This is a genomic window from Leucobacter faecis (assembly GCF_054456635.2).
The window spans coordinates 46960-104630 of the sequence record NZ_JBTJEP020000009.1 but is presented as its reverse complement, the minus strand read 5'-3'; the positions used below and the strand labels follow the sequence as shown (position 1 = coordinate 104630).

Sequence of the window (57671 nt, the reverse complement as noted above, 5' to 3'; positions counted from 1 at the left end):
TGACTACGCCCTCACGGGCAAGCCGGCGCTGTTCTTTGTGTCAGACCGCGAGCGTTACTTTGCGGGGCGTGAAAGCTTTGTGCCCTACGACGACACCGTCTCGGGCCCGCAGATCACCGACCAGGGGGAGCTGACTAGGCAGATCCGCCGAGCCGATGATGTGGCGCGCGAGTACGAACCCGTGCGGCAGCGATTTATCGCCGAATTTATGGAGCAGGAGGACGGTCATGCGGCCGCCCGCCTCGTCGACATTGTGTTTGCGTCGCGCGGTGATGCGGGTGGAGCCCCAGAGAGTGTCAGCACAGAGGGCTTAGAATAGCCGGGTGAATAGTTCAGTCGCGCCCAAACTCATCGTCATTGGTCAGGGATACGTTGGCCTGCCGCTCGCGGTTCGCGCCGTAGAGGCCGGGTACGACGTGGTCGGCATCGACTTCGATAGCCGCCGCATCGACGCGCTAAACAACGGTGACTCGTACATCGAAGACATCTCAGATGAGGTGCTGGGTGCTGCGCGCGAGACGGGGCGTTACCGTGCGACCGCCGACTATGCCTCAGCCGAGGGCTTTGACTTCGCCGTTATTACGGTGCCGACACCGCTCAAGGATTCGCTGCCTGATCTCAGCTTCATTGAGAGCGCGGGCGCGTCGCTCGCTCCTTACATCACGCCCGGTGCGACGGTCGTGCTCGAGTCGACGACCTACCCGGGTACGACGCAGGAGCTGCTCGTGCCGATCCTTGAAGCGGGTTCGTCGCTGAGCGCTGGCGCAGACTTTCACGTGGGATACAGCCCTGAGCGTATTGACCCGGGCAACCCGCAGTTTGGGTTCAAGACCACGCCCAAGATTGTTTCGGGCATCGACGCTGCATCGCTCGCGAAGATTGACGGACTGTTCTCTGATCTTGTCGACCAGACCGTTCCCGTCAGTACTCCGCGCGAGGCCGAGACAGCGAAACTGCTCGAGAACACCTTTCGTCACGTGAACATCGCACTCGTGAACGAGCTAGCCGTGTTCGCTCACGAGCTGGGTGTCAACGTGTGGGAAGCGATCGACGCTGCGGCGACCAAGCCCTTCGGGTTCATGAAGTTTACGCCCGGCCCCGGCGTCGGCGGTCACTGCCTGCCGATCGACCCGAGCTACCTGTCGTGGAAGGTACGTACGCAGTTGGGGCGCAACTTCCGTTTCGTTGAACTGGCGAACGACGTGAACGAGCACATGCCAGATCACGTCGTGCAGCGCGTCATGCACCTGCTCAACGATGAGGGTAAGGCGCTGCGCGGCGCGAAGGTGCTGCTCGTGGGCATCGCCTATAAGAAGAACTCGGGCGACTCACGTGAATCGCCCGCGCTACGTATCATCGAGCTGTTGCAAAGCTTTGGTGCAGAGGTGCTTGCCGTTGACAGTCACGTAGAAGATCACCGCTGGCCCGAGGGGGCAGAGCGGGTGACGCTCACACCCGAGACTGTCGAAGCGTCAGACATTGCGATCGTGGTGACCGATCACTCAAACATTGATCTCTCGCTGCTGGTCGAGTCTGACACCCCGGTGTTTGACACACGCAACAGCCTGAGCGGCCCCCGAATCCACCGCCTGTAGCCACAGGCAAGTACACCCGCCACGCTGGTCGGTGCCCTGTGCTTGGTCAAGTGATGGAGAAGTTTTATGCGATTGAATTTTAGGCAGTGGGCGGTCCTTGGGCTTCTCATCCTCTGTGCGTGCATCACGGTGCTGGTGGCCCTGTTTGGCCCGCTGCGTTTTGCGCTCATCGGTCTTACCGTCACAGTGGTGGTGAGCGCTGCGCTCATGCTGCTGTTTCTGCGTAAGGTGCTCTCGGCCGTATACCGCAATAACGAAGATTTTGATGCCCGCTTGAGGAACTCCGCCCCGGGCGGAGCCGCGGGTGATGCCGAGAGCCTGCGCGAAGAACTGGACGAACTCAGCGAGAGCGTCGAGTTGCTGCACCAGCACCTTCCCGAGCGTGTAGCGGTGCGGCTCGCATACGAAATTGAGCTGGGGCGCCGCGGCGCGACCGAAACCGAGCGGTCGTGATCTGAGCACCAATGAGTTTCACTCAATGGCCGTATGTGCACGGTCTTTTTTCTGACGTCGACAGCGAAGCTGCGATCGCAGAAATCGATCTCGAACGATTTTTCGTAATGAGTCGTCGCTCAGTGTGGCGCACGTTCGGAATCGGTGCTCGCATGCGGTCAAGCGATGCGCTTGACCGCATGGCGTGGGAAGCGAGCTCAGGGGAATACACCTGGGAGCGTATGCGCCGTGAGATTGAGCTGGACGGTTCCCGCGAGCAGCTCGACCAGTGGGAGCACTATCGCGTCGTCGCGGCTGCGGTACTGCACGGCGTGCTCGACCCCACACCCGCGCGGTTCGACCTCGCGGTCAAAGTGTTGCGTAACATTCCGAACCAACGCTGCCTCGCCCCCCAAGGAGGACATCATGTCTTGCGCCTGGGGCTGCAGATGGCAGCTATGCGCGGTGCCTTTGACGTTGTGCGTCACTTGAGCACAATGCCGTTCGCAGAGCCCGACGTTATTTGGGCCGCAGAGCTCGACGGGTTGAGACCATCGGGAGAAGCTGCCTGGGCAGAAGCACGCACGTACGCCACCGGCAAGGGTAAGTTACCTGCAAACGTCGACACCTGGTGGCGTCGCTTCAACGAGTTGATCATTGATGCTGGCCTCGAACCGTTCGAACTTGACCTGAGTAAGCTCGAATCAGAAAACGAGATCTTCGGCGCGGTGCATGCGCCGCGCGTAGGGGCGGCGACGGTGCCGGTCCATGAGCAGCCGCTGGTGTCAGTCATCGTGCCCACCTACAACCCCGAGTCGTCGTTTTTGCGCACGATCGAGTCTCTCGTCTGGCAGTCCTGGACGAATCTCGAGATTCTCGTCATGGACGACCGATCCACCGCGGGCCACGAGTTTTTGCAGGCTGCTACCGAGATCGACAGCCGAGTGCGCGTCATTCAAATGCCCGAGAACGGTGGGGCATACCGGGCGAGAAACGCGGGCTTGCTCGCCGCGTCTGGCGAGTACGTTACGTTTCAGGACGCAGACGATATTTCTCACACGAGGCGCGTCGAGTATCAGATTGCACCCTTGCTCGCTGACGATGCTCTGGTCGCGACCGAGTCGCGCGCACAACGCGCAGTCATCGACGGCAGCCTCACGTTTTTGGGATACACGCCGCACCGGTCAAACGCGTCCTCGATGTTCTTTAGACGTGAGTTGGTCCTTGAAACCCTCGGCGGTTTCGACGGCGTGCGCAAGGGCGGCGACTCTGAGTTCGCGCAGCGGCTTACCGCAGCATTCGGGCCAGACGCGATTCGACGCATTCCCGAAGTGCTTGCGCTCGTGCAGCTGACCATCGGGTCACTTTCGCGCTCTGATTTTCGGCATGGGTGGATGTCGGGCAACCGCGTGAGCTACGTGCACCAGTACCGCCGGCGCCACCGTGAGATTGCCGCGAGCGAGCAACCTGACTGGCGCCTCACTCCTGACGACCCCTACGTGTCTTGGTCTGCTCCCGGAATGCGAGGCCGGAAGCCTGCGCAAACGCTCGAGTTCGCGGTGCTGGGTGACTGGCGCTTGCGCGTGGAAACGCCGACAGAGGGCGAGCGAATGCTGCGCGAACACGTCTTCCCACGCGCGACACGGCCCGTGGGTCTCGTGAATGGGGTAGCACCTCGGTTCAGCTCCCTCGCACGCGACGCCGTCGCCGAGGGGCTCACGCTCGCTGTGGAACAGGGCGATGCACAGTGGGTGAACTGGATCGATCAGACCCATATTGAGACGCTCATTGTGGCGGACCCCGAGTACTTGATGTACTTGCCAGACGCGACCGAGAACGGGCTCACCGTCTCGAATGTCGAGATCAGGATTGCGCAGTCCCTGCGCAATTTGCGGCAGGAGACGAGCCCGCTTCTCGCGCCGCTTGAATGGTGCGAAGAACGAGTGCAGCACCATTTCGGTGTGGCACCGACCTGGGTCACCGAGTCTCGTGCAATCGCTGACTACCTACGGGCCAAGAACTGCCCCGTGCGGCTCGATGAATGGTCAGGGCCCGTACCCATTACGCCACTTTCCACTGACAAACGGCCTGTGATCGGGCTGGTGCTTCCGATGCCTGAGGATCAGGCACGCTGGCTCCCAGAGCGGCTGGCGACACTGGTGCCGGATCCATCTCTGGCCGAGATTCTCCTCTTTGACCAGTTTGGGTACTCACGTATCGAGTGGCAGGATCCGATCGATTTCACCGGCTGGTCAGTCGTGCACGGTGACGACTGTACGGTCGACGAGTTCTTGGCACGCGTCGACATCCTCGTGCCAGACCTTTTCGCTCATGGACTGCAGGCGACAAGCACCTGGGTGAGGCGAGCAGGCGGGGTAGGCGTGCGCACCGTGCTTCCACGTCGGGCTCTCACCGAGTACGGAGACCGCGTAATGACGTATGCTCCTGAGGGGTCTCGGGATTTGCTGTCGCTGTTGGCGATTCGCGGAGGGTCCCGCAGGATTGGCCACTGACTCACGATTGAAGTCACGTGATGTGAGCCACCGAAAATCTCTTGCGGCCTACATGCACGAGATTGATGGTGTACGCGGCATAGCTCTCAGCCTCGTGGTGCTGTTTCATATTTTTGGGAATGGCCGAGTTTCTGGCGGCGTCGACGTATTTTTGGTCATTTCTGCATACTTTCTGACACGAAAGTTACTCGGCCACTTTGGTGGGTCCGTCCACGAGGCTGACGCGCCGCGTAAGCGGGACTGGCTCAGGCATCACTTCCTGCGGGTCTCATCGCGTCTTGTACCGAGTGCTGTCATCGTTCTTCTGGGTGCTTTGGCTGCAGCTTGGCTGTGGAGCCCGGCGACCCAGCTGCTTCAAACTCTCAAAGAAATCCTTGCTTCTGCGCTCTATTACGAGAACTGGGAACTCATCACGTCTCAACTCGCGTATGAGGCAGCTGGGCCGCAAACGAGCCCGGTGCAGCACTTTTGGTCGCTTTCAGTGCAAGGCCAGTTCTTCTTGGTCTGGCCATTTTTCGCGCTGGCACTTTTTCTCGTAGTTCGGCGTTTCGGCCGAGCTGCGTTTCGGCCGGTCTTCCTTATGAGCACGGTAATTTTCACAGCCGCGTCGTTCGTGTGGGCAGTTCAGCTCGTAAGCGCAGACCAGCAAGTCGCTTACTTCAATACCTTCACACGCTTCTGGGAGCTTGGAGCAGGCGCACTCGCCGCTTTTATACCAGCCACGTTCATGGCTTGGCCCTGGGTACGGGAAACGGCTACATGGCTGGGCTTGGGCATGATTGTCCTGTCTGGTTTTGTCATTGACGGTGGGTCGCTTTTCCCTGGAGCTGCAGCCCTGTGGCCCGTGGGCGCCGCGATTCTCGTACTCTTTGGGGCATCTCGAGCGGTTCCAGCGGGTAAAGCTGCCGAAGTGATGAGTATCGCCCCCGTTAGATTTGTGGCTCGAATTGCGTATCAGCTGTACCTTTGGCACTGGGTAATCTTGGTGTTCTACCTGCAGATCCAAGGGTATGAGTCGCTCGGGTGGAAAGGTGCAGCAGTCGTGCTCGGGCTCTCAACCTTGCTCGCGGTACTGACGGAACGCGCTACTACGTTGTTGACGACTCGCTCGCTGAGGCATTGGAACTGGAGAATGGCGGTGACCATTCCTTTGGTGCCGTTGCTCGTGCTAAGCGCCGTAGCTTTAGCGGGTGTTCACAGTCTTCAGCGCCAACAAGACATTGAACTCGCTGCAGCTCACACCTCGGATGGGTATGTCGGTGCTCTTGCTTTCTCCGCTCAAGAAGACGTTCCGAAACTTGAACCGAAGCCTGCACCCAGCGCTGCGTACGTTGACCGTCCAGAAATATATCGGATCGGGGCAGACTGCATGCAAACTGTGGGGAACAAACCTGGCTCCGGTGAAGTACTTTCATGTGACTTGGATGACTATCGAACTGGAGAGGACGATTCATCCAAGACTGTTGTCATGACCGGTGGCTCACACGTGGTGCAGTGGTACCCGGCAATGAAGAAGATTGCTCAGGCACAACACTGGCGTCTCGTAGTCATTGATAAGAACGGCTGCAAACTGACGAGTGAGGCAGAACAAAGTAGTTGTGCTGAATGGAACAGTAATGCCATTGATGTGATTGCCTCTTACCACCCGGACCTAGTGTTTACACTCGGTAGCGCGACTGAGATCAACGAGAAAGATCGGATCCTTCCTGGTGCTGTTTCTGCATGGGGGCAACTAGCGACGAAAGGAATACCGGTGGTTGGAATTCGGGACACGCCGAGGCTTCCTTTCAAGGTCCCTGAATGTGTTGCATCGAATGGGATCAACAGTACGAATTGCAGGTACCCACGGGAAGACATTTACTCTGACAATTTGGAAGCGGATTATCCAGGTGAACTCCCGGAAAACTTCACACTTCTTGACATCACGGACGCCGTAGTTAGAGAGTCATCTTTTGTGCCGATTATCGGTAACGTATTGGTCTACAGAGACCATTCGCACTTGACCGCAACTTACGCGGCAACGACAACTCAAATACTCGAAAACGGGCTGCGGAACGTAGCGCCATCTGTATTTGACTACTAGGGAATTCGGGCACTGATCTATCAAAGCTGGGACGGCCCACAAGCACTCTGTGTTGGAACTTACGTCAAGATGCTGCTTGGCGTGGGGCGTCGACCAGTAAATTAGAAAGCGGATTGATGAAAACGGGCAACAGCCAGGGATTCCGGCCTGATATTCAGGGGCTGAGGGCGATCGCCGTCATGCTGGTGGTGTTGTATCACGCGCACCTGCCTTACCTGACCGGTGGGTTCGTCGGAGTCGACATCTTCTTCGTGATCTCAGGGTTCTTGATCACGGGACACATCGTCAAATCTCTGGGCAGTGGTCGATTCTCGTTCGCTGACTTCTATTCGCGCCGAGTGCGCCGCATTCTGCCAGCCTCATTTGTGGTGTTGGTCGCGAGTCTCGCGGTTGCTTGGCTTGTTGTGCCGCCACTGCAACTGGCACGCATCTCACGCGACGCGGCCTGGACTGCCATGTACGTGCCCAACCTGCTGTTTGCGCGCGAGGGCACGGACTACCTTTCACAGCCCGAGCCCAGCCTCTTTCAGCACTACTGGTCACTGGGCATCGAAGAGCAGTTCTACCTGCTTTGGCCGTTCATCCTCTGGGCGATCTACCGCCTCACCAAGCGCAACCTGAACGTGGTGATCGGGGCAGTCGTCGTGCTCGTCGCCGCGTCGTTCATTGGGTCAATACTCCTCACCCAGACAAATCAGCCGTGGGCCTTTTTCTTGCTGCCTACCCGCGCTTGGGAGTTGGGCGTCGGCGGCCTCGTTGCCCTGGCGTTGACACATCGTGAGTGGAGAATTGGTGCGATCACTCGGGCTCTCGTCGGATCCGCCGGACTCATCGCGCTGATCGCTACGGCGCTGACCTTCAACGACAGCACTCCGTTCCCCTCCTACTACGCCGCCATACCAGTCGTCGCGACGGCCGCGATTATCTTTGTAGGCCCCTACGACGGCGTTCTTGCCACACTGTTGCAGAACAGAGCAGCCCTCTGGGTCGGGGCCGTATCGTACTCGGTGTACCTCGTTCACTGGCCCCTACTGGTGATCCCACAGGCGACGAACTCTTGGATGCAGCCGCTTGAACTATGGCATTCCCTGCTACTCGGTGCGGTTTCGATCCCCGTAGGTTGGCTTTGCTATCGGTTTGTAGAGACTCCGTTTCGCAAGCCGAAGGTCAAAGCCGTGGGCGACAAACAGGTCACGGTCGTTTGGCCCCCGCTTGTCGCCGCTGTGATGTGCGGTGTGCTCGTAGCAGGCATCTCGGCTGTAGGAATGCGGTCAATCGCACCCGCCGAGCTCAACGCTGGTAGGGCCGCGGCGGCTTTCATGCCGACAATCGACCCGGCGTCAGCCCCGTTTGTGGGAGACAACCTGAGCGTACGGCTGCAGGACTTCCAGTCCGAGGCAGCTGTCCCGACCGGCCCCGGTTGCAATCTGAATACGACAGCATCTGGACCTCTACCGGCATGTACCTACGGGAGTAACCCAGATGCCCCCACCGTGGCGCTCGTTGGCGACTCACACGCAGCTCAGTGGGCGCCAGCCCTTGAAGCAATTGCTGACTCCGGTGAGATCATGCTCACTGCTCATACGCGCAGCGGTTGCCCTCCTCAAGTGAGAAGTCTCGTGTCAGGGGGCAAAGAATCGCCGGAATGCGCTGCTTGGAAAAGTGCCGTTAGAGATTACCTGATGAAGGACCCGCCGGATGTAATTGTCATTACGTCGTCATTCGGTGGAAACAGTGAATCCCAGGCGATCAACTACGACGCTGGGATGCAGGATCTCGTTGAGTCACTTCCCGAGAAAAGTGTTGTCGCTCTACTCGCGGATACCCCGAAGTTTCCTGGTGACCCGATGTCCTGCCTATCGGGGGCGCTTAACGACCCCGATTCTTGCTCCGTTTCACGGGACCAAGGGCTGTCTTCGCTGCTGCGGGCAGTCGACGAGCAACTCGTCGAAGACTACAATCTGACGCTGCTCGACTTCACAAACTACGTGTGCGCAGAGACCTGCCCGCTCATTCAAGACAACATGCTTGTGTTTAAAGATTCACATCACTTGTCAAAGTCGTTCTCGCTTGCAATGACTCCCGTAATGCTCGAGAAACTGCAGGGTGCGCTCGCGGGCGAACGAACAACCACGCACAGCAAGATATAGCGACGTATGAGTCTAGTGTGAGGACTGCGACGTTGCTGCGTTGAGGTGGCTCACGGAAGCCCCGTGAGCCACCTCAACGCTCACACCAGTTACCGTGCGAGGTCGTCGACGTAGATCGGCTCGCCTGCTTGCTTGGCCGTGGTGAGCGTGACGCCTACGACAGCGTCCCACTCGGCAATCTCGATTCCGGTGTTGGCGCGCAGCGCGATGAGGTCGGCCTCCCGCAGCGTTTCACCGGCAGCAATGTCTCGCTTCGTGAAGATGCGCCTGCGCGCGTTCGTGACGGCGGCGATCTGCGCTCCAATGTCGGGCACACCGTCGCCCGCAAGCTCACGAATTTCAGCAAGCGAGTCCACGTATCCCTTGAGGAGCGCTTCGTCGAAGGCATGGTAGTGATCGTTGCCCACAGCCGTGCGGTCATCAGTGAAGTGCTTCTCGATGACGCGGGCACCCATGACAGCGGCCATCTCAATCGCCGGCATGCGGTCGTCTGCGGTGGGCGCGACGTGGTCTGAATACCCGATCACGGCGCGGTGACCGAACTCTTCGCGGAGGCGCCCGATGCCGAGCAGGTTCGCGTGGGCGTGAGGCGTGGGGTAGCGGAGCACGCAGTGCAGCAGCGCGATCTCTTGCACGCCCGCAGCTTCAAGAATGTCGAGGGCACGTTCAACCTCAGCGTGCGTTGAAGCACCCGTAGACACGATCACGGGCTTACCCGTCGCCGCGACAGCCCGCAGCAGCGGCACGTTAGTGAGGTCTGCTGACGCAACCTTGACCGCTGGCATGTGCGGCGCGAGCATATCGACCGCCTCGAGGTCGAAGGGGGTTGAAAGGAAATCTATGCCGACCTCGGCGCAGTACGCCGCCAGCTCCGCGTACTCGTCAGCCCCGAAAGCATCAAAGCGCTGAAACAGTTCGTGCTGCGACGTGGTCGGTTCTTGCGTGGTGTCCCAGTACGACGGGCTGTTGTGCACGCTCGCGAGTGTGTCGGCCTTGTACGTCTGAAACTTAGCAGCGTGGCCGCCCGCGCGCGCGACGGCGGCAATCATGGCCTTCGCTCGGTCGATTGAACCCTCATAGTTCATGCCAATCTCGGCGATGATGTAGGGATCGGCATACGGACGTTCAAACACGGTCGGCCTTCGCTTTCAAGCAGCTGGAGTGGGGCAGCCTAGATCTCAGGAAAATCCTCAAAATCCAGTCGTGTCAGTATCTCAGAGATAGTTCGCCGATTCCTGCGTTTTGAGCCCGCGGCCCGGGCCCGGGCTGCGTACTCGAACCGTAAGGCGGTGTCCGTGAGCATGGTGCGTGTCGCAGCGTCGAGATCCAAGTCACTCACCTGCGCTCCGAGACCCAACTTCCACACGCCGTTCTGCGCGGTGGCGTGCGTGTGTGTGAGTTCCTTTTCGTTCTGCGCGAGGCACACCGCTGGTACTCCACGAGAAAGCAGCTCGATCACTGTGCGGCCAGCAGAGGTGAAGGCGATGTCGGCCCGCGCCATGAGCGCGGGCATGTTCTTCACGTCGTCGAGCACGTCCAATAGATATGGCAGCGGCTCTAAACCGGTCAAATCGATGGGAGCGGCGCCGAGCCCACGGGCGACCGTCACCCGGCCCGCGAACTCAACGCGCGCAAGCGAGCGCAGCGTGCGCACGGCGAGCCCTGAAGGGTCTGTACCGCCAAAGAGCACGAGCACCTCGGTCACGGGGTCGGCAGGGGCGCTGCCCGGTACGACCTCGGTCTCGAACGCGGGTGACAGAATTGCATACTCAATGCCCTCGAGCTTGCGGGTCGCGGGCACCGCCGGGTTCGAGATGAACTCGGTGACGAGCAGGTCGACGGCCTCCGCACCGGTACCGCGGTCTTCAAACGAGATGATCTTGCCCGCTGGCGCTGCCTCGCGCACCGCAATCACTAACTCCGCGGTGGTATCGAGCACGTCAAAGACCACCAGATCGGGCTGCGCCGCGGCGACCCGTGACACAAAGTCGGGCTCATCATCTACAAGCTCAACCCGATACGGGTACGCCGCGAACAGCTGCTGACCGAGCGTCGCTGTGCTGTTGAGGTAGATCGTCAGGTCGTGGCGGGCCATCTCGGCCGCGAACGCCAGCATGCGATAGGCGTGCCCCATGCCGAGTGTGCGCGAGGCGTCCACACGAATGGCGATGCGCTTGCGGCTGAGCAGGTGCGCCGCAGCGTAGAGGTCAGAGAATGTGTCGATGTCGACGGCTTCGTCGGCCGCCAGCGGTAGCACGCGCGCCGGTTCGATCACCCGGGTCCCCGATCGCTCAATGTCTCCGAGCCGGGCTGCAATAACGCCGCCGGTTTCGCGGTACTCGAGCGGCAAGAGCTGCCGATTCACGCGCGCTGCGTATGCGGGCACGATGTTCCCGGCATCGTCAGCCCGCCAGCGCAGATGCTGATCGTCGGCAACCGTAAGCACCGAGCGCACGTGGGGGTCTGCGAACAACTCAATCGCCGCGCGAATCGTCGAGGCTTTGAGAAGCGGCGAAGTGGGCTGCACAGTCAGCACCGGGTCGCCAACCTGTGCTCCCAGGCTGCGCAAGAACGGCAGATTACGCACGATTTTGGTATCGAGGGGCTCCTCGGGAGGGGTCGCCATAGTCTCGAAGGCCACGACCGCGCCCCCGCGCTCGGCTGCCTCTGCGATCTCTGCATCGTCGGTCACAACGACGACTCGGCTCGCAGGCAGCACCTCGAGGGCTGTGTCAATCACGTGCCGGATCAGCGGTTTGCCCCCGAGCATACGCACATTCTTGCGCGGGATCCCTACCGATCCACCCCGGGCCGGAATCAACACCCATGCTTCGTGCAATCCGCACACACTCCTCGGCAGCATCGAGCCAGGGAAGTCCCGGGCACTCGTCAAAATCTTACTCGCTCGCGGGCGGGCGAACATTCCTGCGTGCGCACAGGCACGCGCAGAATGCCACAGCCGGGCAGACTCCCAATATAGTGAACTCACACCGACGGATTCGCGTGAGGAGCCCCCGTGCTGAGACTGTTCAACGATGCCGCCGAGACCCTGCTCTGGTGCATGAGGCCGGCAATTGACCTGTGCCATCTCAGAGGGCCCCTGCCCGACAAGCTGCGCACGCTGCCGCCCGAACAGCGCCCGTTCCGGCCCGCCAACCATGCCCAGTACAACGGCTTTCTCGTAGTCACAGAGACGGTGAACCAGGCCCGTGCTGTCGATCCGCTCACCGCCGACACGGCAACACCCATCGAGGTGCAGGCCCCAACGGAGTCAGCTCGGCAGCGCGTGCTCGGAGCCAAGAACGTGCGCGGCGCCCAAAAGCGACTGCGTAAGGCCCTCGAAAGCCGCCTCGACATCGCGGTCGCTGATTCGCTCGAGAACCAACTCTTCAAAGTGGCGCTCGCGTATTCGATCTACCAGGGCATGAACCTGCGCGAGTACGCGGGTGTGCTCATCTCGAGCCAGCACTCTCCGATCATGCGGGCGCTCGCCGCGGCAGCGCGAGAGCAGCAGGTGCCCGTGGTGTACGTGCCGCACGCCCCCGTCGCCACCAACGGGGCATACCTCGATCTTCCCGTCACCTACGCGGGTCTTCGCGGCGAGGGTGAGCGCGACTTCTACGCCGAACGGCTCTTAGTCGAGTCAAACGCGCTCGACACGGTCGGCAACCTCGCGAGTGATGTGCTGGCGGCACCCATGCCCGATATCGATCTGACCGGGCCCGGAGTGCTCGCGCTGTCTCCACACCCCGAGGCCACGATCCGGAGCATCGTTGAAGCTGTGGCCGGTGAGGAGATGGGGCCGATGGTGATCGCGCCGCATCCGCGGTCGGACCGGGCCGTCATCGACGCGCTGCTGCCCACGGGGTGGGCGGTGTACGAGGGGGATCGCACCCTTGACTTGTTGCGCACCGGCCCCCCGTTCCTCTTTCAGTTCTCGAGCGGAGTGGCCTGGGAGAGCGCGGCACTCGGCATTCCGACAGCGACGGTGCGGCTAAGTGAAGACGCTGTGAACTATCCATTCTTAGAAGACGAGTCGGTGTATCCAGCGATTCGAAGGGCAGCCGACGCGACGTCGTTTGCGCAGCGAGCACGCCGCGGCGAAATTGACCGCGTCGCGCTGCGAGAACACGCACTGCGCTGGTGCGAGCACGACGGTGCGGCCGCGCGTAACGCGCTCGCGCAGCTGCTTGACCGCGTGCGCTCGCAGGGCGCCGCTGGCCGGCCCGCCCAGATTCATGACGGCTGGGGCAAAGCGGGCGTCGCCCTGAGCGGCTCCTGGCTCGCTGACACACCGGTCGCAGCGCGCTAGCGTCTGGCGCCGCGACCCGGCCCTGACCAGGTGCAAGCCGGTAGAGTCGTTCTAGTAGAACGACAGATTTGTGGCAGTGACAGGAGCTGTTGACGCATGAGGCAAGCAGCAAACGATCGGTTACGGGCCGGTTTGCGCTTCGGTAAACGTCTCGCCATTCGAGCTCGCGCTGAGCTCTCACCGGGGCTTGTGCCGGGGATGCTGAGTATCGTCGTACCCGTCTACAACGTAGAACGGTACCTCGCCGAGTGCATTGAGTCGCTGCTCGCGCAGGAGTACGTGAACACGCAGCTCATTTTCGTCGACGATGGCTCACCAGACGGCAGCGCCGAGATCGTGCGCCGGTATGCCAAACGTGACCCGCGCATCAAACTGATTCGTCAACAGAACGCTGGCCCGAGCGCTGCTCGCAATAACGGCATAACGCACGCGCGTGGCGAGTTTCTCACCTTCTTTGACAGTGACGACTTTGTGGGCCGGCGCATCTACAGTGACGCGATCGCGTCGCTGCAAGAGTCTGGGTCTGACCTGGCGGTGCTCGCCTACCAGCGAGAGAAGAACGGGTCGATTCTGCCCGCAGCACCCTGGATTCGGGCAGCACATGCCACCAACCGCTCGGGCGTGACGCTCGCGGACTACCCCGAGATTATGGTGAACACCATCGCCACGAGCAAGGTGTACCGGCGTACGTTCTGGGATGCGCAGAAGTTCGAGTTCCCCGAAGGGCTGCTCTTCGAAGATCAAGCCCTCACGATGTCGGCGTTCACCTCAGCGCAGGGCATCGATGTGCGCTCATACGTGGGCATCAACTGGCGCATTCGCGGCGGCTCAACCACCCACAACGCAACGCAGCCCCGCAACCTTCGCGATCACCACACTGCCGTGCAGCGTTCGCTCGAGATTCTCGAGGAGAACGGGCTTAACGCCGCCAGAGATTTGCGCATTGTGCAACTGATGAACAACAACTTTGGCGACTACCTGCGCAACATTGGGCGCATGGAGGGCGAGTCGTGGGACATCTTCAGGGAGGCAGCGCAGTACCTCGTCGAGCGTGTGAACCCAGCCATGTCGCAGGGCATCGAGGCTCGCAAGAAAGTGTTGTTTGCGCTGACCGTCGCGAATCAGCGTGACCTGGCCCTCGAGTTTTTACAGCGCGGTGGCTGGAACCGAGACGACTTTGGCGGCAGCGTGCACGGCAGGCAGATCATTGCCCAGATGCCGTTGCGCGAAGAGATCGCGCCGTTCGTTACCGAGCAAGAGCTCGCCTTCGCGACCCCAGAGACCGAGCTTGAAACCGCTCTGCGCGGCATCACCGTGACTGACCAAGGCTCAGCCGTCGAGGTGCAGTTCTTCGCGCACGTGAACCACCTGCGCATGGATGTAGAAGACCTGCGGGTCGAGGCTACTCTCGTTGCCCCCGACGGCACCCGAAGCGAATTGGCCGTCGCCCGCTACCGAGACGCGGTGGCGGCGCTCAACCACACCCGCCGGTACGCCGACAACGCGATGGCGGCCGCGGCCGCTTCGATCCCCGCAGATCTACTCACCACAAGCGGCGACTATGTCATCGAGGTATCGATCGTGGCGGGCGCATTCGCGCGCTCCGGATCACTGCTGATCGATGGCCGCACGGTGTTTGCCATCGCGGCGCTGTTTGATGGGGGCAGGCGGCTCTGCGCGTTTGAGGGAAGCGATGGCGCTGTTGCTACGCTGCGAGTCACGACGCCGCAAGCGAAGCTGCTCAGCGCCCAGTCAGACGACACCACTCTTCACGTTGAGATCGAATGCCACCTCTCTGACGTGAATGAAATTGTGTTGTTGGACCGCCGGGGCGGCGACGTGGTCGCGGCGTCGGCTGTGACCGACTTGGGCGATGACCGGGTCACTGCGGCCGTCGCTCTCCCCGATCTTGAGCGTGGCCCGCACGAGTATATTTTGGCCGCACGCAGGCTTACCAGGGAGCTCGTCTTTCCCGTCGACGCGCGTGAGCCAGGCACCGCTGAACTGGCGGGCCCGCAGTCGGTGGTACAGGTCGTGCCACAGCTGCACGCGCGACGAGAGCCAGCAGGTCGTGTGCTCGTCGTTGACCTGCGCGGTGCGGCGCTGGTGACTGGCGTATCACTGGGCGACACCGAACTGCGGCTTGACGTGACTCTGCCCAAGGGAGCGCTGCATCTTGCGAGCGTAAGCGCGGGCACGAGGCCGTGCCGGGTAGACAGCAGCAGCCCCGCAGCAGGCGAACGGGTGCACGTGGTGCTGCCGTTGACGGAGGACCTGTGGGGAACCGGGCGAACCGCGATTGCCCCCGGCCGGTTTGAGTTTGAGGGAACCACCGCCGACGGTTCTCGCGTGCCGTTCTATCTCTCAGGCAAACTGGTCGCAGAGTTTCCTATCGTCCAGTACGGCGAATTGGTACGGCTCACGGTGATGCGCTCGGCGCAGGGCCTACTGGTGTGTAGCCTGCAGCCGCCCCAAGCCCCCGAAGAGCAGGGCTACGGTAACCGGGCCCGCATGCGGGACCGCTTTCTCACGCTGCAGCCCGGTGGCCAACGCTCAATCGTGTTTCGTAACCTCTACGGCGAAGCCGCCAATGACTCGGCGCTCGCGCTGCACCGCGAACTCCGACGCCGAGGCAGCGACCTCGAACTGATCTGGGCAGTGAAAGACCGCTCAGTGCCGGTGCCTGAAGACGCGACGGTGGTCGTCGAAGAGACCCGAGCGTACTATGAGGCGCTCGGAACAGCGCAGTACTTCATGGTGAACGTGCACCAGCCCGATTGGTACGTGAAGCCAGCCGGCCAGGTGCTCATACAAACATTTCACGGGTATCCGTTCAAGCTCAACGGCAAGCAGTGGTGGGACAAGGTCGGGTTCGACTCGTCACGCCAGGAGTCACTGCTGCGACGAGCCCAAGAATGGGACTACCTTGTCTCGCCTGCGAAGTATGCGACCGGCTGCCTGCTCGAGTTCTACCGCGACGCGAACGACGTCGCTGGCGACATTCTCGAGATCGGTTACCCCCGCAATGATGCGCTGCTGAACGACAGTGCAGACGCACGCCGTGCGGCCGTGCGAGAGCGTTTGGGGATCCAGGCCTCCACGAAGGCGATTCTCTACGCGCCCACGTTTCGGGACTACATGTCGGCCGATGACTTCACGGCAGAGATGGTTGAGCTGCTCAACGTCGAACGACTGGTGGCGGCGCTCGGTGCGGGGTACACGCTGCTGCTGCGCGGGCACCCGTTTAACGCGCGAGTGGGCACGTCGGCGAGCGACAAGGTGATCGATGTCACCGACTACCCAGACATCAACGACCTGATACTGGCTTCAGACATGGCCGTGCTCGACTACTCATCGCTCAGATTTGACTACGCACTCACAGCGAAACCGGTCTTCTACTATGTGCCAGACGAAGACACATACTTCCACGGGCGTGGCAGCTTGGTGCCGTATGAAGATACGACACCGGGGCCCCTCGTGCGCAGCCAATCAGAACTCGAGGGCTTGATCCGGCGCGCAGAAGAGGTCGCCGCACAGCACGAACCCGAGCGTCGGGAGTTTCTGGCGCGCTACATGGAGCTCGAAGACGGGCACGCGACCGCGCGCCTCATCGACACAGTGTTTGCGCCCCGTGGCGATGCGTAGAGCTTGCGCGCTTAGTCGTTGGGTGTGAAGTAGACACCCAGCTCGGGGTCGAAAGCGGCTTGACCGTACTGAAAGCGCAGCTCACGCGTTCCCTCGTTCGAGCTGCCCGTGGGCGTGCCGTTGAGAAACCCCCACCGGCCGGCGGGCCCGCCATGCTTGAGGTAGGCGGTGCAGAACGCGCCGCGGGCAATGCCCTTGGTGGTCTTCAACGCCTTCGAGGTCGTGAGGATGCCGCGTTCGAACTCTTGAATGAAGCCGCCGCCGTTCTCGGCGATGGCCTCCTGCTCGCGGAGTGCACGGCCCCAGCGGGTGGGGTTCTGTGCGTGCAGGCGCTCGATGGGCCCCGTAATGGGAAACCCGCCGTCGGGCGCGCCAGGAATCGGCGCCAGCTTCGGTTTAATGAACTCGACCGCGGTCTCGATGGGGCCGTCGAACACCATCTTGCCGTTCTCGAGCACGATGCCGCGCTCGCAGATCTCGCGCACCTGTGAGGTGTTGTGGCTCACCACAAAGACGGTTTTGCCGAGCTGTGTGAGCTCTTTGATGCGCACATTACACTTCTCGCGAAATTGGGCGTCGCCCACAGAGAGCACCTCGTCGACGAGAAGCACGTCGAACTCGGTGTGCACCGCCACCGCAAACCCCAGGCGCGAATACATGCCTGACGAGTAGTGCTTCACCTCGGTATCGATGAACTCACCGATCTCAGAGAACTCGAGGATGTCGTCAAAGCGCGCCTCGGTCTCTTCTTTCGTCATGCCAAGAATCGCGGCATTGAGATAGACGTTTTCGCGACCGGTGAGGTCGGGGTGAAAACCAGCGCCCACCTCAAGCAGGCCAGCGACTCGCCCTCGAATGCGAATCCAACCAGCGTCGGGCCGAAGCACACCAGAAAGCATCTTGAGGGTCGTGGACTTGCCCGAACCATTGCGCCCCATGACGGCAACAGACTCACCGACAGGCACCTCAATGCTGAGGTTATCGACGGCCGTGAAGACCGTCGAGATGGGCTTGCGTTTGAGCGACGCGATGAGCGTCTCTTTAAACGACTGTGTGTGCTTTACCCGAAAAGTTTTCGTCACCTCGTGCAAGACGATGGCTGGTTTGGTTGCAGACGCGGGGTTCGGTGCTGCCGTAGCATCAGAGATTTTGGGCAAAGTTAACCTCCAAACGGCGAAAGACGAACTGGCCAATGAACAGCGTGAACACGGCGATGCCGAGCCCCAAGCCCGTGTTGAGCATGAGGTTCTCGGGGCGCGCAGCGTCTGGCGCGAGCGGCAGCCAGAATGCGTCGTGAAACAGCTCAATCGCGGTCGTCATCGGGTTGAGCATGTAGAGATCGAACAACCAGGTAGGGGCGCGGTCGTAGACCATCTGCCAGGAGTACAGTACCGGCGAAGCCCAGGTTGAAAACATGAGAATGATGTCAACGATGTTCTTCGAGTCGCGGTAGCTCACGTTGATCGCGCCAAACAGGAGCCCGAGCCCCAGCGCAAACAACACGATGATCAGCATTCCCGCCACGAATGCAAAGACCTGCATCCAGCCGATCGTCCAACCTAAGAAGAGACCCACGGTGAGCAGCAGCGCTGCCTGCGGTAGAAAGTGGACCAGCGCAACACCGGTGGCCGCTACTGGAAAGAGCTCTCTCGGAAAATAGATCTTGCGCACGAGGGACGAGTTGTCGGTGATAGAACCGGTCGTGTTGCGCAGCACCTCGCTGAAGAGGTTGACCGCCACGATGCCCGCAAAAAGGTACACCGGAAACTCTGGAATACCGCGGTTGACCTTGAGGATCACGCCGATCACCAGAAAGTACATCAAGAACTGCGCGGCTGGCCGCAGGTACGACCAGAGCCATCCCAGCAGTGAGCCGTAGTAGCGAGTTCGCATACCCTTGCGCAAGAGAAGCGAAAGTAGGTACCGGCGACTGAAGATATCAAGGAGGCCCTTGCCAGACCCTGGAGTCATGAACTCCGGGTCCTTGAGGACAGTCTGTGCAGCCATAGCTTTGCAGTATACGCGGGGGTGGCCGTGTCTGAGCTGAGCCGCTAGGCTATCCCGGGCCCGAAGCGCCACCCCTCGCACCCTAGAAATAGGGGTCGAGACCAGCTAGGGGAGAGCGGCCGTGAACCCTTGAGTCACCTATGATCCGGGCATTAAGCAGATGTAGATTGACGAGATCTTTGGCTCCGTCTCGGGTGTACGTGTGCACGCGATCGCCGTATGCCGCAGCGTATGACCGGGGTGCGAACACTGGAATATTGGTCTCGTGCGCGAGCGCGATCCACGAGGCCGACGAGAGCAATTGTGCGTCGAACGGGTCAACGAGGAGCGCGTCTAGCCTCGCCATGAACTCACGCCGGCTGTGCTGATCACCGCGCAGCAGCGTGACTGAAGCGTCGTGCCACGGCTGCAGGTCACGAGTCGTGAGGGCGTCGAACAGGCCGACTTCGTCGTAGACCACGAGGTCTGCGTGCTCAGGTCGTACTCGCGTGAAAAACGCTAGCGCGGCATCGGGCTCGAGAACGCTCTTATCGGCGGGCGCAGGTAGCGCGACGCCGACCGTCGGGCGTTTGCCGTCGGCGCGCTCGTGCCCCCGCTGCTCGTGCCCCCGCTGCTCGGGCGCTTGCTGCCCATGCCCAACGTCGAACGGAACGTCGAATGGATGCGGAACCTGCGCGCGCCCCTCCGCGCGCAGCAGCGCCTCGATACCTGGTGCGTTGCTGGCCCACTCGGTGCGCACGCCAAATCGCTGCGTCACGCGCCGTTCAGCCCAATCGAGCGGGGGGAGCGAAATGCCGCGCGGCGTGTGGGGCACGGGCTGGTCAAGTAAGACAACGACCCGCTCGACCGTCACCCCCGCAGAAGCTGCGTCAGGAAGAAACATGAGGTATTCGGGGTCGGGCACCACGAGAGTGTCGATGTGCGCGGTGTCGGCCCAGTTCGCCCAGACCGCGCCTGCTCCCTCGACGAGCTCGGCCACCTCGGGCGCAACCCCGTCGCGCTGCACGGTGCTAAACCGCGGCCGTACACCGGTGAGCAACGCGACGGGCGCCCCGGCGACGGACGCCGCCTGCACAATCGCCGCGAGCCCGCTCGCGCGTTCCACGCGCGCCTTCCAATCACCCAGCACCGCAGTGGCGTACTCACCTGATTTCTTCGCACCACGCAGCGCCGGATCAGACCAACTGATGTGGGGCCGCTCACGGCCCAAGCGCCAATCTGGTTCGGGGGTGGCTGCGATGCGCTTGTGGGCGGCACGAAACTGGTGAAAATAGCTTGCCCGGCTGCCAGACATCCAGCCGTAGCGAAAGTCAGAGCGCGACAGCGACCCCGTAGTGAGTTGCACGAGGCTGAGCACGTCTTCGAGCGCGAGAACCGACTCAGCGCCGAACGCGGCCTGCACTCGCTCGTGAAACTCTGAATCAGAACCCTTGCGCACCTCATCGAAACCGCCGAGGCGCGCAAGCACCTCATCCTTGCGAAACAGCAGTGACGAGTCGTTAATGCGGTGTGACAGGTAGCCAAAGAACGTGAGCGCACCGTCGGCTCGTACGCGCTGCGCGCGAGAAGTCGTGCCCATGAGCTTCGGCGAAGAGAGCAACGGGCGCAGCTGGCGCTCGATCCGGCGCGAATGAGACAGATCATCGGCGTCTTGAAACGTGACGAAAGAGCCGCGCGCCTCGGCCAGGCCGCGGTTGCGTGCACGGTACGCACCGCCGTTTTCGGCGAGCCGAATCACGCGTACGCGAGAGTCAAGCGCTTGGGCCTGCTCGAAGTACTCGAGGCCCTCGGGAGAGCAGTCGTCGACCACCACGATTTCGGTGTGCGGCCAAGACTGATCGAGCAGCGACTGGATCGTCGCGAGAAACGAGACGGTCGGGTTATAGGCCGGCACAATGACGCTCACGGTCACATCTGCGGCGCTGGAGTCAGCGGCCCGCTCACCAGCAGGGAGCACGTCTTGCACCGAGACCCGAGGCACAGTGGGTGCACGAAACGCGGCAAACAGATTGTCGACGTCGAGCGTGCCGAAGCGAGTCACGTCTAACTCAAACGGTTCGACACCCGCAGCCACGACCACCTCGTTGCAGGCACGCCACCACGCGTCTAGCGCGGGCGTAGTGGTGCCGGTCGCAGCGGCCTGGGTGAAGTCAGCCGCCCACGTTGGCGTGGCTGGTCCCATGAAATCGACCGATCCAGCCCAAACGACCCCGACTTCTGAGTTCTTGTGGCCGCACGCCCAATCGAACACATCGCGTGCTCCCTGGTGCACTGCGATTTGCGTCGCGAGCCGCAGCGCTGGCTCGGCCCACCGCACACCCAGGTGAATACGGTCATGCTGGGTGCGGAGCAAGCGTATGACCCTCTCAAAACTTGCGGGGCCGGGCTCGAGCACTGCTGCGATCAACGAAGCGACTGTGATGCGTGTCAGGTCCCAAGCGAGCGGCAGCTCGAAATCAGCCGAGGCGTCGACCGGCTTCGCTATTGCAGCCCAATCATGCGAGCCCGCTGTCGCTTCGCGGGCGAGAACATCGGCCGTGTCAATCGAGCGCAGCCTGGCACCGATCGCGAGCATGCGCCAGGGCGTCTGCTTCGCAAGCGCGTAAAACTCGTCTTCAGCGAGTTGCGTGAGCGCATCTGGTGCGCCGAGGAGTGGCCAAGTCTCGTACGAACGTGAAGGATCGGCAGACTGGGTGAACGCGCGTGGAAAGGTCACACCACTAGCCTAAACTTTGGCGATGAGAATTCTCGTGCACACGCGGCCTGAGCGACGTGCCCGATCTGAAGCGGTCAACATCAGTAAGCTTGGGTCACTGAGGCTTTCCAGCCGAGTTGAAGGAGCGTCATGCGGGTCATTGTAATCGGCGACATTAGTGGCGGCGGTAATTACCACCTCGGCGATGAAGCGATGTCTGAGGTGGCCGTACAGCAGCTGCAACAGCGTGGGGCCGAAGTGACGATCATCGCGGATCGCCCAGAGATCTCGGCGCCGCTGTACGGTGTACCCGCCGTACGCCGCTTTGAACTGTGGCGTGAGAAGACCCGCGAGAAGAAGCTGGCACGCATGGACCTCATCATGCGTGCGGTGCGTGGTGAAGCCGAACTACCCGACGGCGTGCGCGAGACCACCGCGGCAGTGCGCGCGGCCGACGCAATCGTTGTCGCGGGTGGCGGCAATCTCAACTCGCACATGACCGAGAACCATCTGCTCGAGCGACTGCTCCTCGCACGCATCGCTGGCCACGACGGCATTCCGCTCTACATCTCGAGCCAGACGGTCGGGCCCGTCATCGTTGAACAAGATCGCGCCCTGCTGCGCGAGCTTGCCTGCAGCGCCCGAGTGTTTGGCGCGCGTGAGGCCAGCACCGCTGAACTCATGCGAGAGCTCTGCGACGACGATGCCACCGTCGTACACACGCTCGACGACGTGATCTTGATGGACCCGAACGACGACGCGCGCGCTGCCGCTTCAAGCCTCGAACTGCCCGAACGGTACGCAGTGGCGAGCTTCACCATGCACTCGGGCACCACCGGCCTTACACGTGAGGCCTACTACCGCAAGCTTGCCGCGATGCTCGACAAGACAGTCGAACAGCTAGACGTCGACATCGTACTGCTGCCACACATGGGCAAACTCGGCCACGACAACACTGCCAGCGAGGGCAGCGACGTGTACGGGCACGGCCGCATCGTGCACTACGCGCGTACCGAGCGTGTGCGGTCGCTCGAAATGATGACGTCAGAAGCGCTCGCCGCCGTGACCGCTAATGCGCAGTTCACACTCTCAACCAGGTATCACCCCGTCGTGTTTGGGGCGGGGCTCGGGGTACCAGCCGTGAGCCTCGTCACGAGCTACTATTCAGCGGTGCGCATGCGCGGTGCACTCAAGAACGTAGGAATGGAGTCGCTCGCGATTCCGTTCGAAGCGTGGGACGACCTGTTTGGTGAGCCCGTGCTTGCGGCGCTTACGAGCGAACGCCCCCGCCTTGACGCCCATATTAGCGCGGTGCGCCAGCAACAGCGCGCCTACCAGAGCGCCTGGTGGGACGGCATCGTCGCTGACGCGGCCGGTTCTGGCGCCGTCGTGAAAAGCGACCTCGTGCCCCCGGCACCGTTTGAATGGGCCGACGCGCACACGCGTTCGCTACTCACAGCGGTGCGCATCAACCAAGAGAAATCGAACCTGCACGAGCTCGCGGGTGACATCGCGCGCATGGAGCGCGAGCGCGACGAAGCAGTGATGGCCACGCAACTGCGCAAGGCGCGCACTGACATCGAACGGCTGCAGGCAGAGGTCGCACACGTGCGACACCGTCAGCGGCCGTTGGGGGCCGGCCTGCGCGACAAGATCAACGCCAAACTGCGCAAGTAGACCGGCAGACGACGCCCGCGACGGCAGGCACTCAACGGCTACCCGACGTATTCACTCAACGCATCGCTGAGTGAGCCGGTGAGCCTGCGCGCGAATGCGTCGGCGAGATGATGCTTGTCGCGCCACACAATCACATCGTCAATCATTGCGGGGCAGCGCAGGCCACCGGGGCAGAACTCTTGCGTGAAGTCGAGCAGATCGACACCGTCGAGCCGGTCGACCGCAATGCTTTCTGGGGTGGGCTGCTTGCGTTCGACCGCTTGAAAATTTAGGTCACACGCTGAGACCCGTGTCAGGTTCTGCGCGATGCAGTCGGGTACGTGAAACCCAAAATAGGGGGTGTCGCGAATCACCACGAGGCGGCTGCCCGAAGACAGTACAGGAGCCCAAGCCTTCACAAACCCAGAGGCGAGCGCGCGTTCCCCTGCCCCGCCTGCCGCGTTATCGAGCACGCGGCCGTGGCTTGCTACCCTGTTGAACGCGAAGTTACTGGTGATGACGAGGTCGGGCCGGTCGCGCTTGATCCGGGCTTGCAAATTCTCATTCCAAGCCTCGCACGCAGGGTACATGTCATCGACGTTGTTTGTTTGCTCGTTGTATGAAAACGGGCAGCCTCGTTTGCCTATGACGGTCAGCTTCCACTGCCGGTCTTGCGCGATCTCGCGCAGCGGCGAACTCCACTGCATGGCGTGCGAATCACCCACCAAGAACACCGAAAACTCGCCGTCTGAGGGTACGACAACGCACTTGCCTATGCTGCTTTGGGCGTACGTGGCGTAGCAGGCAGAGTCGTAGATTGCCGGGTAATCTGTGAGCGCGAATCTCACGTCGCTCTTCGTGGCCTGCTGCTGTGCAGCCTGCGGGCTCAACGCAGACAGCGGCTCGATAGCGAACTGGGACGGTGGCTCGTGAATCGCCTCCTGCTGTGTCTCAGCGGGCTTAAACGCCACGCCAGCGCACGCGGCGGCCGCCAACAGCAGGCAGGCGAGCGCGCCCGTGACAAAGCGGTACCTCATAACAGGGTGAAGTTTCGTGAACAGCAGTGAGGCTATCGCGCGAGCGCGACGGGCTTCAGATCGCTGTGGCCACGCCACCACTGCACGATCTCGGCGAGCGGCTCGAGCGCGTCGGGCAGCGTAGCCGCGCCCTCGAATGCGTCGCCCGTCTCGTAGTGACGCTGAAGCGCCGCCACGACCGAAGCGTCAAACCCGGCCCGTTCAAGGCCTACCCCGTTAATGCCAGTGAGGCGCGGGGGAGTGCCGTACACCTTCGCAAACGGCGGCACATCGCGGGTCACGGGCGTGCCCATGCCGATCATGGCGCCAGCGGCGATGATGCGTCGCTGATGAACCACCGCGTTCATGCCAATGTTGACACGGTCGCCGATCTCACAGTGGCCGCCGATCGAGACACCCGCAGAGACAGTCGCGTCGCTGCCGAGCAGCACATCGTGCGCGAGGTAGGCGCGGTTGAGCACCCAGCTTCGCGGGCCGACGCGGGTCTCGCGGTAGGTGCCCTGATGAATCACCGCTCCTTCTCGGATCACGGCGCCCGCACAGATGCGCACGCCCGCGTGCTGCAGGTCACCCGTCCAGGCCGCGTTCTGCGGCAGGCTCGACATCTCGGGCGGTGCGCCGATCTGCGCACCGGGGCCGACGTACACGTCGTCCTCGATCGTGCAGGGGCCCAGGATCACGGCGCCCGGTCCGATCTTCACGTTCGTGCCGATCGTGACGCCGTCGCCGATGAATGCCTGCGCGCTGATTTCAGTCATAGCTTCGAGTTTAGTGCGGGTGAGGCCGAATGAGGGCGGTGACCGCGTGTGCGGTCACCGCCCTCAGGCGTGCATTAGCGCCGTTGGTGGTTTGCCGTGCAGCGTTTCGTGCTGGTTAGTTGTTGAATCGGTAGAGGAACGCCGCCATCGCCTCGCGCGACACCGCAGTGCTGGGGTCGTAGTAGTACTTGCCGTTGCGCTTGGTGCCAGTCGAGATGCCGGCCTTGCTCATCCACTGAATCTGCGTGTAGAACTTGTGGCCCGGCTTCACGTCAGGGAAGGCCTGTTTCGTCGGGGGCACATAGCCTGACCGGTCGCTCATGCGGTACAGGAACGCGGCCATTGCGTCGCGGGTGACCGACTTGCTTGGCTCGTAGTAGCTCTTGCCGTTGCGCTTGGTGCCCGTCGAGATGCCCGTCGCGCCCATCCACTGGATCTGTTTGTAGAACTTGTGATTGGGCTTCACATCGGGGAAGAGCTGCTTCTTGGGTGCCTTGTACCCGGTGCGATCGCTCATGCGGTAGAGGAACGCGGCCATCGCTTCGCGCGTCACGTTCTGCTTGGGTTGGTAGTTGTACCAAACCGACCAGCCGACGTCGACTTTGGTTCCGGTTGAGATGCCGGTCTCAAGCATCCACATGACCTCTTTGTAGAACTTGTTGCAGTAGTCGTACATCATGCACCTGTCAGCGAAGCCTGGCTTGACGGTGAAATCGATACCGGTGACCGAGCCGCTCGTCGTATCGATGGGCGTCGCCTGCTTGAGGTCGTAAGTGCTGTTCCAGGCCTGGTAGGAAGCCGTCGTGCTGCCACCAAGTACTACGATCAGGTTCTTCATGCGGGGTAGCTTGCGCATCGTGTAGCTGCCGTTGGGGTTAGTCGTGTAACCAGAGCCTTCGGAGCGTTTCGAAGTTCCGCCATCGTATGCGTATAGGTATTGGAAGGTGCTGATGGAGACGTTCTGAGGATCAGAAATGGTGCCTGAGACAGTCGCGCCAAGGCACATGGGCAGGTTGACCCCCGTGAGATGACTATTGCCCGCGGGAACATTCTTCGGGGCGCCCACGCCACAATTCTGCCCCCAATACTGCTGCACCAGGTTGATGCTGCTGTTCTCATCGGTGTCAGCCACGAAAGCGCCCGGATGAATTGTCATGCCGGATCGCGCCACCGGCACCATCATCGAAAACGCACCGGTCTTCTTGTTATAGGTGATGTCGTATGCGCAGCCGCCGCCGCTTTGACCGAAGCTGCAGTCAGCGCCGACGTTCACCTTTGAGAGCCATGATGCGTTGGCCCCCTGGGGGAGGGTGACCTTGCCCGAGATCTTGCGTCGCGGGTGGCTCCAGTCTGTGCCGGGGCCGCTAGTAGCGCTAGTGCTCACCCCCGGGTTGGCGGGTTTTTCGCTTGCACCCGCGAACTCTGTGAAGACAACGTCGTCGTCACTCTCGTTACTGCCGTCGCCGCCGACGCCACCTTCACCGATCTCGGGGGCTGCGGGGGCTTCAACGCCCTCGCTATCGGCGCCCTCGACCGCGTCGCCTGAGGTCTCATCGATAGGGGCCTCGTCGGTTACCACCTCGAGCTCGGTGGGCACCTCGATGGTCTCCTCGATGCCCGCGGCAGCGTCTTCGTCGGTCACCGCAAACGCTGGGCCGACACCGCCCAAGAGCAATGCGGCCGTCGCCACGCCCGCGAGCGCCAACCGCCCCGCAGATTGAAATCGCCTCATTAAGAAACTCCCTACAAAGTTAGATGTGCTGCATAAACAAATAAAGGGTAACTCAAAACACAAACAGCTGTAGCGTCAAGTTGTGCCTGGTGCCGCGCTTCTTTCTAACGTGCTGCGATGCCCTGTGTGGGGGAGCGCAGCGACCGCCGTCGCGGCCGTCAACATTGCTAACAGATGTTAGGCTTCTGGGTAGGTTTGGTACAGCCAGGCAGTACCCGAACTGGCGTCGCAGCATGCGCGCCAGGAATGCTGTCGCCAACACCGCGCTCGCTCCTGGCGCCGTTGCGCGCGGGCTCGTGGGGAGCCCATCCAGCTGCCGACTCAGGGTGGGGTGACGAACGGTGCACAACCGTCATGCGCGATTGACAAAACACGCAGCGACGAGGGGTCGAGATTCTCGATCCGGATCTCGAAGCAGCAAAGCCACGGTACTGCTCCTGGCGGTGATTCCCTTGCTCGCGGGCGTGGTGCTCACCAGCCCCGCAGGGGCGATCGCCCCCGCCGCAGATTCGAGCGCGCCAGCCGCAGCGAGCGACGCCTCGCAGCGCACCCGGGGAGACTCGCCGTTCACTCCGGCAGCCCAGCCAGCCGCCGTGAACCCGCCGACACTGGGCAAGCCAGAGGTGATGGTCGACCCGACGGGGGCACTTGAACTCACCTCTGTCGTGTCGCGCATCTCGTCGACCGTCGGTTCAACGGGGCCCATTCGTGCCGGCGACGTGCTGCAATACCACGTGGCCGTCAAGAACCTGTCGTCTGAGGCGTGGACGAAGCAGAATCCGCTCGCGTTCTCAACCGACCTCACCCAACTTCTCGATGACTCGGTGCTCGTGTCGGGGGTGCGCCAGGGCACGCGTGCCGGCAATGGATGCGGGCCCACCGGCTGGGATGGTAACTCGTGTAAAGCCGTGGAGTCGCTCGTGGGAGGCGTCGCGAAGCACACGTTCGCGCTGGCACCGCAAGCCACGCACTTCTTCAACTACCGAGTGCAAATCGACAACGACTATCTCACGGGTGACCTACGCCTCGTCAACGCGGCGATGGTGCAGGGCGCTGCTCACGGGGCAGGCCCCACGGTTGCGGCGCAAGTGGCGTTCAGCGATGACGTGACAGTGCTGCACCCCCAAGCCCAGATTGCCAACTCGGTCGTATCGGTCGTCGCCGGCGGCACCGCGCGCACGCTGCAGCCGGGTGAGACAGCGCGGGCGGGCGAGACGCTGCAGTACCACGTCGCCGTCGAGAACCCGTTGGGGGCCGACGGGGTAGGGGCCGACTGGACAGCCGCTGCCGCGAACAACTGGACGCAAGACAAGCGGTTGACATTTACCACCGACCTGTCGGGCCTGCTCGATGACACCGTGCTGGTGTCGGGGGTGCGTCAAGGAACTCGCGCCGGATCGGGCTGCGGCCCCACCGGATGGGACGGTAACTCGTGTAAGGCCGTGGACTCACTGGTAGGCGACGTCGCGACGCACACGTTTGCGCTCAAAGCGGGTGCCACGCACTACTTCAACTACCGGGTCAAAGTTACGAATGACTTTACGGTCGGCGACCAGCAGCTGCTCAATGAAGCCGTCATCACGGGCGACCCTGGCAACGGGCAGCCCCTCATTGAGAAGCGCGCTCAGGTCGAAAACGCGGTCGAGGTGCTGCACCCCGACGTGACCATCGCACACTCTGTGGCAACGGTGCTGACGAGGGGCGCTGAACGCGAGCTGCAACCGGGCGATGCTGTTCGTGCTGGCGAAGAGATTCAATACCATGTGGCGGTCGAAAACCCCGCGGGTGGTGGGGATTGGACCGCACCGACTAGCGACGGCGCGGCGAGTGATAAGCGGCTCACCTTCGCCACTGATCTCAGTGATCTGCTCGACGACACCGTGCTCGTCTCGGGAGTGCGCCAGGGAACGGTTGCAGGAAACTACTGCGGCCCAACCGCTTGGGACGGCAACTATTGCAAGCCCGTCGACTCCGTGGTGGGCGGCGTGGCGACCCACACTTTTGCGCTCAAAGCGGGCAAGACTCACTACTTCAACTACCGCGTGCGCGTCACCAACGACTTCGTCGCCGGTGACAACCTACTGATCAACGAAGCGATCGTGACCGGTGAACCGGGCAATGGTCAACCCGGGGTTGAGGGACGCACCTCGTTTAGCAACAAGGTCGCGGAGCTGCACCCCGACGTGACCATCGCACACTCTGTGGCAACGGTGCTGACGAGGGGCGCTGAACGCGAGCTGCAACAGGGCGACAATGTTCGTGCTGGCGAAGAGATTCAATACCACGTGGCGGTCGAAAACCCCGCGGGTGGTGGGGACTGGACCGCGCCGACCGCCGACGGCATGGCCAGCGACCGACGCCTCACCTTCACGACCGATCTGTCGCGCATGCTCGATGACGCGGTATTGGTATCTGGCGTGCGGCAGGGAACGATTGCAGGAAACTACTGCGGCCCAACCGCCTGGGACGGCAACTATTGCAAGCCCGTCGACTCCGTGGTGGGCGGTGTGGCGACCCACACTTTTGCACTCAACGCGGGCAAGACTCACTACTTCAACTATCGCGTGCGCGTCACCAACGACTTCACGGTCGGCGACCAGCGCCTGCTGAGCGAATCCGTTGTTGCGGGTGACCCTGGCAACGGCCAGGCGCCGGTCGAGGTGCGTACCTCGTTCGACAACACGGTGAGTGTGTTGCACCCCGGTCTCGAGATCTCAGACCCGACAGTGACGAAGATCAAGGGCGACGTGAACGGCCCCGTGCGCGCCGGCGATCAGCTGCAGTACGACGTCACCGTATCGAACCCGGTGGGCGGCGGTGACTGGACGGTCGCCGCGGGGAACGGTTGGGCGAGCGACAAACGCGCGACCTTTACCACCGACCTGTCGGGGCTTGGTGGCCACGCCGTGCTGATCGGCGACGTGCGCCAGGGAACAACGGGCGGCCGGTACTGCGGCCCAGGCGGCTGGAACCAGAACTACTGCAAGCCGGTCGACACGCTCGAGAACAGTGTGGCATCGCACACGTTTGCGCTCGATGCCGGTAAGTCTCATTTCTTTAGCTACCGCGTAGAGGTCGGCAACGACTACCCGAGCGGCGCAACACTGCAGAATGAGGCGTGCGCGTCGGGCGAACCCGGCAACGGCCAACCCACCATTAGGGTGTGCGGTGACGTGTCGACCGAGCTTGAACTGCAGCACCCGGCGCTTGAAATCGAGAAAAGTGTCGCGAACATTACGAACCCGAAGGCCGCTACGGCACGCCCCGGTGATGTGCTTGAGTACACGGTCACGGTGAAGAACCCCGGTAAGGGCGACTGGAACGACAAGACGAACGCGATGGCGGCCAACCTGGTCAGCTTCAGCGACGACCTCAGCGATGTGCTTGATGACGCGGCCTGGAAAACTGGCAGCCCCGACGGGTGCTTCACCTACGGTTGCGCGGCCTTTGAGCCGCCTGTCGACGGTCAACTCACGCACGAGTTCGCGCTCAAAGCGGGCGCCACGAAGACCATGAAATATCAGGTCACCGTGTCAGACCGATACACCGGCGACGAGTCCCTCGTCAACGAGGCGTGTGTCTCGGGTGACACGGGCGGGCCTGCGGGCATCGTGCACGAGTGTGACTCGACCACCTCAGCGATGGTGCAGGTATACCCAGAGCTCGAGGCTGAGCTGTCGTGGACGAAGTCACCGCGCCCCAACGATCCACTGCGTGCGGGTGATCGCGTGGCCTACACGATCACTCTGCACAACACGGGCGAGGGCGACTGGAACGTCGCCTCGGCTTGGGCGGCGGGTAACCCAGTGACGCTGACCAAGGATCTCACCGACATTCTCGACGACTCCGTGCTCGTTGGGAAGCCGTCGGTGGGAGCCACGATTGAGAACGGCGTGCTGTCTTGGACCGGCGGCCTCGCGGCAGGCAAGTCCCGCTCCATCACCTTCTCGGTGACGGTGAAGAACGTGGCTGACGGCATCGCCACTGACCTGTGGCTCAACGGTACGGCCTGCGCCGCGGGCGACAGCCGCAACCCGGCGCTCCCCGCGAGCACCATCACCGTGTGCCCCGCGCTCGAACTCCCCATCGGTGAGAAATGGCAGATGTCGAAGACGCTGTTCAACGACCAGGGTGCCGAGCTCAACGACATCGCTAGCGTGCGCTCAGGGCAAGAGCTCACCTACGTGGTCTCGGCCTGGGCGGTCGGCGGCTGGCCTGTCCCTGACGTACAGCTCACGGACGACGTATCGCGGGTGCTGCACCTTGCCCAGCTGCAGGGCGACGTGATGCTGCAGGTCGGCAACGGCCCAAAAACAAAGCTTGAGGTGATCGACGGCAAGATTGTCACGCCACGCTTCGAGCTGCCCGGTACGGGCCAAGCGACCATCACCTACACCGTCAAGATTCCCGACGACGTGCACACCGGCACGCTGCTCAACCAGGCGACCGGCACGGCCCTGCCCGGCAGCGGCGCGGCCACCCTGCCCGATCGCTGCGGCACCAATCTGCGGCCCTGTGAAACCGAGCACCGGATCGTGGGCCCGCGGCCCACAATCTCAAAGACCCAGTCAGTGGGGTCGACCGTGACGCGCGGCGACAACATCACCTACAAGGTGCGGGTCACCAATCCCGGGCCCGGATCGTGGACAGCGAAGAACCCGATCTCGGTGATCGACGACCTCGCACGCGTGCTTGACGACGCAACTCTCGTAAATGATGTGATGCTCACGCGCACAGGCGACGCGATCGGCGTCGTCGTTCCCGTCACCGACGGCAAGATCTCCTGGCAGGGGGCGCTCGCCGCGGGTGAGTGGCTCGAACTGACGTACACGGTGAACGTCAACATCGACCGGGGTGGCGGCGACCGCTACCTCGTCAACGAAGCCTGCACGGGGACACCCGGGGCTGAACGCTACTGCGATGACACGTACACCAGCATTCCGCTCGACCCCGCAGAGATCGAGAAGCCCGTCTGGGGCCCTGACGGCGAGGGTTGCGTCGCACCGCCATGGATCAACCTGCCCGTGACCCCGGGCATTGTGTACACGATCTCTGGTGATGTGGTGCCCGGAGGATCGGTAACCGTGACGGCCACCCCGCAGCCCGGCTACGAACTCGTGGTGCCGAAGGACTGGACGCTCGCGGCCGGCGGGCAGAGCGCGAGCTTCACGATCCACTTTGCAACCTGTGACACCAAGAAGTTCGCTGAACCCGAAGTGAAATACACGACTGGCGTCTGCTCGCCCGACGGCAACCACACCCCACCCACCTTCGAGCTCGTCGAAACTGAAGGCATCGACTACTCGTACGTGGGCGAGGTGAAGGCCGGTTCCACCGTGGTCGTCACCGCAACGGCACAAGACGGGTACTGGCTGCGCAACAGTTCAATGGGCCGCCACTGGAGCATCAGTAAAGACGGCAAGACTGCCACGCTGACGATCAACTTTCCCGAGCTCAACTGCCCGCCGACCGAGCCAGGTGAACCGTTGATCTCGCCCGAACGCCCCGTGTGGTCGGGGCCGACCTGTGACGCCCCCAACCGGGAGCCCGAGTTCAGGCTTCCCGTAACACCCGGGCTCACGTACACCTACACCGGCACCGCCGCGGTCGGCTCGTCGATCGTCATCACGGTGACGGCCGACGACGGGCGTAAGCTCGGGCGCGTGGGCGCGCACGGCTGGGTCTTCGCCACTGACGGGCTGAGCGCGACCTTTACGATCACGTTCTACCCGCCGCGCGACTGCGGTGGCGGGTCGGGTGCCGGCGCGGGGAGCACCAGCAACGGTAACGCCGACGGCGAGATTCCGCCGATCGAGGGCGGCGCCGGGGCCGGGGCGACGGGCACTTCGAATGCTGACGGCATTGATCCGGATCCCTTGCCCGGAGACATCGAAATTGCTCCATTGCCGGGCCTCCCAGAACCCGAGTGCGTGGCGGGCGTCGTCACAATGCCCGATCTCACCGTGATTATGGTGCCGGGAGTTTGGTACGACGTGCAGGGCAAGATGGAGCCGGGCGAGACTGTCGTGCTGACCGCGCACACGCTGCCCGGGTACATTCTGCAAGATACCGCGGACTGGATGAAGGGCGACTGGGTGCTCGCGCCGGATCGCAAGAGCGCAACCCGCACGGTCACGTTCCCGTCGCTTGAAGTCCTGTGCGGGCTGCCGGGCGAGAAACCCGAGCAGCCTGGGGAGCCGGGCGAGCCCGAGGTCCCTGAGGTGCCTGAGAAGCCTGAGGTTCCTGAGACGCCTGAGGGGCCTGAAGTACCTGAGGGGCCTGAGACCCCGACGGGCGGGCCGCAGGCGGGCGCCGCGGCAGCCGGGTCGGCAGATGCCGGGGCCGAGGACGGGCCCGAAGGCTCCAGCAGTGATCGCACGCCTCCCGCGGCGAACGCGCTCACGAACACCGGCGGCGCGAGCGGCGCAGTCGCGGCCTCGGTGGGCGCATTCATGCTGCTGCTCGGTGGCGCAGCGGTGGCACTCGCCCGGTTGCGTGCGGTGCGTCGCACGCGCTAGCGTCGCGCGCGATGCTCCGGCCGCTGGGCCTGGACCCGGATCGGATTCAGGTCCAGGCGCAGATCGACCCGGATCGCGCGCTCAGCGTGCGATCCGGGTTGAGGTGAGGACTAGCTTTCTGGGTTTCCTGCGTGCGGGGTGAAGCCCTCACCGAGATCATCTTTGCCCTGTGGGTCTGCTTTCACGCGGAGTAGGCCACGCGGGAGCGGCCGCTCCCTGTCTGATGCGCTGCGCGGGTTTGTGCCTGTGGGGTCCCCGACATGCTGGTCAATCAGCTGAAGGAGCATTGCGGCGCTGACCCCGGTCCCCGCTACTTTGGCGCGTAGCGTCGGGGACCTTTGGAGGCCTTTGAAGAACTGGGCGGCATCTCCTCTCGCACCGGTGAGCCCTTGTTCCCCAATGCGCCAACCTCCGATCGTCTCAGCGTCGTGCTGATCGGCGATGAGCAAGAGGTTATATAGATCGACAAAGTCTTTGCTCATTCCCCGTTGGTTGGCGGCGTAGGCTTTCAGAATAAGCGCATGCTCGACGGTAGGCGTTCGAACTTCGACCAGTAACTCGGAGCCATCGCTCAATGTAACGGTGAGGACGTGTGTGACCCAGTTTCCTGCCAGCGCGAGGCTGAGGCCAGGAACGCTGTCGAAGCCGCGACCGCCAAGTTCGGTGTTTGAGGTGAACCGACCGGTGCTGGAAGGAATCAGTAGATCGATGACCCTGTTGTTTCCGACGCGGTATCTGTTTCCAGATTCTGGGTCGTAACCCGCCTCAATTAGGCGCTCGTGAAGGGTGCCTGCGCTCGCAAGCTGTACTGAGATCGCTGTATCGACATCGAGCGTGTGCCGGATGATGATGCCGGACGAAGGGAATGCCTCGGTGTGTAGGTTCACCATCAGGCCACCCACCACCCGCACGTCCTCCATGTCTCGGGTGATCGTGGAGATATCTTGAAGCGCCTGAAACGCCTGATCTTCAGCATTGGACGTGCTGAAGGTGGCATAGTTTTTGGTGATCAAGATATCCAACCCTTCAGAGTGCGCGCTCGTAGTTGTTTGATTGCTTCATCGGCGTCGTTGCCCCCTACGGCGCGCAGGTCCCACGCGGCAATGAGCGGGTCGGCCACCTCAGTGCCCCATGCTGCGGCCGTGGCGAAGATCGTTTGGTCGGCGGGTATGACGAGCTGCGTATTTGACTCGCTCTTGGTCGCTGGCGCAAACCCCAATTCGCTCATGTCGAGCGGCGTATCCGCGTAGGCGATGAGACCTTGCGGTATGCGCCATGGTGCGATTGTGTCTGCTGCGCCGTCTGCGGAGAGGATCACGTGAGGTTTGAGTCCACGGACCTGCTCATTGAAGGGCCGCATGGAGTACCAGTAGGTGCGAACCCCTGCAGGGCCGGGATACTCCCGCATGAATGCGTTCCAGAGTGCTCCCGGGCTTCGAGGGGTCCATGAGCCTTGCGTTTTGGTTACGAGGTCACCAAGTTTGGCGAGCATCATGGACACTGCTGCTTGGCTAGTTCCAGTTTGCTCGGCAAGCCGCGCCTGCGTGCGACGTTGATCAGGAATGAGGAGCGCTCGCATGAGTGCGTACCTTCCCCAGGGGACTCGACCGCGAGCCTTGGCCGGAGCGGGCGCAGCGCGAGTAATACCGTGATTTGGGAACACCTGGAGTCCATCCTCCGTTGCCAGTGCTGCGCCCGGGGTTGAACGTACCGCCAATACGACGCGTTCCGAAGCCCGTGGCACCACGAACATGGTGACGTGCTCCTGCGCCTCACCCGCAGCCTGGACGAGCTGCACCTTGGATGGTGCCTGGTTCTGGCGAACCAGGAGGACTGAACGTGACGTGCCACCCCATTCTGCAAGCAGAGTCGTCGGGCCCAGCGCATGGGTCATGAACCCTTCCCTAGTGAGCAGGTCGGCAGGATCGATGATCATGGTGCCCTTCGAAATATTAGCTAAATGATAACTTCACTAATTAGCTTATATATTGAAGTCTAGGGCACTTCTTGATCAGGTCAAGGGAGGGCGTGCTCGCACTCATTCACTGACTACGCGAGCGGTGCCCCCGCCTGCTGGGCGTAGAGCCGGATCGCGCGCTCGGCGTCTGCGACCGTGATGCTGCCGCCCGCCACGATGTGCAGCCCAAATGCGTCTTCGAGCGCGACGAAGTTCATTGCGATGTCGTCGATGGGGCCGGCGAGCGTGAAGTCACCGGCCTCGACCCCCTCCGCCAGGATGCCGCGGTAAAGCGCGAGCTGTTCTTGGTAGAGCCGTTGCACGAGCTCGTCGTGCAGCGGCGACTTGCCCGCGAGCACATCGAACTCGTACAGCAGGCGCATGAGCGCATCGTCTGGCCCACTTGGTAGGCCGGCCGTGATGGCGGCATCGAGTTTTGCTGCCGCCCCAGTCTCGCGGGCGACGAGCGCCGCGCGCTCCGATCCGACGCGAGCCATACCGGCCGCGTGTGCCTCGACCAAGATCGCGTCGAGATCGTCGTAGTAATAGAGCAATGCGCCGCGGGTAACCCCGGCCTGATTGGCGACGTCGGTGAGTGAGAGCTTGCGCAGGCCGCGATCCGCCGCCGCGTCGAGGGCTGCCTGCACCACTTCGATGCGTCGCTGGTGCTGGGTGCTGGGTCTCGCCATGCAGCCAGTATGCCAGTTGCGTGTCGTTCCAGGCCGAGCCGCAAGGATTATTTGACATTCGAGTAAATTAATTTACTCTGGAGTAAAAGAACCCGCTGTGCAGCGGTGCGCACCGCCGCTCACCTGCGCGGCACAACCTCACAGGAGCAGACATGGCAGTCGACACCCTCTTCACCGGCGGGCGTATTCGCACCTTCGACGCGGCTCAGCCGTGGGCCGAAGCGCTGGGCGTGACCGGTGACCGCATCACCTATGTGGGCTCTGCCGCCGACGCCCCCGCGGCGCGCAACACGGTGCAGCTCGAAGGGCGCCTGCTCACCCCGGGCGTCGCCGACACCCACAACCACCTGCTGCTCGGCTACGACGACCTCGCCGTGAGCCTCGACCAGGTGCAGAGCCTCGACGTGGTGCGCGCCCGCATCGCTGAGTTCGCTGAGAGCCACCCAGAGCTCGACTGGATCTGCGCCGAGAACGCGCTCTACTCGGTCGTCGAGGGCCGCCGCCCGCACGCTGATGACCTGGTGGGGGTGACCGACCGCCCGGTCTTCATCACCACCTACGACCAGCACTCGGTCTGGCTGAACCGCCCCGCGCTCGCCAAACTCGGTATTTTGAACGGTGCACCGATCGCCTGGGGCAACCCCGAGAAAGACGCGGCGACGGGGGAGCCCACGGGGTGGATCACCGACTTCTACACCCGAGCCATGACGATCGACGGCCTCGCCGAGCTGCAGCGCGACATTCCCATGTACTCGCCCGATCGCCGCTACCGCAAGATCACCAACAGCCTCGACATGGCCGCCAGGTTCGGCATCACCACGGTGGTAGAGCCGCAGGTGCCGCTCGCCGAGCTCGACCTGTTTGCCCGCGCCGAGCGTGAGGGCAAGCTCACTTCGCGCACGATCGCCGCGATCTACCACCCGGTGGGCGCCGACGGCGACTTCCGTGCCAACATCACGGACGCGATCAAGAACACGCCCCAGCACGAGCGCTTCAAGCTCGGCCCCGTGAAGCTCTACGCCGACGACGTGATCGAGCCACATACTGCGGCCATGATCGAGGACTACGCGAACAAACCCGGCCACCGCGGTCACACCAGCCTCGAGTCGACCGAGTTCAAGAAGCTGTTCATCGAGCTCGACCGCCTCGGCTACCAGGTGCACACCCACGCCATCGGCGACCTCGGTATTCAGCTCACGCTCGACTCGATCGAGGCCGCGCTCAAGGCCAACGGCGCCCGCGACGCCCGCCACGGCATCGTGCACATCGAGTGCCTCGCACCACAGGACCTCGCACGCTTCAAGCAGCTCGGCGTTGTCGCCGCGATGCAGCCCCGCCACGCGTCCCCCGATCTCGTTGCCGGTACCTGGATGGAAAACGTGGGCGAGGCCCGCTGGGATCGCGCCTGGCGCTTCAAATCGATGATTGACTCGGGCGCCCGCGTCACCTTCTCGAGCGACTGGCAGGTCGGCGAAATGGACCCCCTCGTCGGTATCTACAGCGCCATGACGCGTGCGCGCCTTGACGGCTCCGACGCGTGGACCGTGGGGGAGCGGCTCGACCTCGACCGCGCCCTCGAGGCGTACACGAAGGGCGGTGCCGACGCGTTTCACCACGAGGGCGCGCTCGGCACGCTCAGCGTCGGCAAGCTCGCCGACATCGTCGTCTGGTCGGGCGACCTCTACGGCATGGAGCCCGCCGAGATTCTCGCGCAGCACGTCGACCTGACGGTCGTCGGAGGGCGAGCGATTCACGACGCCCGAGGAGAGATGGGTGGCGCTGCGGCGGCGGCCCGCATGCAGGATCCGGCGGGCGCCGGCCAGTCGTGCGGCGAACCCCACGGACACAGCCACAGTCACTAGTGGATCCTGCGACTCCTTCGTCGCGCAGGATGACGAAGGGGTAGCTCCGCTCACGCCCACTGATCCGATCCCCGAGCCGACATAGATGCCCCAGTTTGTTTGCTTTAGGGCTTTCTAAAGCAAACAGACTGGGGCATCTGTAGGGCCCGCCAGCCCGCAGCAAACTACAACTTTCGAACAGCACAACGAAGTGAAAGAAGTCAACATGTCTACCTTGCCCACCCGATCCGGAGTCGCCGCGGGCGATGACCAGATCGCGCACGCAGTCGCCCACAAGCCGGGCCAACTGAGGCGCACGCTGAAGTTGCGTCACCTCGTGTTCATCGGCCTCGCCTACATGGCGCCGCTCGCGGTGTTCGACATGTTTGGCATCGTCGCCGATGAGACGGGAGGGCACGTGCCGCTCGCCTACCTTGTCGTGATCGTCGCGGTGCTGTTCACGGCGTTCAGCTATTCGCGCATGGTGCGGTTCTTTCCGATCGCGGGGTCGGCGTACACGTACGCGAAGGAGGCGATCAACGCTCACCTCGGGTTTCTGGTGGGCTGGGTGGCAACCCTTGACTACCTGCTGCTGCCCATGATCAACGCGATTCTGTCGGCGATCTACATGGGCGCCGTTTTCCCCGACGTGCCGTTCTGGGTGTGGGTGCTGCTGACGATCACAGTCTGCACCGTGCTGAACCTCGTGGGTGTGAAGCTCGCGGCGAGCATGAACATTTTGCTCGTCGGTATTCAGCTTGTCGTCGCCGTCGTCTTCGTGGTGCTCACGATCGTGAACATCAACAGCGGAGCCAACGGCGCCGAGTTCACGATGGTGCCGTTCTTCTCGAGCGACGTGCAGGGCCGCTGCGATCACCGCCGGCGCCGCGATCCTCGCCCTGTCGTTCCTCGGCTTCGACGCGGTGTCGACCCTCGCCGAAGAAGCCGAACGGCCCGAGCGCGACATTCCCCGCGCCATCTTCATCATCATCTCGGTCGCCGGCGCCTTCTTCATCACCGTCACCTACGTGATGCAGACCTTGTTTCCCGACGTCAGCCTGCTCGGCGACATTGTTGGAGCGTCGCCCGAAATGGCGAAGTACATCGGCGGCGCTGCGTTCCAAGCAATCTTCGTAGGCGGCTACATGATGGCCGTGCTCGGCTGCGGCATCACGCAACAAATGAGCGCGGCCCGGCTGCTCTATGCGATGGGCCGCGATGGCGCACTGCCCAGGCAGCTTTTCAGCCGGATCAACCCGCGCACGGGCGTGCCCGTCGCGAACGTGTTGATCGTCGCGTTGATCGCCCTCACCGGGCTCTTCGTCGACCTGGACCAGGCCGCCTCGATGATCAACTTTGGTGCGTTCATCGCGTTCACGTTTGTGAACCTGTCGGTGATCTTCGTGTTCTTCAGGTTCTTGAAGCGGCGCGGGGCGGGGGCCTGGCTCGGATTTGTGGTGGTGCCCGCGATCGGCGTCGTGATCAACGTGTGGCTGTGGGCGAGCCTCGACACCGTGTCGATGATCATCGGGTTCAGCTGGCTCGCGGTGGGCGTCGCCTACTTGCTGATGAAGACGCGCGGTTTCAGGGCGCCAGCGCCCGACCTCACCGGCCCGATCAACATCAGCATGTACGAGTAGGGAGCCCGCTGGCGGCCGGGAGCGCCGGCGGCCGGGAGCGCCGGTTCCCGGCCGCACTACTCGGCTCTACTCGAACGGGTTGACCGTCCTATTGCCTTCTTCGGGGTGGCGAATCAGCGCAGGGTCCGACATGCCCTTGCGCGGGTCTTCGTCGCCGTTGAACGTGTCGGTCGCGCCGTCCATCACCGGCTCATCGACGGTGTCCTCCTGTGCGACGGAGCTGTCTTTGTTGTCTTTGTTGTCATTGCTGGGGTGTTTGGTGTCGTTCATGTGATCCACTTTCTGTATTAGTTGAGGACGATGATGCCAGCGTTCAGCGAGGCGGCGAAGATCAGCCACAGCAGGTATGGCACGAACATCCAAGCCGCAGGGCGTGAGATTGGCATGGTGATCGCGATGAGTCGAATGACGACGACGATGAGTGCCACGATGACGACGAGCGCCGCCCACCAGGCGATGGCGCCGACGAGCGGAAAGCTGGCGAAAAACAGTGGTGTCCACAATCCGTTGAGCACGAGCTGCACCGCGAAAAGTCGCAATTGGTGTTGAGCGCGGCTCGGCTGCCCGGCCGCCGCATACCCCGCCCGCCAGATGAGAAAGCCGGCGATCGCGATCAGCGCGTACAGCGCGGTCCAAGCTGGGCCAAACACCGCGTTGGGTGGGCTCCAGGGCACCTTATTAACAGAGGCGTACCAGCCGTCAGTGTGCGGAATCGTGGCGATGGAACCGAGGGCCGCGACCGCTGTGACCGCCACGAGAAATAGTGCGGCGACACCAATCTGTCTGGTAATAGGGGGAGTGGGGTGCGCCATAGGGGTACCAGTTTCTAGGGGTTGAACGGCCGTTGTCGCCGACGCTAGCAACCGTGAATCTGCTGGCACCACAGTCCCCGCCAGATTTGTGAAATCACAAGATCACGACCGCGCCAAAGCCCAAACAACCGCGGTGCACCACAAACTTTGTGACAACAGAGCTCTTGTCACGACGCGCATGTGATGGGTGGGCGAGACGAGACCTCAAGCCGACCGGGCTTGTCGCATCCATGACACATTCTTTATTGTGTCATTCGTGACACATCGCGTATTGTTTCATGTATGACACACGAAAACGGGGTGTTGCGCCGCCGCATGTACTCGGCCCGGGGGATTGGGGCGTTCGTAGCAGAACGGCGCGAAGAGCTGGGGCTGACGCAACAGCAGCTGGCAGACCGCGCTGGCGTAAGCCGTGCATGGGTGGCGCGGTTCGAGCGCGACGGCTCATCGGCGGTACTCTTTCGGGTGATGGACACCCTCGAGGTTCTGGGGGTCTCCATGAACATGGAGTTTGGGTCGGTGGGCGATGATTGAGCTAGACGCCTACCTCGACGGACTGCTGATTGGAACGGTTGTTCAGACTGATGGCGGGTCAGTGAATTTCACTTACGACCCTGAGTATCAGCAATATGAACGAACACCGCTGTCACTTTCCATGCCGCTCGAGCGTTCTCGACATGGCAATAAGGCCGCCAGCGCATTCCTTGCTGGCCTGTTGCCAGATAGCGAAGGACGCCTCAAAGCACTCGGGCAGAAGTACCAGGTGAACTGGAAGAACCCTGTTGCCCTGCTGCAGCACGTTGGAGCTGACGCGGCGGGCGCGATTCAGCTGTTGCCGTCTGGCATGCGGGGAACAGATGCCGCTACACGGCAAAATGATGTGACCGTGCATAGCGACGCGGAGTTTGCGGCGATGATCGCAGACATCATTCGCAACTTCGTATCTCAGCGATACGACCGAGAGCTTCGGGGCGGCGTATGGCACAGACTGCACCAAGAAGACCTGTGCCAGGCGCTGTCGGTGATGCCCGACAGAAAGGAAGCGGCGCAGAAGTCCAGCTAGCGCCGCTGTACGACTTGGGCAGCCACGCAGCTTACTCTTCAGTAAATGGAGCCGCTCTCGAGCTCGCAATGTCGATTGATGGGGAATACCGTATCCAATCGGTTGGCGCTGAGCAGCTGGCGCGAGCAGCGAGACCGTTCGGGATCGGTGAAGACGAAGCTCGAGAAATAGCAGGATCATTTTTTAAAAACACGGCTGCAGCGTTTGCGGTGGCTGGTGACGAGGCACGTCGTCTCCCGGGACTCGACGATAACGGGAGCAAACGGTTTATCGACCGGCTCGTTGACGCGACAGCCGAATATTCAGAAGCGAGAGGCTGGATCGATCGTAAGACCTACTTCGGCTAGATGTACCACCGCGCACACGGGATAGGGTGAGAGCGCACTAGTCGCATGCCCAAAGGAGTAGCCCGCGTGAAGATTCTGGTGGTCGAAGACGACGACCGTATGGCCGATGCGCTGCTCGCGTTTCTCGGCCGCGCCGGTTACGCCACCGTACGCGCCGCCAACGGGGCGCAAGCGCTCGAGCTGCTCGGCGCCGACACCGAGGCAGTGCTGCTCGATCTTGGTTTACCCGACATCGACGGCATCGACGTGTGCCGCCGCATTCGCAGCGTCTCGGGGGTGCCCATCATCATCGCCACCGCCCGCAGCCAGGTCGAAGAACGCATCAAGGGTCTGCACGCGGGCGCCGACGACTTCGTCGTGAAACCCTACGATGTGCGCGAACTCATGGCCCGGCTCGAAGCCGTTACGCGGCGCAGCCGCGCCATGCCCACCCATGACGGCCCAGAGTCGAGCCTCACCCTCGAGGGCATGCACGTCGACTTCACCAACAGGCTCGTGCTCATCGACGGCGCCCCCGTCGAGCTCACCCCCAAAGAGTTCGATGTGCTCGCGATCCTCGCAAGGTACCCCGGCGTGGTGATGCCGCGCGACCGCATCATTCGCGAGGTGTGGGGCACCGACTGGACCGGGTTCAACCGCTCCCTCGAAGTGCATGTGGCATCGATCCGGCGCAAAACTCAGCGCGATTGGCTCATTGCGACCGTACGCGGCGTGGGCTACCGCCTGACCGGGGTGTGACGGTGAGGGGCCGGCTCATCACCCTCTTCTTGGCGCCGCTCGTCGCCCTGTTGCTGGTGCTCGGTGGGGCGTTCGCCTGGACCTCGGCGCGCAGCATCGCGCAGGAGTTCACGAGCCAGCAGGTCGATGACCTGAGCTACTTTCTCGTGAGTGCGCGCCAGGCGCTCAAGAGCGACAGCACCGCGAGCCTCGCGGGCGAGCTGGCCCGCTACAGCGAACTGTACGGGGCAAGCGTCGCGGTCTATCACCGCTCGGGAACAGAGTTTGTGGCGCGTGGGCCTTTGCCCAGCGAGGTGAGCGACCAGGTCGATCTCGCCCTGTCGGGGCGCCGCAGCGAGCCGGTGCAGCCGGTGCTGCCGTGGGCGCTAGGGCCCGCGACGGTTGTCGAGCCGGTGTTCTCAGACGGCAGGGTGATTGGGGCGGTCGTGATCTCGACGCCGGTTGACGGCCCCCGCACCGCCGTGATTAACCAGTGGCTGCTGCTCGCCGCCGCGAGCCTCGTGCTCATTATCTTGTGCTTGTTCGTGATCTTGCGGCTCGTGCGCTGGGTGCTGCAGCCGATGCTGCGCGTCGACAGCGCGATGGCCGCGATCGAGCAGGGCGAAATGGGCGCCCGCATCGACGACGACACTGGTCCCCCCGAAATGCAGCGCATGATTCGCATGTTCAACAGCATGGCCGACGAGATCGAACGTGTGATCGCGCGGCAGCAGGAGTTCGCGCTCAACGCGTCACACGAGCTACGAAACCCGCTCGGCGCGCTGCTCTTGCGCGTCGAATACCTCGCGACGGGGCTCGACGAAACCTGGGACGACGACGTCGAAAAGACCCGGGAAGAAGGGCAGCGCATGGCACGCATTCTCGATACGCTGCTCACCATGGCACGCACCCAACGCCGCGACGAGGCCCTTGCGCCCGTAGACCTCGCGGTGCTGGCACGCGACCGGGCCGCCGCCTGGCAGTCTGTCGCCCGCGAGCGCGGCGTCGCGATCACGGTGCAGGTGGGTGTTGGTGGTGCTGGTGGTGCCGGTGGTGCCGGTGGTGCCGCCTGGGGGCGCGTCGTCACTGACCGCACCGCCGTCGAGAGCGCGCTCGATGGCGTCATCGACAACGCCCTCAAATTCGCACCGCGCGGCACCGCGATCGAGGTCGCGGTGAGCACCCCGGGGGTCGGCGGTGCCGGTGCCGCAGGCGCGGGTGCCGCGGGCGCGGGTGCCGCGGGCGCTGGCTACGAGCTGTCAGTGCGCGACCGGGGCCCAGGCCTCACCGAGGACGAAATCGGTCACGCGACCGACCGGTTCTGGCGCAGCTCGCGCGATCAAAATATCTCCGGATCAGGCCTCGGCCTCGCCATCGCCCACGATCTACTGCGGGCACTCGGGGGCGGGGTGCTCGTCACCTCTCCCGAGGGAGGCGGGCTACGGGTGGCGCTGCAGCTGCCTGAGGCGCCGCCCGCTGGGTTACCCCTGGCGGGAGTGGCGACGCCCACGGAGTCATTGGTGGCGACCTCGGATGCGACCTCTGTGGAGCCGCGCGTCAGGAAGCAATCGTGAGGCGCGCGGGCAGGGCGCTCGCCGCAGCACTCGGGGTGCTTGTCGGGCTCGCGGGCCTGGCGGCCGGCGGGCTCACGGGGTGCAGCGCCGGTTCAGCCGGTTCAGCCGGTGCAGACGGTTCAGCCGGTGCGAGTAAACCAAGCGGCGCGGGTGGCTCTTCATACGTGATCGCGGGCGGCGGCCGCGCGGGGGTCTACTACAACTACGGCGACGAGCTGGCAGGGGCCGCCCGAGAATCACTCGGCCTCGACATTCAAGTCGCACAAACCCAGGGTTCGGTCGACAACCTGCTGCTCGTGAACTCTGGGCAGGCGCTCATCGGGTTCGCGCAGGGCGACACCGCCGCCGATGCCGTCGCGGGTATTGGTGCCTTCACCGAACCACTGCCGATCACCGCGCTCGCCCGTGTCTACGACGAGCACGTGCAAGTGGTGGTGCCTGAGGACTCTGACGTGCGAGAGCTCGCAGACCTGCGAGGCCACACCGTGTCGCTCGGCGCCGAAAACTCTGGCGTGCACGTGATCGCGACGCGTCTGCTCGAAGCGGCCGGCGTGGAGCCGAGTGAGGTAGCGGGGCCTGCGCTCGGGCTTGACGCGTCACTCACAGCGCTCGAAGCGGGCGACATCGACGGCTTCTTTTGGGTGGGCGGGTTGCCCACGCCCGGCATCGTCCAGTTGGCAAACGACCTGCCGATCAGGCTGCTCGAAGTGCCGCCCGACATCGTTGACCGGGTGAACGAAGGCCACGCGGGCGTCTACCGCAGCGCCGACTTCGCGGCGGGCACCTATGGCATCGAGCACGAGACCGCGACGATGTCGGTGCCCAACTACCTCATTGCCCAAGAAGCGGCTCCGAAGGAGCTGATCCGGAACCTGCTGGGGGTACTCTTCGAGGAGCGCGGTGCGATCGCGACGCGCGTGCGTGCGGCGGCCTTTCTTGACCGCAGGCAGGCGATTTTCACCGAGCCGGTGCCGCTGCACTCGGGCGCGACCGAGTACTACCGGGCAGCCCGCCGCTAGCCGGGTTTGTTCGCTAGTATTTGGGTCATGAGCGCGAGGTCGGGCAAGGACTCACGGTGCTGCAAGCCGGTATCAATTCAACGGCGTTGGATCAGCCGGGTCGACCGTGACAGGCCCGCTGCGCAGGAATACGAGGAGTGGTTGAGTTCGTTATCGCCATTCGCGCGGCGTCACGAAGAAGGCGAACAAGACGACTTGTTTGAAGCTGCTGCTTACGGTGAACTTGAAGATACGGGCGACCAGCGCACGCCCATTAAACCGATCGTAAAAGATCCAGAAATGTATGAGCTGCGCCGCACTGCGCTGCGCAAAAAGCTTCGTTTTTATCATGGCGAGCCGCCTTCTCTCCCAGACGTATTGTTGCGTGTTCATCGTCATATCAAGGTGGATGGCAAAAGCCAAGAGGTTGAGATTCGATTTGCTGCATGCAGGTACGACTTGCTCACCGGCGAGAGAGCAGATTGAGTGCTCATGCTTCACAACCTTAAGGTTGTGAAGGTAGGGTTGTCGGTATGGCATGGCAAGTAACAGATCTCTCAGACGACCTTGCGCTGGTGCGGCCCAGAGCCAAGGTTCTTGCTCGTGAGCACCGCGAACTGAAAGCAAAGCTGGTTGAGATTCGCCGTGATGCGCGGCTCACTCAGGGAGACATCGCGGATCGCATGGGGGTTTCGCAACAGGCCGTTTCAAAGTTTGAACACTACGACTCAGACCCGAGACTATCGACCGTTCGCCGGTATGCTTCGGCGGTCGGTGCACTCATAGAGCATGTCGTTGAGGTGGACCGTGGGCAATCAGTGCAGATGGCTGCGTCGCGGTCTCCTTGGGCGCAAGGTACCTCTTCGACGAGTGTCATGCCGATCACCAATGGTTTGCAATCGACCTATGCCTTGGATTCCGTTCCGAAACAATGGGTGGCTGCCAAGACTCGTCGGTCAGACTTCGCGTTGGCACGCTGATGAGCGAACTAGGAGACGCTGACCTGGCGCTGGTGCGCGACCTTATTAACAACTCGGCACTTGACGGTATCGAATTTCATGAAATCTCTGCCCAACGATACGATGGGGCCTCGATTGGTGACGCGAATCAAAATGGTGACGTAGAGTTCAGTTTTCAGCGTCGCGCAGATCAAGAGTCTTTTGGTATCAGAGCCCACGCGTCGCTTCACTTAGCGTTTGGTGAGGCGACAGTAACTGTCGCTGCTACCTACAGGATTCTCAACGGGGAGACTCCAACTGAGCGACAGGTTGAGCTTTTTGCGAACGAAGTCGCAATCATGGCGATGTTTCCATACGTACGTGAGGGACTCGCGAGCGCCACGGCGAGAGTGTTTGGTGTCCCTGTCATGTTGCCAACAGCTGAACGAGGGCAGCTGGGCTTTGAAGTGGAGTAGCTCGCGCCCTTTGTCCGTTTTTTAGTACACGAAGCGCGCGAACCTCAAGATTCGCTCAAGACGAGTCTCAAGATACGCCCAAGGAGCGTGACGCCTGGGGTGCACCCTCCCTACGGTGGGGTCTGATCGATTCAACGGTGAACGCTCGACCGCACTCAAAGCTCTAGCTGTGCCAGTGCCACCATTGCCGCCACCCAAGAGTCGTCGCAAGTTAGCAGACAAGCAGACCGGCAGTGCATCTTCGCGCACCACGCGACAGATCATGATTCTTAAGGTGGAGATCAGATGGGTACGAGCGAACCGCTTGTCGTCGTTGAGAACGTGCAAAAGCACTACGGCGAATTTCAGGCCCTCACCGACATTAATCTTTCGATCGACCGGGGCGAGGCCGTAGTCATCATCGGGCCGTCGGGCTCGGGCAAGTCAACGCTGTGCCGCTCGATTAACCGTCTCGAGACGATTACGAGCGGGTCGATTCGCGTTGATGGCCGCGAGCTGCCAGCCGAGGGCAAAGCTCTCGCCAAGCTGCGCGCCGAAGTGGGCATGGTGTTTCAGTCGTTCAACCTGTTCGCACACCTCACGATTCTCGAAAACGTCACGCTCGGGCCGATCAAGGTGCGCGGGCTCAGCAAGGCCGACGCCGAGCGTGAGGCGATGGCGCTGCTCACGCGCGTGGGCGTCGACAAGCAGGCCGCGAAGCTGCCGGCGCAGCTGTCTGGCGGGCAGCAGCAGCGCGTTGCGATCGCCCGGTCGCTCGCCATGCACCCCAAGGTGATGCTGTTCGACGAGCCGACAAGCGCGCTCGACCCCGAGATGATCAACGAGGTGCTCGACGTGATGGTCGGCCTCGCCAAGGAGGGCATGACGATGATCGTCGTCACCCACGAGATGGGCTTCGCCCGCAAGGCTGCCGACCGCGTCGTGTTTATGGCCGACGGCCAGATTGTCGAGGAAAACACCCCCGACGAGTTCTTCACGAACCCGCAGACGACGCGCGCCAAAGACTTCCTGTCCAAGCTCATCACCAACTAAATATTCGTGCCGGATCGTGCCGCGCGCACACCGAGCACTCGCTACATTTCACCCAGATTCACCTCTCGAAAGGAATGGCAACATGCGATTCAAGAAAACTCTCGCCGCCGTCGGCTTTCTCGCCGCGGCAGCGCTCACGCTCACGGGCTGCAACAGCGGCACCCCCGGCGACTCGGGTAGCAGCGAAGGCTCAGGCACCGAGACCGAGGTCGTCGAAGACGTCGCTCTTGAGGGCAGCCCCACATTCGACAAAATGGTCGAGCGCGGCAAGGTTGTTATTGGTGTCAAGGAAGACCAGCCTGGCCTCGGCTACCTCGACAACGTAACCGGCGAACGCAGCGGCTTCGACGTCGACATCTCGCGCTGGATCGCGGGTGCGCTGGGCTTTGACGAGAGCAAGATCGAGTTCAAGCCGATCGCGTCGGCCAACCGTGAGCAGGCCATCGTCAACGGTGACGTCGACTACTACGTTGGCACCTACTCGATCAACGATAAGCGCAAGGAAGACATCGACTTCGCGGGCCCCTACTTCATCACCGGCCAGGGCCTGCTCGTGCGCCAGGGCGACACCGACTACCAGTCGCTCGACGAGCTCGAGGGCAAGACCGTGTGCTCGGCGACCGGCTCAACGCCGATTCAGAACATCAAGGAGAACTTCCCGGGCATCAAGACGCAAGAGTTCGACCTGTACTCGGCTTGCGTTGAGAACCTCGTGAACGGTCAGGTTGACGCGGTCACCACCGACCAGGCGATCCTCATCGGCTACGCCGCACAGGATCCCGAGAACCTGATGGTCACCAGCGGTCCGCTCATGACCGAGGAGCTGTACGGCGTGGGCCTGCCCAAGGGTGACGATGTGCTGCGCGCGTTCATCAACGATCTCTTCACCGACGGCAACGCGACCTGGCAGCAGATCTTTGACGACAACCTGGGCGACTCGGGCATCAAGGTGACCCAGCCTGAGGTTGACGCGTACTAACCCATAGTTGCGGGGCGGGCGCTGCCCGCCCCGCACACTGACCTCACGGTCTCAAGACCGCCGAGGTCTCAAGACCACACAAGCGTAAGGAGGAGGACGGGTGGACGTCATCTTCGGCAACCTCGACCTCTGGGGTATCGCCATCAAGAACACGTTGATCGTGTTCTTCGCGGGCGGCGTGCTCGCGCTCGGGCTCGGTGTGCTGGTGGGCGCAATGCGCGTCTCACCCGTGCCCATCGCGCGGGCCGTGGGCACGCTCTACGTCAACATCATTCGCAACACACCGCTCACGCTCGTGTTCTTCTTCTTCGTACTCGGGTACCCCGCGCTGGGGCTCGGCAAGATGAGCCCGCTCGTGCTGGGAATCCTCGCGATCGGCATCTACACCGCGACCTATGTCGCAGAGGTGCTGCGCGCGGGCATCAACACTGTGCCGGTGGGCCAGGCAGAAGCGGCCCGCGCGATCGGGCTGCCGTTCACGCAGGTGATGGGCATCGTGGTGCTGCCACAGGCGTTTCGCTCGGTCGTGCCCCCCATGATGAGCGTGTTCATAGCGCTACTCAAAAACACGACCGTTGCGGCAGGGTTCTCAGTGTCAGAGCTCGCCGCGCTGCGTGCCACCGTGAACGACGCGGCGGGCCGCCCCGGTAACCCGATGGAAGTGCTCTTGTGGGTGGCGCTCGTGTTCGTCGTGCTCGTGTTCATCTTGAGCTTCGTGCAAAACCGCCTTGAGAAGAAGTGGAGGATCGTGCGATGACTTCTGTTCTGTACGACGTCCCCGGGCCGAAGGCGATTGCGCGCAACCGTGTGCTCGCGGTCGTGACCGTGATCGTGGTCGCCGCGCTCTTGGGCTTCATCATCTACCGGTTCGCGCTGTCGGGCCAGTTCTCAGCACAAAAGTGGGGCATCTTTACCTACTCGACGATTTGGGTGCAGATTTTCCAAGCGCTCGGCAAAACCCTCGCGGCCTTCGGGCTCGCAGCGGTGCTGAGCCTCGTCGTCGGTTTCGCGCTCGCGATCGGGCGGCTGTCTGACCACCGCTTTGTGCGCGTGCCGTTCATGGCGGTCACCGAGCTGTTTCGCGCGGTGCCGGTGCTCGTGATGATGATGCTGCTCTACTACGGTCTACCGTCGGTGGGCGTGAAGATGGACCCCTACTGGGCGGTCGTCATCGCGCTCGTGGTCTACAACGGGTCGGTGCTCGCCGAGGCTCTGCGCGCCGGCATTGAGTCGCTGCCGCGCGGCCAGAAAGAGGCCGGCTATTCGATCGGCCTGCGCAAGAGCGGCGTGATGGCCCTGATCCTGCTCCCTCAGGCGGTGCGGGCGATGCTGCCCGTGATCGTGGCCCAGCTCGTCGTCACGATGAAAGACACCGCCCTCGGGTTCATCATCACCTACCCCGAGCTGCTGTATTTGGCGAAGCAGCTCAGCAGCAACGTGCAGTTTGGGCGGCCGCTTTTGCCGTCGGCGTTCGTCATCGGCGGCATCTACATTCTGATGTGCCTCATTCTGTCGGGCATCGCGAAGTGGCTCGAGGGGCGCACACACCGCGGCCCCAAGTCCACGGGCGGCACGCCCACCACCACTGTCCCGGTGCAGCCGGGTGACCCGCGCCTCGTCGAAGGCACGGTCACCGAGGTGATCGCGGTGCAGGGGGAGCGCTAGATGCGAGTGCGCCTGTGATCGCCCAGACCGTCCAGTTTCTGCCCGCCGAGGCAGACTGGACGGTCATCGCGTTGCTCATCGCGGCCGGTTTCGCGGCGGGCTGGGTCGACGCGGTCGTGGGCGGCGGCGGCCTACTGCAGCTCCCGGCGCTGCTGCTCGCCCCGGGTGTGACCCCGGTGCAGGCGCTTGCGACCAATAAGCTCGCTTCGGTGTTTGGCACCGCGACGAGCAGCGTCACCTACTACCGTGCGGTGAAACCGAGCCTGCGACGTACCTGGCCCATGGCGGTCATCGCTCTCGCCGGATCTTTTGCGGGCGCCTCTGTCGCTTCGGCGCTGCCCGCCCACCTGTTCAAACCGATCATCGTGTGCGCACTGGTCGCCGTGGCGCTCATCACGCTGTTTAAGCCAGCGCTCGGTGCCGTCACACGTCTCAAGCACCGCGGGTCGAAGCACACGATGATCGCGTCTGCTGCGGGCGCTGCGATCGGGTTTTACGACGGCGTGCTCGGGCCTGGCACCGGCGTGTTTTTGGTGATCGCGCTCGTGGGGCTGCTCGGTTACGACTTTCTACAGTCGAGCGCGCAGGCCAAGATCGTCAACCTGGCGACGAACGTGGGGGCGCTCTTGTTCTTCATTCCGCTAGGCGCGGTGCTGTGGCCGCTCGGGTTAGCGATGGCGCTCGCCAATATCGCGGGCAGCTTTATCGGTGCGCGCATGGCGATCGCGAAGGGCGCCAAGTTTGTGCGCGTACTGTTTCTGCTCGTGGTGGCCGTGCTCGTCGTCAAACTCGGTTACGACATGTGGGCCGAGCGCGCTACATCGTAAGAAGCACCTTGCCGCGGTGCTCGCCCGAGTCGAAGTACGTGTGAGCCGCGCGGGCCTCGGCCAGTGTGAACGTGCGGTCGACGGGCACCTGCAGTTTTGCAGCCTCCACGAGCGGCCACACCCGCTCGCGCACCTGTGCGATGATCTCAGCCTTCTCGGCGAGCGGGCGCGCCCGCAGCGACGTCGCAAAGACGCCCGCCCGCTTGGTGAGCAGTGCACCCAAGTCGAGTTCGCCGACACGGCCGCCGCCCAGACCAATGACGACGAGCCGGCCGCCTGTCGCGAGCGCCTGCACGTTCTGCGGTAGGTATTTCGCTCCCACCACGTCGAGAATCACGTCGGCCCCGTGGCCGCCCGTGATCTCGTGTGTGCGCTCGGCAAACGATTCGGTGCGGTAGTTGATCGTGTGAAGCGCGCCGTGGTCGCGCGCCCACGCCAGCTTCTCGTCGGTCGATCCGGTCGCGATGGTGCGTGCGCCCGAGGCGGCCAGGTACTGCAGTGCGAAGGTGCCGATGCCGCCCGAGCCGCCGTGCACGAGCACCCAGTCGCCGGCCTTGACGGTGGCGGTGAGGTTGAGGTTTGAGACGACGGTGGCCGCCACTTCGGGCAGCGCTGCAGCGTTCACGAGCGACGTTCCCGCGGGCACCTCAAGTAGCTGCGACACGGGGGCGACGGCGTATTCGGCGTAGCCTCCGCCGGCGAGCAGCGCGCACACCTCGGTGCCCACCGGCCACACGGGTTGAGCGCTGGTGCTGGTGCTGGTGCTGGTGCTTGCGACTGCGCTTGTGTTCTCGCTTGCGACCGCGCTTGCGCTCGGGCCACCGTGTGCGACGATGACGCCCGAGACTTCGAGACCGGGCACTTCGCTCGCGCCGGGCGGCGGCGGGTAGACGCCCTGCCGCTGTGCGGCATCGGCGCGGTTGAGGCCCGCGGCCGCGACCCGTATGAGCACCTCACCCGGCCCGGGCTTAGGCGTCGCCATTGTGGCCACGCGCACCACATCGGGGCCGCCTGCGCCCGCGAACTCGACGGCGCGCATCTCGCTTGGAAGTGAGGTCTCAGACATGGGCGCAGGCTCCCTTTCAGTAGAACGGCTCGTACACTCGATCGTAAAACACGGGCCTTAGCGCCCGCGTCTGTACGGTCAGGACAGGTCCTCAAGCAGGGCGTCTAGAAGCGGGCTGCTTTGCATCGGCTCGAAGTGTAGTTCGTAGCCAAACACTGCCGCGACGTTGAGCGTTGCCTCTAGGGAAGGCACGAGCTTGCCTGATTCGAGCTCTTGGACCCACCTGCGACTCATGCCAGCGCGCGACCCGAGCTCCGCTTGAGTCATTCCGCTTTGGATTCGTCGAGCGCGCACAAAACTGGCAAATGTTCTTGACGAATGAATGAACTTGCGACTCCCTCCCGCGGCGCAGGATCATGTGCACACTATCTTGCGCACACTATTCTGCGCACTCAAGAGTTTGCGCAGAATAGTGTGCAATTCAGGCGTGTTTGAGGCCTCGAGAACACTTTGGGCCCGGGCGCTGCAACAAAGCAGCGCCCGGGCCCAAAGATCCGGAGCGTAGGCCTAGAACCTTAGCCAGCGTAGGTGTCGACCGCGAGGATCTTCACCGAGATCTGGTTGCCGTTGGGGGCGGGGTAGCTGAGCTCGTCGCCGATCTTGCGGCCGAGAATCGCAGCGCCCAGGGGGCTCTCGGCGCTGTACACGTCGAGGTCCGAGCCGTCGGCGAGCTCGCGGCTGCCGAGCAGAAAACGCTCCTTGTCGCCCCACACTTCTGCGGTGACGATGGTGCCAATCTCGACGATACCGGCGGCCTCGGGGGCCTCGCCGACCTCGGCGCGCTTGAGTAGCTCAGCGAGGTCGCGGATGCGGGCCTCCATCTTGCCCTGCTCGTCTTTCGCGGCGTGGTAACCGCCGTTCTCCTTGAGGTCGCCCTCTTCGCGAGCGGCCTCGATGCGCGCTGCGATTTCTTTGCGGCCAGCCCCGGTGAGCTCATCGAGCTCGCCCTTGAGGCGGTCGTAGGCATCCTGAGTGAGCCAGGTCTTGGTGGGCTCGGCCATGGTCGATCCTCGATTCACGTAACTGCGCGCGGGGGTGCGCGACGGTGAGCGCGCGAGCGCGCTGGGTAATAGATACGCCCCGACGATGCGGGGCGCCCTTACAGATTAGCAGGGTAGGCCGAGTGGCTGCCTAGAAACTGGTGCGCTGGTACTGGCGCTGGGCGTTGGCGCGCTGGCGCTGGGCCTGGCGTTGGCGCTGGCGCTGGGCGTTGGGCGCTGGCGCTGGCGTTGGCGCTGGCGCTGGGCGTTGGCGTTGGCACCGGGCCTGGCAGCACGAAACGGCATCGAAACGACGAGTCGGCCCGATAAATACGTCATTTCGATACCGGCTCGTCATTTCGATACCGACTCGTGCGCCGCGCCGCTTGCGCCGCGCCGCTTGTGCCGCGCCGCCGCTTGCGCCGCGCCGCTTGCGCCGCGCCGCTTGCGCCGCGCCGCTTGCGCCGCGCCGCCGGGTACGTGCCGGCGCGAGCGCCGCTGCGGGTTAGCCCGCGTAGGTGACGACCCAGCACTCGCGCGCGGTCGCAGCGACCGCCTCGTTCGCGATGACAAGCCGTGTGGTGATGGTGTGCGTGAGCTCCTTGCTCGGCGGCACCTCAACGATGTTCCAGCCGACGGTGCCCTTCGACGAGCTGATCGCCTCGACCGCACACGCGACCGGAGTGTCGACGGGGGCGGTGATCTCAAACTTTACATCGAGTTCACGATCAGAAACGTTGGTGTACCCGATGTCTTGCCATGACACCTGGTTCGCCGTCTGCCACCCGCTAAAGAACAAGAAACCGAGACCCGCGACGACGAGTGCCCCCGCGATACCGTACGCGAACCGGCGGTCGAAGCTGCGGCGCTTGCTTGAACCGTAGCGGTTCTCGAGCACCTGCTGGGTCGCGCGGTCCACGGGCGCAACGGTCGGGGCAGGGGCGAGATCCGGATCATCGACGGGACCCGCGCCAGTACCGACGCCAGCACCCGCGCCCAGACCCGCGCCAGCACCGACGTCAGCACCCGCGCCAGTGCCGACGCCAGCACCCGCGCTAAGACCCGCGCCAGATTCAGAGGGCGTCGCGGCCTCGCCTGCAGCCCCGCGGGGAGCCTGGGTCGCCGAGCCAATGTGTGCGGGATCTGCCGGTGACACGGGAGGCTCCGATCTGTGCTGGGTAAACTGTTCGCTTAGGCCAGCGTAGCTGGAAGGACCGGGAAGTAATTGTGAGAGGACTCGCATGGCGCTGAGGTTGATCGCTGTACACGCACACCCCGACGACGAATCCAGCAAGGGCGCTGCGACCTACGCGCACTATCTCGACGAGGGTTTCGAGGTGATGATCGTCAGCTGCACGGGTGGTGAGCGCGGCGACGTGCTCAACGAGCTCGTCGCACGCAACCCCAAGAGCCGCCGCGACCTGTCGGGCCTGCGCCGGGACGAGATGGATCGCGCACGCGAGATCATCGGGTTTGAGCACCGCTGGCTGGGGTATCAAGACTCAGGTCTGCCGCCCGAGGGCGTGGCGGTGCCGAAGGGATCGTTCGCAGATATCCCCGCCGAGGTGTCGGCAGAAGCGCTCGTGCGCATTGTGCGCGAGTTCAAACCGCACGTCATGATCACGTACAACGAGCAGGGCGGCTACCCGCACCCCGATCACATTCGCTGCCACGACATCAGCAAGATCGCGTGGCAGACCGCGGGCGACCCCGAGGCGTACCCCGAGGCGGGCGCGCCCTGGCAGATGTCGAAGATGTACTACGAAGAGATCTTCAACGCGAAACGCGTCAACACGGTCTACCAGTGGCTGCTCGACAACGACGCGAATTCGCCGCTCATCGGCCAGTTTGAAGAGTTGCGCGAGTGGATGTCGCGTCGCCCCTACCGCGGCACCGCCCAGGTCAACGTCGGCAGATTCTTTGAGAAGCGCGATGAAGCGCTGAAGGCGCACGAGAGCCAAGTCGCGCCCGACAGCACGTTCTTCTTCTGGCCCATCGACCTCCAGCGTGAGGCGTGGCCGTTTGAGGACTACCGACTCGCCGCGTCGCGCGTTGCGACGAGCGAGTTTGAGGCCGATCTGTTTCAGGGAATTGAGGAGGCACACGCGTGAACGTGTGGACCAGTGCTGTAGATCTCGCGGTGCGTTTTGCCGAGGGAACCACCGGGGGAGCGAGCGGGGCGTCCGGCGCCGCCGACGGCGCAACAACCGAGTTCAACCCCGACAAGGTGTCGCCCGGCATCGAGGGCTTTCTGATGACGGGTCTGCTCGCGCTCGCCGTCATCGGCCTCGGCTTCTTGCTCGTGCGCACGCTGCGCACGAACGCCTACCGCCAAGATGTGCGCGAGCAGATCGAGGCCGAGCTCGCTGAGCAGGCTGAGGCTGCCGGGTCTGACGGTGCTGAGGTCGCCGATGCTGGGACTGCCGGTTCTGAGGCTTCGGGCGCTGTGGCTTCAGACGCTGCTCCGGATCGCGGCGACGCAGACGACTCAGCCGATAGCTCGGCACAGAAGTAGCGCACGTGACCGGCGCGGTGGGTGACCCGTATGGCGACGATCCGTGGGCCGGGGGCGACCCGTATGCGGGTGGCGACCCGTATGCGGGTGGCGACCCGTACGGTGACGATCCGTGGGCCGGGAGTGACCCGTATGCGGGTGGATCCGGAGCAATAGCAGCCCAACCCGCCCAGCCCGCGCTGGCCCACAGTGCACAGCGCCCCGGCCCGCACGAGGGGCGCGAGCCGCGCGAAGTGCTCGCCGAGGTGTTTGGGTACGACGCGTTTCGCGGCGACCAAGAAGAGATCGTGCGGCACGTCGCGGCGGGCGGCGACGCCGTCGTGTTGATGCCCACGGGCGGCGGCAAATCGATGTGTTACCAGGTGCCGTCGCTCGTACGTGCCGGCACCGGCATCGTGCTGTCACCGCTCGTGGCGCTCATGCACGACCAGGTGGCCGCGCTGCGCATGGTGGGCGTGCGGGCAGCAGCCTTAAACTCGGCGATGAGCCTCGACGAGCGCCGCGCGGTCGAAGAAGCGTACGTGCACGGCGACCTCGACCTGCTGTATCTGGCACCCGAGCGGCTGTCGTCGCCGGGCACGGTCGAGCTGCTCGCGCGCGGGCGCATAGCGCTGTTTGCGATCGACGAGGCGCACTGCGTGTCGCAGTGGGGCCACGATTTTCGCCCCGACTACCTGCGGCTCGGGGCGCTCGCAGAGCGCTGGCCAGATGTTCCGCGCATCGCTCTCACCGCGACCGCGACCCCCGAGACGCACCGCGAGATCACCGAGCGGTTACACCTGGGCAATGCACGGCATTTTGTGTCGAGTTTTGATCGCCCCAACATTCGCTACCGCATTGACTCCAAGCTGAACGCTCGCGCGCAGCTGATCCAGTTTGTGCGCGATGAGCATGCGGGTGATGCGGGTATCGTATACGCGCTCAGCCGCAGGCGGGTCGAGCAGACGGCGGCGGCGCTCGTCGCGGCCGGGGTTGACGCGGTCGCGTATCACGCAGGGCTGCCCGCGCACGAGCGGCTCGCAGCGCAGACCCGCTTCTTGCGCGAAGACGGTGTCGTGGTGGTCGCGACGATCGCGTTTGGCATGGGCATCGATAAGCCCGACGTGCGGTTTGTCGCCCACATCGACCTGCCCAAATCGATCGAGGGATACTACCAAGAAACTGGCCGCGCGGGCCGTGACGGGCTCCCGTCGCAGGCGTGGCTCGCGTATGGCCTGCAAGACGTGGTGCAGCAGCGCCAGATGATCGAGTCGGGCGACGGCGACCAGGCCACGAAGCTCAATCAGACGAGGCACCTCAACCAGATGCTGGCGCTGTGCGAGACGGTCGAGTGCCGGCGCGCGTTCTTGTTGCGGTACTTCGGGCAGGATCCCGCGGGGGCCGCTGCCGCGGGCGTCGCTGCGGCGGGGGTCGCTGCGGCGGGCGCTGATCCCGAGGGCGCTGCTGCGCCTGCCGCGCCAGCGCCCGATCCGGCGAGCCGCGCCGACGAGCCCGCCGAAGCACCCAGCGCCGAAGCAGCCAGCGCCGAAGCACCCAGCGCCGAAGCACCCAGCGCCGCGGCCCAGAGATCCGGAGCTTGCGGCAACTGCGACGTCTGCCTGAACCCGCCCAAGCTCTGGGACGCGACCGTGCCCGCGCAGATGCTGCTGTCGACCGTGCTGCGCACGCAGCGCGAGCGCGGGCGCACGTATGCGGCGGGCCAGCACATCGATGTGCTGCGCGGCGTGGCGTCGGAGCGCGCGACCCAGATGCGGCTCGACGAGCTCACCACCTGGGGCATCGGCAAGGAGTGGTCGGTGGCGCAGTGGCGCGGAGTTGTGCGGCACATGCTCGCGGCCCAGTTGCTCGAGGCCCGCGGCGAGTGGGGCGTGCTCGAGCCCACGCAGGCCGCGAAGCCGGTGCTGCGCGGTGAGGAGCAGGTGTTCATGCGCGAGGAGGTGCTTGCGCGTGCCGGTTCTGGCGGCGCTGGCGGTGGCCGGGGCGGCCGCGGCTCGCGTATGGCTCGAGGCGCTGGCGGGTCGGGCTCCTCTAGCTCCGGATCCAAGCAGTCGGCGGCCGCGGCCGACCTGACGCCTTCGCAGCTCGAGGTGTTTGAACGGTTGCGATCGTGGCGGGCAGGCGAGGCGCGCACGCAGGGGGTTCCGGGGTATGTCGTGTTTGGTGATGCGACACTCGCGGCTCTAGCGGTGCACCAGCCGTCGAATGACGAGCAGCTGCTCGCGATTTCGGGTATCGGCCAGGTCAAGCTCGAGCGCTACGGCGCGGCCGTGCTCGCGCTGCTCGCAGAGTAGCCCGTGCCTGCGCCCGTGCCCGCGCCCGTGCCTGCGCCCGTGCCCGTGCCTGCGCCCGTGCCTGCGCCCGTGCCCGTGCCTGCGCCCGTGCCCGTGCCTGCGCCCGTGCCCGTGCCTGCGCCCGTGCCCGA

45 protein-coding genes and 2 pseudogenes (1 of these 47 running past the window's edge) are annotated in these 57671 nt (G+C 63.4%); 29 read left to right on the top strand and 18 right to left on the bottom strand.

All coding sequences use genetic code 11. The annotated features are described in order from the left end of the window. The 6 genes from ACXR2T_RS09070 to ACXR2T_RS09045 all read left to right on the top strand — a co-directional run. Positions 1 to 319: the end of a bifunctional glycosyltransferase/CDP-glycerol:glycerophosphate glycerophosphotransferase gene (locus tag ACXR2T_RS09070; RefSeq protein WP_458838947.1), read on the top strand. It extends 3476 nt beyond the left edge of the window; the window shows 319 of its 3795 coding nt (coding positions 3477-3795); its start codon lies off the left edge, out of view; the stop codon is at positions 317 to 319. A 4-nt stretch (positions 320 to 323) separates the two neighbouring features. Beyond that, positions 324 to 1595, top strand: coding sequence for a nucleotide sugar dehydrogenase (locus ACXR2T_RS09065; protein ID WP_458814851.1), 1272 nt, complete (start codon positions 324 to 326; stop codon positions 1593 to 1595). Between the two features lie 66 nt (positions 1596 to 1661). Further along, a complete protein-coding gene (locus ACXR2T_RS09060) occupies positions 1662 to 2048 on the top strand; it encodes a hypothetical protein (RefSeq protein WP_458814849.1) in 387 nt (128 codons plus the stop codon). 11 nt (positions 2049 to 2059) lie between these two features. Then, positions 2060 to 4540 carry a glycosyltransferase family 2 protein gene (locus ACXR2T_RS09055; protein WP_489945514.1) on the top strand — a complete coding sequence of 827 codons (2481 nt, stop codon included), beginning with the start codon at positions 2060 to 2062 and terminating at the stop codon, positions 4538 to 4540. A 52-nt stretch (positions 4541 to 4592) separates the two neighbouring features. Next, positions 4593 to 6623 carry an acyltransferase family protein gene (locus ACXR2T_RS09050; protein WP_458838945.1) on the top strand — a complete coding sequence of 677 codons (2031 nt, stop codon included), beginning with the start codon at positions 4593 to 4595 and terminating at the stop codon, positions 6621 to 6623. A 116-nt stretch (positions 6624 to 6739) separates the two neighbouring features. Continuing rightward, positions 6740 to 8773, top strand: a complete 2034-nt coding sequence (locus ACXR2T_RS09045) for an acyltransferase family protein (protein WP_458838944.1) — start codon at positions 6740 to 6742, stop codon at positions 8771 to 8773. An 89-nt stretch (positions 8774 to 8862) separates the two neighbouring features. Here the strand turns inward: ACXR2T_RS09045 and ACXR2T_RS09040 are convergent, their stop codons facing one another. Both ACXR2T_RS09040 and ACXR2T_RS09035 read right to left on the bottom strand, forming a co-directional pair. Next, positions 8863 to 9906: an N-acetylneuraminate synthase family protein gene (locus tag ACXR2T_RS09040; protein WP_458838940.1), complete on the bottom strand. Its 1044-nt coding sequence runs from the start codon at positions 9904 to 9906 to the stop codon at positions 8863 to 8865. A gap of 38 nt (positions 9907 to 9944) precedes the next feature. Then, positions 9945 to 11636 (bottom strand): cytidylyltransferase domain-containing protein, encoded by a 1692-nt coding sequence (locus ACXR2T_RS09035; RefSeq protein WP_458814841.1) that lies wholly within the window; start codon positions 11634 to 11636, stop codon positions 9945 to 9947. A gap of 153 nt (positions 11637 to 11789) precedes the next feature. On the opposite strand from ACXR2T_RS09035, the gene ACXR2T_RS09030 reads away from it, so the two are divergent. Together ACXR2T_RS09030 and ACXR2T_RS09025 are read left to right on the top strand one after the other, a co-directional pair. Further along, a complete protein-coding gene (locus ACXR2T_RS09030) occupies positions 11790 to 13085 on the top strand; it encodes a glycosyltransferase family protein (RefSeq protein ID WP_458814838.1) in 1296 nt (431 codons plus the stop codon). Between the two features lie 96 nt (positions 13086 to 13181). Beyond that, a complete protein-coding gene (locus tag ACXR2T_RS09025) occupies positions 13182 to 16730 on the top strand; it encodes a bifunctional glycosyltransferase/CDP-glycerol:glycerophosphate glycerophosphotransferase (RefSeq protein ID WP_458838939.1) in 3549 nt (1182 codons plus the stop codon). A gap of 11 nt (positions 16731 to 16741) precedes the next feature. Here the strand turns inward: ACXR2T_RS09025 and ACXR2T_RS09020 are convergent, their stop codons facing one another. From ACXR2T_RS09020 to ACXR2T_RS09010, 3 genes are all read right to left on the bottom strand, one after another. Beyond that, the gene (locus ACXR2T_RS09020; RefSeq protein WP_458814834.1) at positions 16742 to 17887 is read right to left on the bottom strand and encodes an ABC transporter ATP-binding protein; all 1146 of its coding nucleotides are present in this window, start codon (positions 17885 to 17887) and stop codon (positions 16742 to 16744) included. Then, positions 17871 to 18737: an ABC transporter permease gene (locus ACXR2T_RS09015; protein WP_458814832.1), complete on the bottom strand. Its 867-nt coding sequence runs from the start codon at positions 18735 to 18737 to the stop codon at positions 17871 to 17873. The genes ACXR2T_RS09020 and ACXR2T_RS09015 overlap by 17 nt, the downstream gene beginning before the upstream one ends. Before the next feature lie 82 nt (positions 18738 to 18819). Next, a complete protein-coding gene (locus tag ACXR2T_RS09010) occupies positions 18820 to 21453 on the bottom strand; it encodes a glycosyltransferase family 2 protein (RefSeq protein WP_458838938.1) in 2634 nt (877 codons plus the stop codon). A gap of 129 nt (positions 21454 to 21582) precedes the next feature. Here ACXR2T_RS09010 and ACXR2T_RS09005 point away from each other — a divergent pair, with 129 nt between their 5' ends. Further along, positions 21583 to 23109 (top strand): polysaccharide pyruvyl transferase family protein, encoded by a 1527-nt coding sequence (locus tag ACXR2T_RS09005; RefSeq protein ID WP_458838937.1) that lies wholly within the window; start codon positions 21583 to 21585, stop codon positions 23107 to 23109. Positions 23110 to 23147: 38 nt separating this feature from the next. Here ACXR2T_RS09005 and ACXR2T_RS09000 read toward each other — a convergent pair whose 3' ends face one another. The 4 genes and pseudogenes from ACXR2T_RS09000 to ACXR2T_RS08985 all read right to left on the bottom strand — a co-directional run bounded on the left by ACXR2T_RS09000 (position 23148) and on the right by ACXR2T_RS08985 (position 26615). Further along, on the bottom strand, positions 23148 to 24125 hold the full coding sequence (locus ACXR2T_RS09000; RefSeq protein WP_458838936.1) for an SGNH hydrolase domain-containing protein: 978 nt from the start codon (positions 24123 to 24125) through the stop codon (positions 23148 to 23150). A 32-nt stretch (positions 24126 to 24157) separates the two neighbouring features. Continuing rightward, positions 24158 to 24730: an acyl-ACP--UDP-N- acetylglucosamine O-acyltransferase gene (locus tag ACXR2T_RS08995; RefSeq protein WP_458838943.1), complete on the bottom strand. Its 573-nt coding sequence runs from the start codon at positions 24728 to 24730 to the stop codon at positions 24158 to 24160. Between the two features lie 24 nt (positions 24731 to 24754). Next, positions 24755 to 24886: pseudogene (locus ACXR2T_RS08990) on the bottom strand (acyl-ACP--UDP-N- acetylglucosamine O-acyltransferase); the annotation flags it as partial. Between the two features lie 112 nt (positions 24887 to 24998). After that, positions 24999 to 26615, bottom strand: a complete 1617-nt coding sequence (locus ACXR2T_RS08985) for an S-layer homology domain-containing protein (protein ID WP_458838935.1) — start codon at positions 26613 to 26615, stop codon at positions 24999 to 25001. Between the two features lie 443 nt (positions 26616 to 27058). On the opposite strand from ACXR2T_RS08985, the gene ACXR2T_RS08980 reads away from it, so the two are divergent. Then, on the top strand, positions 27059 to 33133 hold the full coding sequence (locus tag ACXR2T_RS08980) for a DUF7927 domain-containing protein (protein WP_458838934.1): 6075 nt from the start codon (positions 27059 to 27061) through the stop codon (positions 33131 to 33133). A gap of 110 nt (positions 33134 to 33243) precedes the next feature. On the opposite strand, the gene ACXR2T_RS08975 is transcribed toward ACXR2T_RS08980, so the two are convergent. From ACXR2T_RS08975 to ACXR2T_RS08965, 3 genes are all read right to left on the bottom strand, one after another. Further along, positions 33244 to 34146 carry a hypothetical protein gene (locus ACXR2T_RS08975; protein WP_458838933.1) on the bottom strand — a complete coding sequence of 301 codons (903 nt, stop codon included), beginning with the start codon at positions 34144 to 34146 and terminating at the stop codon, positions 33244 to 33246. Further along, on the bottom strand, positions 34143 to 34712 hold the full coding sequence (locus ACXR2T_RS08970; RefSeq protein WP_458838932.1) for a hypothetical protein: 570 nt from the start codon (positions 34710 to 34712) through the stop codon (positions 34143 to 34145). The genes ACXR2T_RS08975 and ACXR2T_RS08970 overlap by 4 nt, the downstream gene beginning before the upstream one ends. Before the next feature lie 470 nt (positions 34713 to 35182). Then, the gene (locus ACXR2T_RS08965) at positions 35183 to 35779 is read right to left on the bottom strand and encodes a TetR/AcrR family transcriptional regulator (protein WP_458838931.1); all 597 of its coding nucleotides are present in this window, start codon (positions 35777 to 35779) and stop codon (positions 35183 to 35185) included. A 152-nt stretch (positions 35780 to 35931) separates the two neighbouring features. On the opposite strand from ACXR2T_RS08965, the gene ACXR2T_RS08960 reads away from it, so the two are divergent. The 3 genes and pseudogenes from ACXR2T_RS08960 (at position 35932) to ACXR2T_RS08950 (ending at position 39260) form a co-directional block, all read left to right on the top strand. Then, a complete protein-coding gene (locus tag ACXR2T_RS08960; protein WP_458838930.1) occupies positions 35932 to 37641 on the top strand; it encodes an amidohydrolase in 1710 nt (569 codons plus the stop codon). Positions 37642 to 37846: 205 nt separating this feature from the next. Continuing rightward, positions 37847 to 38389 (top strand): annotated as a pseudogene (locus tag ACXR2T_RS08955) (APC family permease); the annotation flags it as partial. Between the two features lie 154 nt (positions 38390 to 38543). Then, entirely contained in the window at positions 38544 to 39260 is a 717-nt protein-coding gene (locus ACXR2T_RS08950; RefSeq protein ID WP_458838929.1) for an APC family permease, read from the top strand. A 66-nt stretch (positions 39261 to 39326) separates the two neighbouring features. On the opposite strand, the gene ACXR2T_RS08945 is transcribed toward ACXR2T_RS08950, so the two are convergent. Both ACXR2T_RS08945 and ACXR2T_RS08940 read right to left on the bottom strand, forming a co-directional pair. After that, complete coding sequence (locus ACXR2T_RS08945) at positions 39327 to 39530, bottom strand: hypothetical protein (protein ID WP_458814812.1); 204 nt, start codon at positions 39528 to 39530, stop codon at positions 39327 to 39329. Positions 39531 to 39547: 17 nt separating this feature from the next. Next, positions 39548 to 40072 (bottom strand): TspO/MBR family protein, encoded by a 525-nt coding sequence (locus ACXR2T_RS08940; RefSeq protein ID WP_458838928.1) that lies wholly within the window; start codon positions 40070 to 40072, stop codon positions 39548 to 39550. A gap of 282 nt (positions 40073 to 40354) precedes the next feature. Here ACXR2T_RS08940 and ACXR2T_RS08935 point away from each other — a divergent pair, with 282 nt between their 5' ends. The 13 genes from ACXR2T_RS08935 to ACXR2T_RS08875 all read left to right on the top strand — a co-directional run bounded on the left by ACXR2T_RS08935 (position 40355) and on the right by ACXR2T_RS08875 (position 50688). Beyond that, positions 40355 to 40606 carry a helix-turn-helix domain-containing protein gene (locus ACXR2T_RS08935; protein WP_458838927.1) on the top strand — a complete coding sequence of 84 codons (252 nt, stop codon included), beginning with the start codon at positions 40355 to 40357 and terminating at the stop codon, positions 40604 to 40606. Continuing rightward, positions 40599 to 41135 (top strand): HipA N-terminal domain-containing protein, encoded by a 537-nt coding sequence (locus tag ACXR2T_RS08930; protein ID WP_458838926.1) that lies wholly within the window; start codon positions 40599 to 40601, stop codon positions 41133 to 41135. The genes ACXR2T_RS08935 and ACXR2T_RS08930 overlap by 8 nt, the downstream gene beginning before the upstream one ends. 413 nt (positions 41136 to 41548) lie before the next feature. Beyond that, entirely contained in the window at positions 41549 to 42220 is a 672-nt protein-coding gene (locus ACXR2T_RS08925; RefSeq protein WP_458814804.1) for a response regulator transcription factor, read from the top strand. 2 nt (positions 42221 to 42222) lie between these two features. Then, positions 42223 to 43773 (top strand): sensor histidine kinase, encoded by a 1551-nt coding sequence (locus ACXR2T_RS08920; RefSeq protein ID WP_458838923.1) that lies wholly within the window; start codon positions 42223 to 42225, stop codon positions 43771 to 43773. Next, a complete protein-coding gene (locus ACXR2T_RS08915) occupies positions 43770 to 44792 on the top strand; it encodes a TAXI family TRAP transporter solute-binding subunit (RefSeq protein ID WP_458838922.1) in 1023 nt (340 codons plus the stop codon). Before ACXR2T_RS08920 ends, ACXR2T_RS08915 begins: the two co-directional genes overlap by 4 nt. A gap of 27 nt (positions 44793 to 44819) precedes the next feature. Beyond that, the gene (locus tag ACXR2T_RS08910) at positions 44820 to 45257 is read left to right on the top strand and encodes a hypothetical protein (RefSeq protein ID WP_458838921.1); all 438 of its coding nucleotides are present in this window, start codon (positions 44820 to 44822) and stop codon (positions 45255 to 45257) included. Positions 45258 to 45304: 47 nt separating this feature from the next. After that, the gene (locus tag ACXR2T_RS08905) at positions 45305 to 45751 is read left to right on the top strand and encodes a helix-turn-helix transcriptional regulator (protein WP_458838920.1); all 447 of its coding nucleotides are present in this window, start codon (positions 45305 to 45307) and stop codon (positions 45749 to 45751) included. Beyond that, positions 45751 to 46185, top strand: coding sequence for a hypothetical protein (locus tag ACXR2T_RS08900; protein ID WP_458838919.1), 435 nt, complete (start codon positions 45751 to 45753; stop codon positions 46183 to 46185). Before ACXR2T_RS08905 ends, ACXR2T_RS08900 begins: the two co-directional genes overlap by 1 nt. Before the next feature lie 285 nt (positions 46186 to 46470). Beyond that, a complete protein-coding gene (locus ACXR2T_RS08895; protein WP_458814794.1) occupies positions 46471 to 47217 on the top strand; it encodes an amino acid ABC transporter ATP-binding protein in 747 nt (248 codons plus the stop codon). Between the two features lie 82 nt (positions 47218 to 47299). Beyond that, positions 47300 to 48196, top strand: coding sequence for a glutamate ABC transporter substrate-binding protein (locus tag ACXR2T_RS08890; RefSeq protein WP_458814792.1), 897 nt, complete (start codon positions 47300 to 47302; stop codon positions 48194 to 48196). Positions 48197 to 48296: 100 nt separating this feature from the next. After that, positions 48297 to 48953, top strand: coding sequence for an amino acid ABC transporter permease (locus tag ACXR2T_RS08885; protein ID WP_458814790.1), 657 nt, complete (start codon positions 48297 to 48299; stop codon positions 48951 to 48953). Continuing rightward, positions 48950 to 49861 carry an amino acid ABC transporter permease gene (locus tag ACXR2T_RS08880; RefSeq protein WP_458838918.1) on the top strand — a complete coding sequence of 304 codons (912 nt, stop codon included), beginning with the start codon at positions 48950 to 48952 and terminating at the stop codon, positions 49859 to 49861. The genes ACXR2T_RS08885 and ACXR2T_RS08880 overlap by 4 nt, the downstream gene beginning before the upstream one ends. A 17-nt stretch (positions 49862 to 49878) precedes the next feature. After that, a complete protein-coding gene (locus ACXR2T_RS08875) occupies positions 49879 to 50688 on the top strand; it encodes a sulfite exporter TauE/SafE family protein (RefSeq protein ID WP_458814947.1) in 810 nt (269 codons plus the stop codon). Here ACXR2T_RS08875 and ACXR2T_RS08870 read toward each other — a convergent pair. From ACXR2T_RS08870 to ACXR2T_RS08855, 4 genes are all read right to left on the bottom strand, one after another. Further along, positions 50678 to 51727 carry an NAD(P)H-quinone oxidoreductase gene (locus tag ACXR2T_RS08870; RefSeq protein WP_458838942.1) on the bottom strand — a complete coding sequence of 350 codons (1050 nt, stop codon included), beginning with the start codon at positions 51725 to 51727 and terminating at the stop codon, positions 50678 to 50680. The genes ACXR2T_RS08875 and ACXR2T_RS08870 overlap by 11 nt on opposite strands. A gap of 105 nt (positions 51728 to 51832) precedes the next feature. Further along, a complete protein-coding gene (locus ACXR2T_RS08865) occupies positions 51833 to 52048 on the bottom strand; it encodes a helix-turn-helix domain-containing protein (protein WP_458814786.1) in 216 nt (71 codons plus the stop codon). A gap of 221 nt (positions 52049 to 52269) precedes the next feature. Next, complete coding sequence (gene greA, locus ACXR2T_RS08860) at positions 52270 to 52755, bottom strand: transcription elongation factor GreA (protein WP_458814784.1); 486 nt, start codon at positions 52753 to 52755, stop codon at positions 52270 to 52272. A gap of 484 nt (positions 52756 to 53239) precedes the next feature. Then, on the bottom strand, positions 53240 to 53890 hold the full coding sequence (locus ACXR2T_RS08855) for a DUF4307 domain-containing protein (protein ID WP_458838917.1): 651 nt from the start codon (positions 53888 to 53890) through the stop codon (positions 53240 to 53242). Between the two features lie 85 nt (positions 53891 to 53975). Here ACXR2T_RS08855 and mca point away from each other — a divergent pair, with 85 nt between their 5' ends. From mca to ACXR2T_RS08840, 3 genes are read left to right on the top strand one after another with little or no spacing between them, the layout of a single operon-like run. Continuing rightward, on the top strand, positions 53976 to 54845 hold the full coding sequence (gene mca / locus ACXR2T_RS08850) for a mycothiol conjugate amidase Mca (protein ID WP_458838916.1): 870 nt from the start codon (positions 53976 to 53978) through the stop codon (positions 54843 to 54845). Further along, complete coding sequence (locus ACXR2T_RS08845) at positions 54842 to 55249, top strand: hypothetical protein (RefSeq protein WP_458838915.1); 408 nt, start codon at positions 54842 to 54844, stop codon at positions 55247 to 55249. Before mca ends, ACXR2T_RS08845 begins: the two co-directional genes overlap by 4 nt. 5 nt (positions 55250 to 55254) lie before the next feature. Beyond that, entirely contained in the window at positions 55255 to 57540 is a 2286-nt protein-coding gene (locus ACXR2T_RS08840; protein ID WP_458838914.1) for a RecQ family ATP-dependent DNA helicase, read from the top strand. Positions 57541 to 57671 lie beyond the last annotated feature (131 nt).

Excerpts from the sequence above, each read along its gene's own strand:
- ACXR2T_RS09060 (WP_458814849.1), top strand. The coding sequence starts at position 1,662 with ATGCGATTGAATTTTAGGCAGTGGGCGGTCCTTGGGCTTCTCATCCTC.
- ACXR2T_RS09055 (WP_489945514.1), top strand. The coding sequence starts at position 2,060 with ATGAGTTTCACTCAATGGCCGTATGTGCACGGTCTTTTTTCTGACGTC.
- ACXR2T_RS09050 (WP_458838945.1), top strand. The coding sequence starts at position 4,593 with ATGCACGAGATTGATGGTGTACGCGGCATAGCTCTCAGCCTCGTGGTG.
- ACXR2T_RS09045 (WP_458838944.1), top strand. The coding sequence starts at position 6,740 with ATGAAAACGGGCAACAGCCAGGGATTCCGGCCTGATATTCAGGGGCTG.
- ACXR2T_RS09035 (WP_458814841.1), bottom strand. The coding sequence starts at position 11,636 with ATGCTGCCGAGGAGTGTGTGCGGATTGCACGAAGCATGGGTGTTGATT.
- ACXR2T_RS09025 (WP_458838939.1), top strand. The coding sequence starts at position 13,182 with ATGAGGCAAGCAGCAAACGATCGGTTACGGGCCGGTTTGCGCTTCGGT.
- ACXR2T_RS09015 (WP_458814832.1), bottom strand. The coding sequence starts at position 18,737 with ATGGCTGCACAGACTGTCCTCAAGGACCCGGAGTTCATGACTCCAGGG.
- ACXR2T_RS09005 (WP_458838937.1), top strand. The coding sequence starts at position 21,583 with ATGCGGGTCATTGTAATCGGCGACATTAGTGGCGGCGGTAATTACCAC.
- ACXR2T_RS09000 (WP_458838936.1), bottom strand. The coding sequence starts at position 24,125 with ATGAGGTACCGCTTTGTCACGGGCGCGCTCGCCTGCCTGCTGTTGGCG.
- ACXR2T_RS08995 (WP_458838943.1), bottom strand. The coding sequence starts at position 24,730 with ATGTCGAGCCTGCCGCAGAACGCGGCCTGGACGGGTGACCTGCAGCAC.
- ACXR2T_RS08985 (WP_458838935.1), bottom strand. The coding sequence starts at position 26,615 with ATGAGGCGATTTCAATCTGCGGGGCGGTTGGCGCTCGCGGGCGTGGCG.
- ACXR2T_RS08970 (WP_458838932.1), bottom strand. The coding sequence starts at position 34,712 with ATGCGAGCGCTCCTCATTCCTGATCAACGTCGCACGCAGGCGCGGCTT.
- ACXR2T_RS08965 (WP_458838931.1), bottom strand. The coding sequence starts at position 35,779 with ATGGCGAGACCCAGCACCCAGCACCAGCGACGCATCGAAGTGGTGCAG.
- ACXR2T_RS08960 (WP_458838930.1), top strand. The coding sequence starts at position 35,932 with ATGGCAGTCGACACCCTCTTCACCGGCGGGCGTATTCGCACCTTCGAC.
- ACXR2T_RS08945 (WP_458814812.1), bottom strand. The coding sequence starts at position 39,530 with ATGAACGACACCAAACACCCCAGCAATGACAACAAAGACAACAAAGAC.
- ACXR2T_RS08940 (WP_458838928.1), bottom strand. The coding sequence starts at position 40,072 with ATGGCGCACCCCACTCCCCCTATTACCAGACAGATTGGTGTCGCCGCA.
- ACXR2T_RS08935 (WP_458838927.1), top strand. The coding sequence starts at position 40,355 with ATGACACACGAAAACGGGGTGTTGCGCCGCCGCATGTACTCGGCCCGG.
- ACXR2T_RS08930 (WP_458838926.1), top strand. The coding sequence starts at position 40,599 with ATGATTGAGCTAGACGCCTACCTCGACGGACTGCTGATTGGAACGGTT.
- ACXR2T_RS08910 (WP_458838921.1), top strand. The coding sequence starts at position 44,820 with ATGAGCGCGAGGTCGGGCAAGGACTCACGGTGCTGCAAGCCGGTATCA.
- ACXR2T_RS08905 (WP_458838920.1), top strand. The coding sequence starts at position 45,305 with ATGGCATGGCAAGTAACAGATCTCTCAGACGACCTTGCGCTGGTGCGG.
- ACXR2T_RS08900 (WP_458838919.1), top strand. The coding sequence starts at position 45,751 with ATGAGCGAACTAGGAGACGCTGACCTGGCGCTGGTGCGCGACCTTATT.
- ACXR2T_RS08895 (WP_458814794.1), top strand. The coding sequence starts at position 46,471 with ATGGGTACGAGCGAACCGCTTGTCGTCGTTGAGAACGTGCAAAAGCAC.
- ACXR2T_RS08890 (WP_458814792.1), top strand. The coding sequence starts at position 47,300 with ATGCGATTCAAGAAAACTCTCGCCGCCGTCGGCTTTCTCGCCGCGGCA.
- ACXR2T_RS08880 (WP_458838918.1), top strand. The coding sequence starts at position 48,950 with ATGACTTCTGTTCTGTACGACGTCCCCGGGCCGAAGGCGATTGCGCGC.
- ACXR2T_RS08870 (WP_458838942.1), bottom strand. The coding sequence starts at position 51,727 with ATGCGCGCCGTCGAGTTCGCGGGCGCAGGCGGCCCCGATGTGGTGCGC.
- greA (WP_458814784.1), bottom strand. The coding sequence starts at position 52,755 with ATGGCCGAGCCCACCAAGACCTGGCTCACTCAGGATGCCTACGACCGC.
- mca (WP_458838916.1), top strand. The coding sequence starts at position 53,976 with ATGGCGCTGAGGTTGATCGCTGTACACGCACACCCCGACGACGAATCC.